Source organism: uncultured Oscillibacter sp. (genome assembly GCF_947654275.1).
Lineage (GTDB): Bacteria > Bacillota > Clostridia > Oscillospirales > Oscillospiraceae > Oscillibacter.
Window position 1 is genome coordinate 1 of sequence record NZ_CANTJS010000020.1, and the last position, 53,584, is coordinate 53,584.

Sequence of the window (53,584 nt, forward strand, 5' to 3'; positions counted from 1 at the left end):
ATTCCTAATTCCTCATTCCTAATTCCTCATTCCTAATTCCTCATTCCTAATTCCTAATGATTCCTAAGTCCGCCTGTGGCGGGGCCCTCGATGAGCCTGCCGTCCGCCTCGAAGCGGGAGCCGTGGCAGGGGCAGTCCCAGCTGTGTTCCCGGGCGTTGTATTTCAGGGCGCAGCCCATGTGGGGGCAGCGGGGCGCCGTGGGCGTCAGCAGACTGGCCCCGGCCTCCAGAAGGTTGGACGCCAGAGGGAGCCCCGGCATCCGGCGGGAGGGGGAGAACAGGGCGGCCCAGGGATGTTCCCGGCCCTGTACCAGGTCCGCCAGCAGCCGCGCCGCCGTCATGGCGGAGGTCATGCCCCACTTGTTGAAGCCCGTGGCCACAAAAAGCCCCTGCGTCCTCTTGGAATAGGGTCCGATATAGGGCATGCCGTCCAGGGTCATGCAGTCCTGAGCCGCCCAGCGGCACACCTCCCGGGCCCCGGGATAATGGGTCCGGGCGAAGTCCTCCAGCCCGTCCCAGCCCTCCGTCTTTCCGGGGCGGCCGCCTCCGCCCCCCAGCAGCAGGAGGTCTCCCCAGCTCCGGAGGGAGAGGCCCCCCTCCGCCTCGTCCACATACATGCCCCTGGGGAGCGGCGCGCCCTTCAGGGCCAGCACATAGGAACGCTGCTGGTACAGCTTCAGGAAATACCCGCCGTGCTTGTTCAGCATGGGGAAATGGGTGGCAATGATGATGTTCTCCCCCCGGACCGTGCCCCGGCGGGTCCTGACGGAGCCGGGAACCAGCTCCAGAACCCTGGTCCTCTCGTAAATCCGCAGGTCCCGGGCCATTGCCGCCAGAAACTTCAGCGGGTGGAACTGGGCCTGCCGAGGGAAGCGCACCGCCCCCGCCGTGGGAACCGGCAGCTCCGGCGTCTCCGTCACCTCCGCCGGAACCCCCAGCCGGTTCAGCGCCGCCGCCTCCCGCTCCAGCAGGTCCCGGCGGTCCAGGGAATAGACACAGGCGTCCCGCTCCTGAAAGTCACAGTCGATGTCCCGGCAGAGCCGGCGGTATTCCTCCAGGGCCCCCTGCTGGGCCTCCAGATAGAGCCGGGCGGCGTCAAGCCCCTGGGTCCGGATCAGCCGGTCATAGAGCAGGCCGTGCTGGACCGTAAGCTTGGCGGTGGTGTTCCCGGTGGTTCCGCCGCAGAGGGCCGCCGCCTCCAGCAGCACCGCGTCCACTCCCGCCTGCTTGAGATACCAGGCGCACAGAATTCCGGCGATTCCGCCGCCGACGATGACCGCCTCCGCCGCCGCGTCCCCCTCCAGAGACGGAAACCGGGGCAGGGCCCCTTCCCTTTGCCAGATGGAAGTCTGTTCCATCCAGATCACCTCCTGACGGTCAGTATGCGCATTCGGCCGGAAATTATAGGCGGGGGAGGCCGCCGCCCCCCGCTGGCGGAAACGCGTAAAAGCGCCTTTCTGACCCGGTGATTCTATGGCGGAATATCAAAAAAATAGTAAAACCGCCATTTTTCAGGGATGAAAGGATTGACTTTCTCCCTCCGGTCCGCTATGATAAAGAATGCTTTCGCCCGGGGCGGCCGCGCCTCAGGCCTTTATTTACAAGAAGAGGAGAGAAAAACAATCGTATGGATTCGAAAAAACGGGAGCGCTTTCAATCCCGGCTGGGCTTTCTGCTGGTAAGCGCCGGCTGCGCCATAGGCATCGGCAACGTGTGGAAATTCCCCTATGTGGCGGGGCAGAACGGCGGCGGCGTCTTTGTTCTGTTTTACCTGCTGTTTCTGATTATCATGGGCGTACCGGTGCTGACCATGGAGCTGGCGGTGGGCCGGGCCAGCCGGAAGAGCGCCGTGCCGGGCTACAAGGCCCTGGAGCCGGCGGGCAGCAGGTGGCACGTTCACGGCTGGTTCTGCATCGCGGGCTGCTATCTGCTGATGATGTTCTACACCACCGTCTCCGGCTGGATGCTGGGCTATTTCTTCAAGTTTGCCGCCGGAACCTTCACCGGTCTCCCGGGGGACGCCGTGGACGCGGTGTTCTTTGACATGCTGGCCAACCCCTGGGAGATGACCGCCTGGATGGTGCTGACGGTGGTCGTGGGCTTCCTGGTGGTGAGCTTCGGCCTGCAAAAGGGTCTGGAGCGCATCACCAAGGTGATGATGCTGGGCCTGCTGGTCCTCATCGCCGTGCTGGCGGTCCACAGCCTGATTCTGCCCGGCGGTCTGGAGGGCGTGAAGTTCTACCTCCTGCCGGACTTCCAGCGGGCGGCGGAGGTGGGCCTGGGCCACGTGGCCACCGCAGCCATGAATCAGGCCTTCTTCACCCTGAGCCTCGGCATCGCCGCCATGGAAATCTTCGGCAGCTACATGAGCCGGGACAACACCCTCACCAGCGAGGCGGTGCGCATCTGCTCTCTGGACACCTTCGTGGCTCTGGCGTCGGGTCTCATCATCTTCCCCGCCTGCTTCTCCTTCGGCGTGGAGCCGGACCAGGGTCCCACCCTGATTTTCATGATTCTGCCCAAGGTGTTCATCAACATGGCCGGCGGCCGCCTCTGGGGAACGCTGTTCTTCCTGTTCATGACCTTTGCCAGCTTCTCCACAGTCATCGCCGTGTTTGAGAACCTCCAGGCCAACTGCATCGACAACTTCGGCTGGTCCCGGAGGAAGGCCGCCCTGTTCAACGGCGTTTTCATGCTGCTGGCCAGCATGCCCTGCGTCCTGGGCTATAACCTCTGGTACTTCGAGCTGACCCTGCCCAACGGCTCCGTGGGTCAGGTGCTGGACATCGAGGACTTCCTGGTGAGCAACCTCCTCCTGCCTCTGGGCTCTCTGGTGTATGTGCTGTTCTGCGTCACCAAATGGGGCTGGGGCTGGGACAAGTACCTGGCGGAGGCCAACGCCGGCCAGGGCCTGAACATGCCCAGAGGGCTGAAGCCCTACTTCCAGTTTGTCCTGCCGGTTCTGGTGCTGGTCATTCTGGTGATGGGCCTGCTGTGAGTCAGGAATGGGGAACCAAGACGCTGAGCGCACCCCGCTCAGCGGCTCATCCCCGTAAAAAAATCAGTCATTCCCGCAAGAAATCAGGGGACGCCGGGTGTCCGGCGTCCCCTGATTTTTTTGATTTTTTCTGCCGCCCAAGCCCGGCATATGGCTTCCGTTTCTGCACGCCGGGGCGGAACCGCCGCGGCGGCCATGCCCTTCAAAACAGCCGGACCACCCACGCCTCCGGCACGCTCTCCCGGATAATCCGCCGGTTCAGGTTGTACCAGCTTTCGCACTTGTCCAGAATGATGGCGTCGGCTGTGACCACGCCGGGCAGGCCGTAGAGGCGGCGGTCCACCTGGGGGTCCAGCTCCACACGCACCTCCGTGCTCCGGCCCTCGGCCCGCTCCAGCAGCAGCGCCCGGAGCCGTCCGGAATTGGAAACCTGCCGGTCCAGAAGGATCTCCGCCCTCCGGACCCCCAGCCCCTCCAGCCGGTCCAGCAGCAGGTCCGCCGCCCTCAGCGTCTTGTCCACAACGCGGTAGGTCCCCCGGAGCCCCGCCAGGTCCCGGATTGTGCCGTCCATGCCCTCCAGCAGAAGGGAGCCCGACAGGGCCACCTCCAGTGTGATGATGGTGTTGAATCCGTCCAGAATCAGAACCTCCGGCGGCTCCGCCAGCTCCCTGTTCCGCCGGGCCTCCAGCGCGGCGTCTGCGGAGACCACCCGGGCCAGGGCCAGCCGCTGGCGCTCGCTGAGAAGATGGTGGTTGCAGATGAATGTGGAGGCGGATTTCAGCTCGTAGCCCCGGTTCAGAAGAAAACGCAGCTCCTCCATCGCGCCCCGCAGAACCGTCTGCCCCCTGGGGCCGAAGGCCTCCGCGTCCCTGGGCTCATACCCCCGTCTGACAATTTCCACAATGGCCCTCCCCGCCGCCCCATGGGGCGTTTTTCTTCATCATACGCCTGCGTCAGAAGAAATACAAGAGGGGCATGTCCCCGGGCGCGTCCGTTCACGCATTTTATAGCAGGATTCCATACAAGGGAGGGGCTCTGTCCCCTCCCGTTCTTCCTCCATGCTTTCAGGAAACGGGGCGGGCGCTGTCCCACCCCGTTTTTCGGAAGCGCCAGACTTCCGGCAGACGGGCCACCCCCCAGCCCCTGCATAAAATCTCCCAACGGGACAGCCAAAAAAAGAGAAACCCCGGCGGGTTTCTCTCAGAGCCTGTTTAAAATCTCAACGTGTGCGTATTGGCGAGGGGATTTTTTGTCCTGCAAGGCAAAAATCCGCAGGCATCCTGACGGATGGCAAGGATTTTTAACGCAGTCAGGGCGGAAAATACACTGTCAAGACGTGTGCGGGGAGATTTTAAACAGGCTCTCAGGGCCTTCGTTCTTCCGGCCATTCTCCGGGCGGCCTCTTCCGCGGCCCCCGGCTCAGCTCTCCGCCTTCCCGGTCAGGCGCTCATAGCGCTCAATCTTCCGGTTGAGCCGGTCCAGGGAGCGCCGCATGTCCTCCATCCGCTCCATCAGCTGCCGCCGCTGTTCCATCAGCAGCTCCTTCCGGGCCTCCGCCGTTTCGTCCCCCTGCTGGAAGAGGCTGCTGTACTCAATCAGGGCCTCGATGCGCACCCCGGCGGAGCGCATGCACTTCATCAGCTCCACCCAGCCGCAGGCGGCCTCGTCGTAGTCCCGGACGCCGCTTTTCTTCCGGGGCACCGGGGGAATGATGCCCACCCGCTCATAGTACCGCAGCGTGTCCGGCGTCAGTCCGTATTTCTCGCTTACTTCCTTGATGGTCATGGCTCCGATTCCTTTCCCTTTTCCGCCGCTTCCCAGAAGAGCCGGAGACCCGTCTCCGGCTGCATCCGGACACCGGCGCGCTTCTTTCTCAGGACGCGGCCAAAGCCGGCATTTTCCATGGTCACGCCTTCTTTTCTCCAGCATACTCCCTGGAGCCCCCTCCAAGTCAAGTCCTTTTTCCGTTTTTTCTGATATAGGCATATCCGTTCACACAGTTTGCCAAAAAGAAGCCCAGGGGACGCCGTCCTGCCCCGCAAAGCCGGACAGAGCCTGACCCCCGCCGCCTTCCGGGCCCTCCGCCCTGTCCGAAGCGGCAAAAGCACCCCGCCGGGAAATCCCCGGCAGGGTGTTTTTTCTTCCTTTCAGTCCTCCGGCGGCACCGCCAGCTGAAAGCTCTCCCAGGTGTGTTCCTCCACCGCCGCCCAGGTGTGACCGGCCCGCTCACACTCCGCCCAGGTGAGGTAGCGGAAATAGAATTCCACCTCCAGGTGGCAGGGCAGGATATCCAAAATAATTTTCCGAATCTGCCCGAACTCCGGGGGCTCCCCTGCCGTCTCCGGGAAGATGACCCGCAGCTTCTGTCCCCCCATCTCAATGGCCCTGGCCCGGATGCCGCAGCCCCGGATGGCGCTGTCGATGGCCCCGGGGGTCAGGCTGTCCCCGGCGATGCCCATGAGGGCGGCAATGGCCGCCCGCCGGGCCTCCGGCGTAAACGCCGCCGGCCTGCGGGCAAAGAGGGCTTCCCGGCGGCGGAGGCCCTCGTCCTCCGCCGTGGCGGTCAGGCCCTCCCGCTCCGCCCGGTCCAGCCGCCCGGCGGCGGCGTCCAGACCCCGGCCCAGGGCGCAGAGCTCCGCCCCGCTGACGGACCTTGGCGACAGGTCATAGACCCCCAGGGGCTCCAGCAGTCTTTTCAGGCACTCTTCATACATCCGCCCCGTCCTCCATGGCCGTCACCGTCAGCGTCCCCAGCACCGGCAGCACGGCGTCGTCCGCCGGCAGGTCCTCCCCGGGGGCGGTGATGCGGTAGTTCTCCACGTCCTCCAGGGCGTAGATGCGGTTTCCCAGGTCCGCCAGGCGCACCGGCCGGCCCAGAAGGCGGCCGCCGAAATAGTCTGCCGCCGCCTTGCTCACCGCCTCCAGAACCGCCTCCCGGTCCGCCCCCTCCCTGGGGGCCGCGGCCACGCAGACGTCCACCGTCCGGACCCGGGGTGCTTTCACCTCCACGTCCACGGCGATCTCCCGCTTTTCCCGGAACACCCCGTTCAGCTCCTCCAGCAGCTCCTGAGAGGGCAGTCCGTTCTCCCCGGCGACGTAGACGTCCACGGTCCCGATGCCCCGGGCCCGGCCCACGGCCCGGGCCGCCGTCACCCCGGGCCGGCTCATGGCCGTCTCCTCATACCAGGCGGCATTGGCCCCGTTGGGCAGCCGCCGGTAGCTCTCCAAAATCCGGGCCCGGAAGGCCCCGTCGCTCTCCTCATCCGCGCCGCCGGTGAAGGCGCCGGGATTGGTCACCGCCGTGACGGCCATGGGGCAGGCCGTCAAAAACCGCACCGCTCCCGGCGCGGCATTGCCGCCTGTTCCGGGCTCCAGGGCCTCCGCCGCCGCGTCGGCGTACCGCTCCCCCGCCCTCAGTGTGACGGCCCCGGTGGTCTGAAAGCGAACCTCTCCCGCCGTCATGCACACCGTCCCCGCCGGAATGGCCACGTCCGCCATAGGCGGGCTCTCCACAGAGAACCGCAGCACCCCCGCCGCCCGGGCGGCGGGCACCCGCCTCAGCCCCCGCATGTCCCCGTGCCGGTCCAGATAGATTCCCTGAGCCGTCTGGGGAAAGCTCTGGTCCAGCACCCAGTCCGCCTGCATCTCCAGCGCCTGGAGCTCCGCCGCCGCAGCCCACAGCCGCACCGCCAGATCACAGCCCGCCTCCGGCCGGAAGCCCGCCCGCTCTCCAAAGGCCGCCAGAAGCGATTCATAGATTTCCTCTGTGCTTCTCATCCGTCCTCCCCCCTCACGGCAGCACCTCCACCGTCACCGGCAGAATGCCGCCCTCATACCTCAGTTCTGCCGTCACCTGTCCCCCGGGCCCCAGCGTCACGTTCTCCACCGTCACCGCCTCCTCCTCCAGGGCCTCGGCGGCGTACTGCCGGGCGGCGGCGGGGCGGGCGGCGGCAGGCAGCCGCCCCAGCTCCCCCAGGCGGCTCCCCAGGGTCTCCCAGAAGGGGAAGCTCCCCCGCCGGGCCGTCAGCCGGAACAGCACCCGCTGCAAAAGCGCCTCCCGCCCCTCCAGGCGGCACAGGCCCCCTGCGCCGTCGGGGACATAGTCCCCGTCTTTCAGCTTCAGTTCCATATCCCCTTCCCCCTTATCCGCAGTAGCAGGGCCGGTAAGGCTCGCCGTTAATCAGCAGCTGTCCGTGAATGGACACGGTTCCGCCCCGGAGCTCCAGGGTCCCGTCCCGCCGCAGGCGGACCTGCGTATCGCCGGGACCGTAAACGCAGACCTCGCCGGGCAGCAGTCCGGCGGGAGGCGTCTGCTTCGCCCCCGCTACGCACTGCTCTTCCCCGCCGGGGCCGCCCTTGATGACCAGCACCTCCGCCCCGTTTCCCGGCAGCCAGGCATAGCCGCCGGGGCCGTAGACCGGCAGGGACCGGACCTCCCCCCGGGTCACAACACCCACGCTGTTCCCCGCGATGGTGGTGACCCCCAGATCCGCGTCGGTGGTGGCCGTCTCCGGCTTCATCTGTTTCGATAGCCACATGCTTCCACTCCTTCCTTTTTCAGCGTCAGCGCCGACACCGCCCCGTCCCGGGCGGAAAAAGAGTCCTCCGTCTCCGCCACCCGGAAGGTCCCCCGGAGCCCCAGCCGCCCCAGGTCCAGTTCTACCCGGTCCCCCGGCTCCGCCGGAAAGCTCCCCGGCAGCGTCACCACCGCGCTCCATTCCTCCTCCCGGGACCGCCGGATCTGATAGTCCCCGGTGTAGCGCATGGCGTCCCAGGTGCTCTGTCCCGGCGTGTAGATGACCCGGCGGCACTGGCCGCCCTTGGCGATCAGCTCCGGATTTTTCACGGAGTAGGAGGCGTTCCGGGTCTTGTCAATGACCAGGGCCTCCGTCAGCACGCCGTAGTGGTCTTCCCGCAGGACGCACCGCAGCACCGGGTCCCCGTCTCCGATGGCCAGCCGCCGCCCGGGCCGCTCCGGAGCCGCCAGCAGAAGGCCCTCCCCGCTGAACCGGGGCGAGAAGTCCCCATAGGTCCGGCAGAAGCCCTCCAGAGCCTTCCACTGGCTGGTTCCCGCCGCCACGGTGTAAACCGAGTCCGCCCGCAGAGGGGCAATCTCCCCGCTCTTCACGCCGTAGGGGGTCACGTGCCGCCGCACGATCTCCTCCAGAGTGGCGTGCTCATAGGTGACGGGCCGGGACTCATTATCCAGCAGCCGGGCGGCGTAGCCCCGGCCTGTCAGGGAGGCGGTGAGGCCGGCCGGCCCCAGCTCCACGGTGTATTCGTCCGCCACCCCCCGCAGCATCACCCTGCCGCCCTCCCGGGCCGTGAAGCCCGCGGCCTTTTCCAGCACCGGCAGCATGTCCTTTTCATAGAGAAAGGTCACGGAAAAGCTGTCGCAGGGCACGGAGCCGGTGCGGACAACGCTCCAGCGGAGCAGCGCCGGCAGCTCATAAACATGGTGGTCCGCCGTGTAGACGGTTCCCGTCATGGAATCGCCACCTCCTCCCCCGGGTAGATCAGATTCGGGTTCTTGATCTGTGGATTGGCCGCTTTCAGCGCCGCCAGCGTCACGCCGTAGCGCCGGGCAATGCCCCACAGGGTGTCCCCTTTCTTCACGGTGTGCCGGAGGGCCCCCGCCTCCCCGGCCTGACCGCTCTCCGGCGCGCCGCTCTCCTGAATCTCCCGCAGTCCCCCGCCGTATCCGCCCCAGTCCTCCCAGAACTCGAAGCGGTAGCGCACATAGTCCGGCAGAGGCTGTTCCGCCGCCTCCAGCGCCGTGAAATAGGCCCGTTCCGTCTGCCACACCGGATGGACCAGCAGCCCCGGCCCCTCCTGGCGGAACACCGCCGCCAGCTCCCGAAACCGCTCATAGGCCCCCGGCCCGGCAAAGGTCCCCTCTCCCCGCAGCACCCGGCAGGCCCTGCCCAGGTCCTGGAGCACGCAGCCCCCGAAGGGTGCCTGATGGACGGCAATCCGCCGCCGGTACTCCACCGTATAGACCTCCGGATTGTGGGGCCAGGTGAAGTCCTTAAACCGCATGGGCGTCAGCCGCACGCCCCTCCCCCCTTTTCTCTCAGCTCATCAGATGTCAATAAATGGCAAAGCCTCCGTCATACCGCCGGGCATCCCGCTGGACGGCCAGGGAGATGGCCCTTGCCGCCTCCCGCTCCGCCTCTCCGCCTCCGGAGAGGCGTCCCTCCTCCGCCCGGAGCACGGGGGACAACCATTGTTCCCCCGCCTCCCGGGGTCCGGCGGAGGACCGGAGCCCGGCGGCAAAAAACCGGACGTCCCCCGGCGTCTCCGGGCCGAACTCCTCCGGCCGGAGCAGAACGGCCTGTCCCGTCTCCGTCCCGCTCTCTGCCGTTCCCTTCTCCGCCGTCCCGTTTTTCGCCGCCACGTTCCTCGCCGTCCCGTTCCTCGCCGCCACGTTCCTCGCCGTCTCGTTCTCCGCCGTTTCCGTTGGGGGAGCGCCTGTCCCTCCGCCCCCCGTCCCGGACTCCGTCCGGAGAAAAAACCATCCCCCCTCCGCCCTCCGGACCGCGGTCAGGCCGGCGGCCTCCCCCTCAGCCGCCGGGGTTCGGAGCGTCCCGGCCTGCCGGCCTCCGCCCGCCCAGGCCGCCCCTTGTTCCTGCCTGCCGCCGCCGGGGGACCGGAGGGAGGATTCCTCCTCTTTCTCCCCCAGCAGCAGCGCCGCCAGGGCAGCCCGCTGCCGCTCCAGCTCCCAGCCCGCGTAGTCCATGGCCCTCACGCTCCTTCCAGCACCCGGAAGCGCGCCGGGTCAAATTCGGGATTCTTTTCCTCTGCCTCCGTCTCCGGCCCGGGGGCCCCGCCCCCCTCCGACAGACGCCGCAGCAGCCGTTCCATCTCCCGGCCCGTCAGGTCCGCCAGGGCCTCGTCCTCGCTGCCGTAGACCCGCTTCCCCTGGAACCGGCAGGCCTCCATGAGGATGCGCACGTTGCACAGCAGCACCCGTTCCAGGGGGTCCTCGATGCCCCTGGTCTCTCTCCACAGCTCCAGCAGACGGCCTGCCGTCAGCCCTCTCAGCTCGTCCATCTCTCTCATGCCGTGGTCTCGATCCGCTTGGCCGCCACCACGGTGACCTTCTCCGCCACCATGGCGTTAAGCTGGCCTTCCTCCCGCACGGCGCTCCACTGGCAGCCGCTGTAGATGACGCGCCGGTCCGGCTTGCAGATGACCAGGGAGAAGTCCGCCAGGTCATAGAAGTTGATGCCGTCGGATACGGCGCTGTCCGTGGCGTAGAGCCGGGTCAGCTCCAGGGTGTACTGCTTCTGTCCCTCGATGGTGGCCACCGGCTCGCTCTCGCCGAAGGCCTCCACGCTCTGGGAGGATTTTGTGGCCCGGGCGGTGTAACTCTGCACCACCGCCACCTTTTTCCCGTCCATCTCCAGATAGATGTCCGCGCTGGTGGGAAATCCCGTCATAGTCCGTCCTCCTTAAATCGTGATGTGTACCGTCAGGTGGATTTGATTCAGCCCGTGGGCCACGGAAAAACCGAACTCCACCAGGCACACCGTGGGGTCCTCCTCCGAGGGGCATACCGTCACCCCGTCATAGCCGTCGATGATTTCCGCCGCCAGCTTCCGTTCCAGCTCCACGATGACCTGGGAGCGGATGGCCGCCCGGCCCCTGGCGTTGTTCTTGCCCCGGACGAACTTGCTCCGCAGAGCCGCCCGCACCGCCGGAATCACGTCGTCCGCCACCAGAATGGTGGTCAGCTCCCTCCAGGAGGCGTCGGGCCCGCCGCCGCTGACGGTCCGGGTGGTGATGCCCCGCACCGGGGACACCGCGCCCCCCACGCACTCCAGCGGGGTCACGCCGCCCCGGACCAGCAGGTCAATCTGGTTGTCGTCATAGTCCTCGCTGAGGCCGCAGAGCCCCCGGATTTCCGCGCCGTTCAGGGGGACCGCCGGGTCCCCCGACGCGGCGATCACCGCCGCGGCCGCCGCCGCGGCGAACACGCCGGGGAGCCGGTTTCCCCCGCTGTCCAGGGCGTCGGGCCCCACCAGAACCACCCGCTCACTGTTCAGCTCCTTTGCCCGCCGGATCAGCTCCTCCACGCTGTCGCCGTCGCCGCCCACCACGGCGATGCGCTCCCGCCGGGCGGCGGAGGCGCTCTCCACCGCCGTCCGCAGCGCCTGCTGCACCTCTGTCTGGGCGCTGTCGCAGACGACGATCTGAACGTCCTTCTTCTCCAGGGCGTCAAAGGTCTCCTGATAGTCCTCAAGACTCCCTCCGTCCGCCACCCGGACCGCCGTCACCGCTCCGGCCCCGGCGGTGAACAGCAGCCGCAGCAGGGTGCTCATGCTCTGGTCCTCGCCGAAGACGGACACGCCTGCGGCATAGCCCGTCACCGTCACCGGCACGCCCACGTCTCCCCGGGCGGCCCGGGCCGCCACGCCGACGGTTCTGGCCGCCCTTCCTCCGGAGACCGCCGCCGAGGTGTCATATACGGAATAGACCCCCGGCCTCTCATGCACCATTTTCTTCAAGCTCTCAAAACCCCTTTCAGTTGAAAGTCCAAAAATACCCCTCCGTCCTCCTCCGCCTGGGCCAGGAACAGCGCCTCACAGCCCAGCTGCCCCCGCCGGAGGAACATCCCCGTCGTCTTTTCCCAGGTCAGGCCCTCCCAGCGGAGCTCGCCGGGCCGGATGCCCTCAGGCAGACCCTCCAGCAGAGCGGAGGCGGCGGCTTCCGTTCCCGCCTCGCAGTCCGCCGCCCGCTCCGCCCGGAGCTCCACGGTGACAGCGCCTGTCAGGCGCTTTCCGTAGAGCTCATGGGTCCTGCCGCTGCCGTCCCGCCGCTCTCCCAGATAGCCGCAGAAGCCCAGGGCCTTTCCCTCGGCGGCGCCTACGGCCACCGTGGCCACAGCCCCCGGATACCTCCCCGCCGCCCGGTCGGGAAAAGCGGCCTCCGCCGTCAGTCCCGCCTGCCCCAGCGCTTTTATCACCGCGTCCCGGATTTGTGTCAGTTCCCGCATACCGTTTCCCTCTCCCGTTCCAGCACGGCCCGCCAGTGGCTCAGCGCCCCGCCGATGTACAGGGGCCGTCCGCTCCGGACCCGGAACGCCGTCCCGTTCCAGACCACCGTGTCCCCGGTCTCCGCCGCCGCCCGGCCCAGATAGAGCCACAGCCGCCCGTCCAGCCGTCCCAGAGGGGTTTCCGCCTCCGGGCAGCTCTCGTCCCGCTCCCGCACCGGCTGGATGAAGGCCTGGACGGTCTGCCGCCGTCCCTCCCGGCACAGCTCCGCTGTCTGGCCCCATCGCTCCAGAATGGCCTCCACCTGTCCCGTCATCCCCGGACCCCCTTCAAAAACAGGTCTCCCGGCGAAACGTAGGGGGACATCAGCCGTTCCGCCGTCCGCTCCAGACTCCGGGCGGCGGCCTGCCGCTCCCCTCCCCCCGGGCCCCTGACGGAGATGTCCCCGGCGGTGAAGGATACGGCGGCGGTCCCCTGTCCCGCCGTGAAGCCGGCGGCGGCGGTGCAGGCGGCGGCGCAGAGAAAGGCCGGCTCGCAGTCCTCCGCCGTCGTCCCCCGGGGCAGGCGGCTCTCCCAGCAGGCCTGAGCCGCGGCGCAGAGCAGCGCCAGCGCCGGCAGGTCCGCCTCCCCGGCCCTGGACAGAGTCCGGGCCATTTCCAAAATGCGCTCCTCCATCACGACAGCGACAGCACCTTGGAGGCCCCGGGGAACAGCTTGGCGAAGCCGGAGATGGAGGTAATGGCCGCCCGCTCCAGCTGCCGGTCGATGAGCTTGTCGTACTCCACCAGGATTTCACTGCCCGAAACCTGCTCCAGGGCATAGTGCTTGTCCAGCCCGATGAGGGTGCCCGCCGGCATGGCGGAGGAGCGCAGCAGCCGGGCTCCCAGGGGGGTGGTCAGCGCCCCGGTGCCCTGGAAGTTCAGCCCCGTCAGGGGGTTCTGGAACTCCGGCAGCTTCAGCATGGCCAGCATCATGTCCCCGCTCACCAGCAGCGTATTCATGGAATAGGGGTCGAAGCGGCTCCAGAAATCCAGAAGCGCCTCATAGCTCAGCGTCTTGCCCGCCGGGCGAATCACCTCCGCCGGGTTCTGGTTGCCGTCGCCGTTCCGCAGCACCTCAATGGCGTCCTGGAGATGCATCCGCCCGATGTACGCGCCGATCTGCCGCAGCATCACGGAGAAGAGGTCCAGCCGCTGAAAGCGGATGGCCTCATAGGAGGCCACCAGCATCCGCCCCCGCTTGTGGAGCCGCACCAGGTTCTCCTGGGTCCGCAGGGTGGTCCTGGGAATCTGGGCCCCCTCCTCCACCCGGCGGAGCTGTTTTTCCTCCTCGGTGGGGACGGAGGCGATGGACCGGTAATCCATCCCGTCAAACCGGGTGGTCACGGCGGTGATGTGGGGCAGGATGCCCTCCTCCTCCAGTCCCTGGCGCACCACCCGGGACACGAACTCGGGGAACAGCACGGCGGACTCGGTGGTGTGGAAAAACTTCTCCACCTGGTCGCTCCCCGGCCCCTTCACATGGATGTCAAAGCGCTTCAGCTGCCGCTGAAAGGCGTCCATTCCCTCCAGCGGGGTGCCCTGATAGGCCTCGCTGGGGTCCAGCTCCTCCAGCGTCCGGGCGAAGCTGCATCCGCTGCGGCCATACATGCCCTTTTCCAGTTTCACGTTCTCATAATGATAGCTCATATATGCGTCCCTCCTCACAGTACAAAGGTCACGGTTTCGCCGTCCGTGTCCGCCACCAGATACTTCCGTCCGCTGTCCGCGGCCTGGACGCCGCCCCTGCCGTCGGCGGCCAGACCGGTCCAGCCCAGGGCCGGCGCGGTTCCCGTAAAGGCCGCTGTCACCATGCCCCCCAGGGCCACGGCGCAGGCCCTGCCGTCCCGGCCCGCCGTCAGGGCCACGCCGCAGAAGTCCTCCCCGGCGGCGCAGGGCGCCACGGTGCCGCCGCCGCTGATTTTCACCACCTGTCCCGCCTGCACGCCGTCGCAGGCGAAGGTGGCCGACCACTGCCCGATTCCCTCAAATGAATGATTTCCGCTCATGCTCGTCCTCCTTTTCCGTCTTCTCTGATCTATCCTCTATCCCAACGGCTCCGCCGCCGCTGTGACCAAACCTCTGCCCCGGAGGGCATTCCAGGCCCTCGGACCGTCGCTTCCCCTCCGATTAAACCAGAAACGCCTCGTCCCTCTCCCGCTCCGCCGGCTCCCGCCGCCGCAGCTGAGGGGGCACGGGGAAGCGCCGGGCCGCCCGTATCTCAAAGGCCTTCTTCAGCTCCAGCAGCTCCGGTTCCTCCATTCGCTCCGCCGCCCCGGCGAAGACCCGGCCCTCCGGCCCGTCGTCCGCCAGCATGGCCAGGCGCGCCACCTCCCGCCGCAGCTCCCGGAGGTATTTCCGTCCCAGCTCCGCCTGCTTTTGCAGAAGGAGGTCCCCCTCCCCCGCCTGACGGAAGCGCTTCAGCACCCCCGCGCCCCTCTGAGCGGGCACCGCCACGAAAGACCACTCATAGGCGTCCCTGGGTTCTCTCAGCTCGAAGTAGCACAGCTTCCCACCGTAGACCTGCCCCCGCACGTGCCGGCAGCTTCCGTCTTCAGCGCCGCAGACGGAACAGACGCTTCTGCCCATGCTGCATCCAACGCTGACCTCCTTTTTGATGCCCCCCTCGATTTCAGCGATGAGGTCCGCGTTTTTCTCCGTCCGCAGCAGATAGGCCCAGCCCTTCAGCCAGCGGCAGCCGTCCCCCGCCGCCGTGGCCCTGGCCGGTTCCTCCACCACCTCGGTCCGGTAGATGCGGGCCGCCTGGCCTCGGGCGGTCCACTGATGGTCAAAGATGCCGCTCTTTCCCAGCAGCAGCCGCCCCAGTCCTTCCAGAGCCTCCCCGTCGAAGCGCTCATAATCCCGGTCCACCTCGTTGTCGCACAGGCGCAGGGTGAAGGTGTAAACCTGTTCCGGCTTCAGCTCCGCCCTGGCCAGGCGGTTGATCTGTTCCATGTCCTCTCTTGTCACGTCCGCCATATCCGTCCCCCTCTTTCTCACGTTTTTCCCGTTTTCCCTTTCAGCTGTTCGGCCTCTTCCGGTCGGAGTCTCAAAGCGCCTCCGCCCGGTCGTTCTCCAGCTTCAGCTTCCTGGCCTGCTCCCGGTAGAGCGCCGCCCGGGCCTCCTCCACCTGGTCCTGCAGATTGATGTCGTCCCATACCGCCTCAAATCCGCAGGCATAGCCGTGCATCCGCAGCCACAGCCGGCAGACCCGTTCCACCGCCGGCGTCAGGGTCCGGCGGATGGCGGTGATTTCCGTGGTCAGCAGGTCCGCCTGCTGGGCGCTCATGCGCTCGGTGGAATTCCAGCTCAGCCCCAGCATAAAGGGCGGGATGCCGGTTTTGGACACGATCTGCTCCAGAATCTGCCGCACCGGTATCTGACTGTCCAGCAGAGGGGCGTCTGCGCCGATGACCTTGATGTCCACGTCCCCCACGGCCACGAAGTCCCGGACGCTGCCGTTCCTGGTGTCCTCCATGGCCCGGGACCACTCCCCGGCCAGCATCCGCCCCCGCTGGGCGGCGTCGCCCTCGCTGTTTCTGCACGTCACGGCAAAGCGCATGTTTCCGCAGCGCTCCCAGTTGACGCCGACGGTGTGGTAGATTTTCATCAGGATATCCGCCATGAAGGGCAGAGACCGCAGCAGCGACACGCCGCAGGGGTTCCCCGTCTCCGGGTTCAGCGGCGTGAACAGCAGCAGATTCTGATAGGGCAGCGCCTCCATCTGCCCCGTCTCGCCGGGTCCGCAGATGGTGAAGTCCAGGGGGCTGTCCCCCTCCCGAATCTCGATGTCCTCCACCCGCCCGCAAACCAGGGCGGCGATGTCCCGGTTTCCCGCCGCCGGCACGATTTCCCCGATGGCCCGCCCGCAGGTCAGCAGAGCGTCCAGGTAGCAGTCCAGAAAGGCGTTGATTCCCGCCTGTCCCCGTCCCGCCGGAACGGTCCGCAGAAACTCGTTCAGCTCCGCTTCCGCCTGCCGGTCGCCGCACGCCGCCCTCACGCCTCCGGTCATGCGGATGAGCTTGTAGACGGCGGCGTCTACCACCGGCACCGCCTCCCGCACCGCCCGGTAGAGGCGGATTTCCCCCCGGCTCAGGGGCCCGTAGTCCCGCAGCAGCCCAAAGGGGTGGCGGCTGTTCTCCCGCAGCTGAGCGGCGGCGGCCCTTGGCTCCTGCCGTTTTTTCAGCCAGCGCACCGTTTTCTCATCTCCTTTCTGTTCTCCCTCACACGAACCACCGGGCTTCCTCTCCCGTCCGCTCCACGCTGGCGGCGGCGAAGCCGCCCCGGCCCTCTCCCGCCATGTCCATGGCGAAGTAGCGCAGCTCGTCCATGGCGTGGTCGTCCCGCTTCCTGGGGGTGTCCCGGTCCCCCCGCTCGTCCCAGCTGTACAGGCTGATTTCCCGCAGACAGTCCCGGCAGCCCCGGCAGATGACCAGCCGCCGCCGTCTCAGAAGGTCCGCCGTCACCCGGATGCCGTCGGCCACGTCGTTGCTGGCCCGGACCACGGTGAAGCCCCGCCGCCGCAGCGTCTCGATGAAGCTGGCCGCCGAGGGGTCCGCGATGACCCGCCGGATGCTCCGCCCCGCCGCCAGCTTCTGGAGCTCGTCGGCATATTCCTCGTCGGTCTTCTGCTGTCCGGCCCTCCGGGAATCGTAATAGTATTCCGCCGTCCGGTACCACACGCCGTCCCGCAGTCCCCACAGTCCGAAGGACGCGGGATTCACCGTCCCGTAGTCCACGGAGATGCGCCACTCCTCAAAGGGCCCTTCCGGCGGGTCCTCCGCGTCCCGCGCCGGGTTGAAGAAGTCGTAGACAAGTCCCTGGGCGGCGCACCACTCCCCCAGCACAAACCGCCGGTAGAAGGTCCCGGAATAGGCCCGCTGATAGCGCCGGCGCACCCGGTCCGACAGAGAGGGGTTGTCCTCCATGGTGAAGTGGAGCCGCAGAGCCCGGCGCTCCTCCGCCTTCAAAATCCACTCCTGATAAAACCAGTGCCCCGGCCCATCCGGATTGCAACTAAACCAAAGCCGGCTTCCCTCCACGCTGCACCGTGCAATGGCCTGCTCCACAAAGGACCTGGGCATCAGTGCCGCCTCGTCCAGCAGCACCCCCGCCAGGGTGCTGCCCTGAATCAGGCCCGCGCTGGACTCGTCCCGCCCTCCGAAGAGGAGAAAGCGGTTTTCGTGTCCGTTGTAGCGGACGATCAGCAGATTTTCCGACCGTTTTTCCTGAATCCGCATGCCCAGCCTCTCGAGGCAGGGCGTCAGTTCCGCCAGCAGATTCCGCCGCAGAGAGGCGATGGTCTTGCCGCACAGCCCGAACTGTTTTCCGCTGAATCTGGCCTGGGCCCAGAGGAAGAAGGACAAACCCATCGCAAAGGTTTTCCCACTTCGCACCGCTCCGTCGCAGATAACAGCGTCCCACTGTCCCGACCGCCACCAGGTCATCACCCGCAGCTGCTGCCGGGAGAACCGGATGGTTGTTCCCTTACCCGTTGTCCCACTCCTCTCCCAGCTCTCTCCCGGCGCTCTCCAGGGCGCTGTAAAGCGCCTGGGCCTCCTCCCCGCCGGCGTCCAGCAGGTTGTACAGGCTTTCAAGGGCCCGCACCCGGTCCGCCAGCTTCACTTCCACGCCCCCCTTGTCCGTCACCCGCAGCTCCGTCACGGCGGAGAGGTCCAATGCCGCCGGGTCGGCCTCCCGGGGATGCAGCGCCAGCAGCGCGGCGTCGTTGGCCCGTCCAAAGGCCAGCTGTGCCAGCCGGCGCACCACGTCCTCCCGCCGGAGCTGTCCCGCGGCGGTCTCCCGCATCCGCTCCAGCCGGTCCCGTACGTTCTCCCGTTCCAGAGCGCCGTAGCCGTCGGTCTGGCCGCTCTCCGCCGCCGCCCGCTCCGGGTCCATGGTCCGGAGATAGGCCCTGCAAAAGGCCCCGTCTCTTCCCTTCATGCTCTCACCCTCCTTATACCCGTGCCCGCCCCGGCCCCGTTGTTGCATGTCCCCGTGCATCCTCCCGCAAAAAAATTTTTTCCGCCCCCGGAGAGGCCTGTCCCGGCCCCCTATGACTTCCCCCACACCCTGGCCGTGATTTCCAGGCGCTCCCGGGCATAGACCCGCCCGGCGCATAAATTCCGTGCCCTCCGCGCAGACTACAGCGGATGCCAAAGTTCCGGACAGCCGCCCAGGCCCGCTGTCCGCGATTTTGGACAGGGAACACCGTACGGAAAGGAAGCGCCCTTTTATGCCCGAAAAAAAGGAAAAAATTGTCGTCGCCCTGGGCGGGAACGCCCTCCAGTCCAGGGACAGCGCCCCCACCGCCGAAGCGCAGCTGGAGGTGGTCCGCCGCACGGCGGAGCAGATTGCGGAAATCAGCCGCCGGGGCTATGAGCTGGCTGTGGTCCATGGCAACGGCCCCCAGGTGGGCCGCATTCTCCTTGCCAGCGAGACCGCCCGGGACGTGGTGCCCCCCATGCCCTTTGACGTCTGCGGAGCCATGAGCCAGGGATATATCGGCTATCACATTCAGCAGGCCCTGCGCTATGCCCTCAGCGTTCGGGGCCGCAGCGTCCCTGTGGTCTCCCTGACCACGCAGGTGGTGGTGGACCGCCGGGACCCCGCCTTTCAGAATCCCACCAAGCCCATCGGTCCCTTTTACACGGAGGAGGAGGCCCGCCGTCTGGAGCAGGAAAAGGGCTATGCCATGCGTGAGGACGCCGGGCGAGGCTGGCGGCGGGTGGTGCCCTCCCCCCTGCCGCGGAAAATTGTGGAGATTGGCTCCATCCGCCTGCTCTGGGACCACGCCATTGTCGTCACCTGCGGAGGCGGCGGCGTCCCGGTGGCGGAGAATCCCGACGGCACTCTGGAGGGTGTGGCCGCCGTCATCGACAAGGACTTTGCCGCCGGTCTCCTGGCGGAGGAGGTGGACGCCGACGCCCTTCTGATTCTCACCGAGGTGGAGAAGGTGGCCATCCGCTTCGGCCAGCCGGACCAGCATGACCTGGACCATATGAGCCTGGCCGACGCCGCCCGCTATGTGGAAGAGGGCCAGTTCGGCGCAGGCAGCATGCTCCCCAAGGTGGAGGCGGCCATGCGCTTCGCCCGGAACCACCCCGGCCGCCGGGCCATTATCACCAGCCTGGACAGGTGTCTGGACGCCCTGGACGGCAAGACCGGCACCACCGTCACCTTCGCCTGACAGGCCCTCCCCGCCCCCAAAAAAACGCAAAAAAGGACGTACCTGAACAGGTACGTCCTTTTTCATGACAGCATTCACTTCATCAGCTCATACATCACGGCCTTGATGGTGTGCATCCGGTTCTCCGCCTCGTCGAAGACGATGGACCGCTCCGACTCAAACACCTCGTCGGTGACCTCCATGGCCTCCCGTCCGAAGCGCTCTCCCATTTCCCTGCCCACCTGGGTTCTGTGGTCGTGATAGGCCGGCAGGCAGTGCATGAACCGGCACTGCGGCCCGGCGGCGTCCATCAGGGCCTGGGTGACCTGATAGGGGCCCAGGGCGGCGATCCGCTCCTCCCAGACCTCCACGGGCTCCCCCATGGACACCCACACGTCGGTATACAGCACATCGGCGGCCTTCACGGCCTCCACGGGGTCCTCGCTGAACTCCAGCACCGCCCCGGTCTCCCCGGCAATCTCCCGGCAGACCGCGATCAGGTTCTCCTCCGGCCAATAGGCCTTCGGCGCGCAGGCCACGAAGTGCATTCCCATTTTGGCGCAGCCTACCATCAGGGAGTTGCCCATGTTATACCGGGCGTCTCCCAGGTAGACCAGCTTGACGCCCCTGAGCTTCCCGAAGTGCTCCTGAATGGTCAGGAAGTCCGCCAGAATCTGGGTGGGGTGGAACTCGTTGGTCAGCCCGTTGAACACGGGGACCCCGGCGTAGTTCGCCAGCTCCTCCACCAGCTCCTGCCCGAATCCCCGGTACTCAATGCCGTCGTACATTCTCCCCAGCACCCGGGCGGTGTCGGGGATGGACTCCTTCACGCCGATCTGGGACCCGGTGGGGCCCAGGTAAGTAGAGCCCATGCCCAGGTCCTGGGCCGCCACCTCAAAGGCGCAGCGGGTCCGGGTAGAGGTCTTCTCGAAAATCAGGGCCACATTTTTGCCCTCCAGATACCTGTGGGGGACCCCGGCCTTCTTCTTGGCCTTCAAATCCGCCGCCGTGTCCAGAAATTGCTGAATCTCCGCCGGTGTAAAGTCCAGCAGCTTTAAAAAGTGTCTCTCCATATGCCAAAGCTCCTCTCTTATAAAGAGTGAAGAGTTAAGAGTTGAGAGTGAAGATTATCTGTTTCCGAGAATTTGTCCCAAGGCGAGTCGCCAGTCTCCACGCTCTACTCTCCACGCTCTACTCTCCACTCTCTACTCTCCACTCTCTACCTCAGTCATTCAGCGCAGGGTCTCCGCCATGATGCTCAAGCCCTTGTCCATCTCCTCTTTCGTGATGACCAGCGGCGGCAGCAGCCGCATTCCCGGCCCGGCGGTGAGAATCAGCAGCCCGTTTTCAATGAGCTGATTGGCGATGTCCCTGTTGGTCCAGCCCTCTTTCACCTCAATGCCGATCATCAAGCCCAGGCCCCGGGTCTTTCCGAAGCAGGGCAGGTCCAGGGCCTCGATGCCCTTCCGGAGGTAATCGCCCTTCTCCTGAACCTCTTTCAAAAATTCGTCGCTGAGGACCTCCTGCACCGCCAGACCCGCGGCGGCGCAGACAGGGTTTCCGCCGAAGGTGGTGGCATGGGTGCCGGGGCCCAGCACGTTCCGGCATTTCTCATTGGCCAGGATGCCGCTCATGGGCAGCCCCCCGGCGATGCCCTTGGCAAAGGATACGACGTCCGGCAGAATACCGTAGTGCTGGAAGGCAAAGAGGGCGCCGGTGCGGCCCACGCCGGTCTGAACCTCGTCGGCCAGCAGCAGCCAGTCCTGTTCGGCGCAGAGGGCCTCCACCGCCCTGACATAGTCCTGATCCAGGGGCAGCACGCCGCCCTCGCCCTGGACCAGCTCCAGCATGACGGCGCACACGTCGTCCCCCGCCTGGGCCTTCAGGTCCTCCAGGTCGTTGGCCGCGGCGTAGCGGAAGCCCTCGGTGAAGGGGAAGAAAAAGTTATGGAACACGTCCTGTCCGGTGGCCTTCAGGGTGGTAATGGTCCGGCCATGGAAGGAGTTTTTCAGGGTGATGATGGTGCTCCGGCCCTGGCCGTATTTGTCAAAGCTGTATTTCCGGGCCAGCTTAATCATGCCCTCGTTGGCCTCGCCGCCGCCGTTGGCGAAGAAGACGCAGCTCTCCCCGGTGCGCTTGCAGAGTATCTCCGCCAGTCTGGCCGGGGTCTCGGTGTAAAAGAGGTTGGACACATGGACGAGCTTCTTTGCCTGCTCCGCCACGGCCTCCGCCCAGGGCTGGTTTCCATAGCCCAGAGCCGTCACGCCGATGCCGCTGGTGAAGTCGATGTATTCCCGCCCCTCCGGGTCGTAGAGCCGGGCCCCCTCGCCGCGGTCCACGGCCACGGGGAAGCGGCCATAGGTGCCCATGATATAGCTCTGGGTCAGGTCCTTGATGGTCTCAGAAGTCATGTCATATCCTCCCTTTTCAGCATGGTGCCGATGCCCCGGTCGGACAGCAGCTCAATCAGAATGGAGTGGGGAATCCGGCCGTCCAGGATGTGGACCCGCTCCACGCCGCCGGCAATGGCGTCCACGCAGCACTCCATTTTCGGAATCATGCCCCCGGTGATAATCCCCTGTTCCACCAGCTCCGGCACCTCCTGTGTCCGGACCACGTGAATCAGGGTCTCCTCGTCTCCCGGGTCCCGGAGCAGACCCCGGACGTCGGTGAGCAGAATCAGCTTTTCCGCCTTCAGGGCCTCGGCCAGCCGGGCCGCGGCGGTGTCGGCGTTGATGTTATAGGCGGTGTCGGCGTCCATGCCCTGGGCCACCGTGGCCACAATGGGGATGCGCCCGCTCTGCATGGCGTCCTCCACCGGCGTGGGGTCCACGCCGGTGATTCTGCCCACCAGACCGTATTTCTCGTCCAGCCGCACCGCCTGGAACAGCTGCCCGTCCATGCCGCACAGGCCAATGGCCCGGCCCCCCAGCCGGTTCAGCTGGGCCACCAGGTCCTTGTTCACCTTGCCGCAGAGAACGGACTGCACAATGTCCATGGTGGTGGCGTCGGTATAGCGCAGCCCGTCCACAAAACGGGACTCGTGGCCGATCATTTTCAGCATGGCGGAAATCTCCGGCCCGCCGCCGTGGACCACCACCACCCGGATGCCCACCAGATTCAAAAGGACGATGTCGCTCATGACGGAGCGGCGGAGGGTGTCGGAGACCATGGCGTTGCCGCCGTACTTGACCACGATGGTTTTCCCGGTGAATTTCTGAATATAAGGCAGGGCCTCTACCAGAGTCTGAGCCTGCTGTTCATGGGAAGACAATGCTTCCACCCCACTTCTTTTGAAATTAGGAATTAGGAATGAGGAATGATATCGGAACCGGAACAATTCCTCATTCCTAATTCCTCATTCCTAATTGATTCTGTCACGTCCTGTAATCTCCATTGATCTTGATATAGTCATAGGTGATGTCGCAGCCCCAGCAGGTGCAGCGCCCCTGACCCTCCTCCATATCAATGAGGATTTCCACGTCGTGCTCTGTGAGAATTTTTTTGGCAAGCGCCTCGTCGAAGTCCAGCCCCCGGCCCTTCTCACAGACCTGGATTTCTCCCGCCCCGCTGGCGAAGCGCACCGTCACCCGGTCGGGGTCGAAGTCCTCCCCGGAGTAGCCCATGGCGCAGAGCACCCTTCCCCAGTTGGCGTCGGCGCCGAAGACGGCGGCCTTGGTGAGGGTGGAGGAGATGACGGACTTGGCGATGGTCTCGGCGCTCTCCTCGCTTTTGGCTCCGTTCACCGTGCAGGTAATCAGGTGCCGGGCCCCCTCGCCGTCGGAGGCCATTTTCCGGGCCAGCTCCACGCACAGGGCTTTCAGCGCCGCTGCGAAGGCCTCGTAATCCGGGCCCTTCTCCTCAATCACGGCGTTGCCCGCCAGGCCGTTGGCCAGAACACAGCAGGTGTCATTGGTGGAGGTGTCCCCGTCCACGCTGATGCGGTTGAAGCTGACCCGCACGGTCTCCAGCAGGGCGGCTTTAATCATGGCGGGGGAAATGGCGCAGTCGGTGGTGATGAAGCAGAGCATGGTGCCCATGTTGGGGTGAATCATGCCGCTGCCCTTGGCGATGCCTCCCAGGCGGACGGTCCTGCCGCCCACGTCGGTCTCCACCGCCGCCTCCTTTTTCTCCAGGTCCGTGGTCATGATGGCGTGGGCCGCTGCGTCGCTGGCCTCTGCGGACCGCTCCAGGGCGGCGTACAGCTCCGGCACGCCGGCCTCGATGGCCTCCACGTTGATTCGCTGGCCGATGACGCCGGTGGAGCTGACCAGCACATCCCCGGCCTCACAGCCGATGGCCTTTGCCGCCGCGGCGCACATCCGCCGGGCGTTCTCCTCCCCCTGGGGGGCGCAGGCATTGGCGTTGCCGCTGTTGGCGATGACGGCCCGGGCCCTCCCGTCCGCCAGATGCTGGAGGTCCACCCGGATGGGGGCGGCCTTGACCACATTTTTGGTGAATACCGCCGCCGCGGCGCAGTCCGCGTCGGAGACAATCAGAGCCACGTCCTTTTTCCAGGCCGCGTGAGTCTTCACACCCACATGGATGCCGGCTGCCCGGAAGCCCTGAGCGGCGCACACGCCGCCGTCGATAAAGTTCAGCATAGTTCCACCTCGCTGTTTGAATTAGGAATTAGGAGTTAGGAATCAGGAATGACCGAAATGACGGAACAATTCCTAATTCCTCATTTCTCATTCCTCACTGACTCAGAGACTGAGTCCGGCAGTTTCCTCAAAGCCCAGCATCAAATTCATATTCTGCACCGCCGCGCCGCTGGCGCCCTTGCCCAGGTTGTCAAACAGGGCCGTGACGGTAAACCGCCGGTCGTTCCCTGTGACAACGAGAGAGAGACAGTCCTTGTTCCGCAATATGTTGGCGTAAATCTTAAAGCCGGCGTCCACGCCGCTTTCGGGGTCCGTGGGGTCCATCTCCACCCGGACGATGCCCTCCGGCCCAGCGGTTTCCAGATAGTAGCGGTGAAGGGCCTCCCAAACCTCGTGAAGCGTGGACACGCCCCGCAGCTGGCTCATATGGAAGGGCACCGTGCCCGCCATGCCCTTGTAATAGTCGTCCACAACGGGAAGAAATACCGGCGGCGTCTCCAGCCCGCAGACCTTCTCCATCTCCGGCAGGTGCTTGTGGTTCTGCATCAGCCCATAGAGCGCGGGACTGGAAAACGCCGGAGGGCGGTTCTCTTGCTCATACTGGGCAATCATGCTCTTTCCGCCGCCGGAGTACCCGGTGAGGGAACAGCAGCTCAGCGCCGCGTCTGCCGGGAGAATTCCCAGCTTTACCAGGGGATAGACGATGCTGATGAAGCCCGTGGCGTGGCAGCCGGGATTGGCCACCCGCTTGGACGTCACGATGTTCCCCCGGTGCTCCGCCGACAGCTCCGGGAACCCATAGGCCCAGTCCGGGTTTGTCCTGTGGGCGGTGGAGCAGTCGATGATCCGGGTGGACCGGTTCGTCACCAGCCCCACGGCCTCCACGGCGGCGGCGTCCGGCAGGCACAGAAACATCAGGTCTGCCTGATTCATCAGCTTTCCCCGCTCCTGGGGGTCCTTCCGTTTGTCCTCGTCAATCAGCAGCAGTTCAATGTCCTCCCGGGCCGCCAGACGGTCGTAGATCTGGAGGCCGGTGGTGCCCTCTTTTCCGTCGATGTAGACGATGGGCTTTCCCATATGCTCAGCTCCTTTTTACTCAAACGCGGTGAAGCCATAGCCCTGGCTCACGTTGTAAATGCCCCAGCAGCCCAGGGTCCTGTCTTCCTCCGGCTCCCAGCCCCAGGGCATCCGCAGCCAGATCAAAAAGTCCTCCGGCAGGCTCTCCGCCGGGGTCCGGGGCGAATAAACCAAAAGCTCCTCCGCGTCCTCCAGGCCGTAGGGCTCGGAATAGACATAGCGCACGCCGTCGGCGTACTCCTCCGTCCCGTCGCCGGGGTGCTCCAGCTCCATGGACTCAATTTCCATGGACCAGGTGGTTTCGTCCACCGGCTCCGGCTGGCTGAACTTTCCGCTGAAGGCGCAGACATACCGGGTCCCGTCGGGGTAGCCCTCGCCGGAGACCCCCATGTCGGAGTCCACGAACAGCCCGGAAAAGCTGCCGTCCGTCTCAATGGTCAGTTCCGTACCCCAGGCCCCCGCCCCGCTGGAAAACAGAAAGTCCCGGGGCATGATCTCAAAGGGATTTTCAGAATTTTCGGGACTTTCGGGCTTTTCGAGCTTTTCGGGCTCTTCACGCTCCGCCCCAGGTCCCGGCTGTTCCGCCGGCCCCGCCTCCGGAGCGCCCTCTGGTTCTTTTTCGCCCTCCGGTTCTTTTCCGCCCTCCGGCCTCTCTGCCGGCTCCGAGCCCTCAGACTCTGAACCGGCGTCCTCCGCCGGAGCATGCTCTTCCGTTCCGCCGCCGGTGGTCACCACCGCCGTGCTGAACTGCGCCCCCTGCTTCCCGCAGCCCGCCAGCAGAAGCAGGCACAGCACCAGCGCCAATATGCTCGCTCTCATCCGGCCTTAATCGTGTTCCCTGGCCGCCACAAAGGCCTCGATCTCCTCGATCTGCCTTGTGGTCTCACTGACCGCGGGCCCGCCGTAGCTGCTCCGCAGGGCCATGCAGTTCTCCAGCTTCAGCGACTCGTACACGTCCGCCTCGAAGAGGTCCGAAACGGCCCGCAGCTCCTCCAAAGTCAGCTCCTCCAATGTCTGTCCCTGTTCCGTGCAGGCGGCCACCAGCTTCCCCACCGCCGTGTAGGCGTCCCGGAAGGGCATTCCCTTTTTCGTCAGGTAGTCGGCGCAGTCCGTAGCGTTGATGAAGCCCCGGCCCGCCGCCTTCCGCATGTTTGACCGCAGAACCGTCATGGTGTCCAGCATGGCCGTGAACACCGGCAGGCACAGCTCCACGGTGTCCAGGGCGTCAAAAACCGGCTCCTTGTCCTCCTGCATGTCCTTGTTATAGGCCAGAGGCAGGCCCTTCATCACCGTCAGCAGACCCATGAGGCTGCCGTACACCCGTCCGGTCTTGCCCCGGACCAGCTCGGCCACATCCGGGTTCTTCTTCTGGGGCATGATGCTGCTGCCTGTGGAATAGGCGTCGTCCAGCTCGATGAATTTGAATTCCCAGCTGCACCAGAGAATGACCTCCTCGGCAAAGCGGCTCAGGTGGGTCATGAGAATGGACAGGTCCGCCAGCAGCTCCAGGGCATAGTCCCGGTCGGATACGCCGTCCAGGGAGTTGCCCACGGGCCGGTCAAAGGCCATGGCCCTGGCCGTCCGCCAGCGGTCAATGGGGTAGGTGGTCCCCGCCAGGGCCCCGCAGCCCAGGGGGCACTCGTTGAGCCGGGCCCGGCAGTCCTCCAGACGGGTCACGTCCCGGCGGAACATGGCGGCGTAGGCCAGCAGGTGCTGGGCAAAGGAAATGGGCTGGGCCCGCTGGAGGTGGGTATAGCCCGGCATGACGGTATTCTGATGCTCCCGGGCCCGGCGGCACAGAACCGTCTCCAGCTCCAGAAGCCGGCCCACCACCGTGCCGATCTCATTCCGGACGTACATCCGGAAGTCCAGGGCCACCTGGTCGTTCCGGGAGCGGGCGGTGTGGAGCCGTTTCCCGGCGTCTCCGATGCGGCTTGTCAGCAGGGCTTCCACATTCATGTGGATGTCCTCGTTGTCCGGCGTGAATTCCACCTTCCCCGCCTCAACGTCCGCCAGAATGCCCTGAAGGCCCTGGATGATGGCCTTGGCGTCCTCCCGGGAAATCACGCCGCACTGCATCAGCATCTCCGCGTGGGCCATAGAGCCCCGGATGTCCTCGGAATACAGCCGCTGGTCGAACTGGATGGATGCGTTGAACTCGTTCACAAGGGCGTCGGTGTCCTTCCCGAATCGCCCGCCCCAAAGCTTCATGATGCTACCCCCCATGCAAGTGAATTGCGCAAGCAATTTGGAATTAGAAATGAGGAATTAGGAATTTTCCGTGTCCGCAAGTGGAAGCATTCCTAATTCCTAACTCCTAATTCCTCATTCAGTTTAAAGTTTTCCCTGCTCCCGCAGCGCCAGCACCGTATCCGGCAGGCCCCACAGGTTGATGAAGCCCGTGGCGTTGGTCTGGTCATAGGCGCTCTCGTTGAAGGTCACCAGCTCCTCGGAATACAGGCTTTCGGGAGAGGTGAGGGAGGCCGTGATGATGTTCCCCTTGTACAGCTTCAGCTTCACGGAGCCGGTGACGTGCTCCTGGGTCTTGTCGGCAAAGGCGCTGAGGGCCTCCCGCAGGGGGGTGAACCATTTGCCGTTATACACCAGGTCCGCGAAGTCAACCGCCAGCTTGCTCTTCATGTGGGCGGTATCCTTGTCAATGGTAATCATTTCCAGACACTCATGGGCCTTGTAGAGGATGGTGCCGCCGGGGGTCTCGTACACGCCCCGGTCCTTCATGCCCACCAGCCGGTTTTCCACGATGTCCAGCAGGCCGATGCCGTTCTCTCCGCCCAGCTTGTTCAGCTTCCGGATGATGTCGCTGGCCTTCATCTTCTCTCCGTCCACAGCCACAGGCACGCCCTTTTCAAAATCAATGGTCACATAGGCGGGCTTGTCGGGAGCGGTGACGGGGCTGACGCCCATCTCCAGGAAGCCGGGCTTCTCATACTGGGGTTCGTTGGCGGGGTCCTCCAGGTCCAGGCCCTCGTGGCTCAGGTGCCAGAGGTTCTTGTCCTTGGAGTAGTTGGTTTCCCGGGAGATTTTCAGGGGCACATTGTGGGCCTCGGCATAGTCGATCTCCTCGTCCCGGCCCTTGATTTCCCACTCCCGCCAGGGGGCGATGATGGTCATGTCCGGGGCAAAGCGCTTGATGGCCAGCTCAAAGCGGACCTGGTCGTTGCCCTTGCCGGTGCAGCCGTGGGCAATGGCGTCGGCCCCCTCCTTCCTGGCAATCTCCACCAGGCTCCTGGCGATGATGGGCCGGGCAAAGGCGGTGCCCAGCAGATACTGCTCATAGCTGGCGCCCATTTTCATGGAGGGGATGATGACCTCATCCACCATCTTATCGGTGAGGTCGGCAATGTACAGTTTGGACGCGCCGGTTTTGATGGCCTTTTCCTCCAGGCCCTCCAGCTCGTCGTTCTGTCCCACGTCGCCGGCCACGGCGATGATCTCCGGGTTGCCATAGTTCTCCTTCAGCCAGGGAATAATGATGGATGTATCCAGTCCTCCGGAATAGGCCAGAACGATTTTCCGGATCTCTTTCTTCTCTTTCATATCAATCACGCCTCCGAATGATTTCTCTCTGTCAGATGATGGATGGATTATACACCCAATATGAATATTTATGCAACCGTCAAACTGCACAATTTTTTGGTTTCCAATGTTCTCACAGCCGTAAAGTATGGCTGTGAGAACATTGGCCCATGACCGATGCCGCTCCACTCACGATGGGCGGCGGCAGGGCGCTCCTCCTACCTCCCTCCCCCTTCTTCTCACAGCCGTAGAGTATGGCTGTGAGAACATTGGCCCATGACCGCACCGCTCCACTCACGATGGACGGCGGCACGGCGCATCCTCTTTTCCCCTCCCGCTTCCCCCGGCCCGTCCCCTATGGACGGCGGCATGGCGGTGCCTCGCCCGACGAAAACCGGCCAATCTTACAGAAATGTAAGATACTGCCCCAAACTGTAAGCTGAATCCATGGATTCCCGCCCCGGGGTCTGCTACAATGGTACCAGAATCCAACAGGAGGAACATCATCATGTCTTTACTGCAAGTACAGCATCTGCAAAAAATCTACACCACCCGCTTCGGCGGCGCCCAGGTCACGGCCCTGGCGGACGTGAATTTCTCCGTGGAGCCCGGGGAATATGTGGCCATCATGGGCGAATCCGGCTCCGGCAAGACCACCTTATTAAATATCCTGGCGGCCCTGGACCGGCCCACCGCCGGCGAGGTCTTCCTCAACGGCAAAGCCCTCTCCGACATCCGGGAGCGGGACCTGGCGGCCTTCCGCCGGTCCCATCTGGGCTTCGTGTTCCAGGACTTCAATCTGCTGGATACCTTTTCCCTTCAGGACAATATCTTTCTGCCCCTGGTGCTGGCGGGGACGGACTACCGGGAGATGAAAAAGACCCTTCAGCCCATCGCCCGGCAGCTGGGCATTGAGCAGATCCTGTCCAAATATCCCTATGAGGTTTCCGGCGGCCAGAAGCAGCGGGCGGCGGTGGCCCGGGCCCTCATCACCCGGCCCCAGATCATTCTGGCCGACGAGCCCACCGGGGCCCTGGACTCCCGGGCCTCGGACAACCTGCTGGAGCTCTTCGGGGAGATCAACGCCGGGGGCCAGACCATCGTCATGGTCACGCACTCGGTCAAGGCCGCCAGCCACGCCGGGCGGGTCCTCTTCCTCCGGGACGGGCAGGTCTACCACCAGCTCTACCGGGCGGGCCAGTCCCCCGAGGCGCAGTTCGCCAAAATTTCCGACACCCTGACGGTGCTGACGCAAGGCGGTGAGCCCCGTGCGTAAATCCGGTTTCTTTCCCCGGCTGGCTCTGGTGAACCTGGTTCGGAACGGGCGGTTCTACGGGCCTTATATCCTCTCCTGCATGGTGACGGCAGGGATGTACTACATCCTGAAATTCCTGGAGCACAACGAGGGTCTGGACACCGTCCGGGGGGCCATGTACCTCAAGAGCTTCGCCAACGTGGGCTGTCTGGTGGCGGCGGGCCTGTCGGCGGTGATCCTGCTCTACGCCAACAGCTTCGTCATGAAGCGCCGCCAGCGGGAGCTGGGCCTGTACAATGTCCTGGGCCTTGAAAAGCGGCACATCGCCCGGATGTGCCTGTGGGAAACCCTGTTCTGCGCCGCCTCCTCCATTCTGGGCGGCATCCTTCTGGGCATTTTATTCAGCAAGCTCACTCTGCTGGTGCTGCTGAAGCTGGTTCGGGTCCCCGTCCAGTTTGGCATGGAAATCTCCCTTCCGGGCATTCTGGAGACGGCGAAGCTCTTCGGCGTTCTGTTTCTGCTGACCTTGGGGCAGAACCTGTTCCGTCTGGGCCGGTCCCGGCCCATGGAGCTGCTCCGCAGCGCCTCCGCCGGAGAGCGGGAGCCCCGGACCCGCTGGCTGCTGGTGCTTCTCGGCGTGCTGACCCTGGGGGGCGGCTATTTTCTTGCCGTGGCCACGAAAAACCCCATCGACGCCATGCTGCTGTTTTTCATCGCGGTGTTCCTGGTCATCATCGGCACCTACTGCCTCTTCACAGCCGGCTCCGTCGCCCTTTTGAAGCGCCTCCGGGCCAATCCGAAGTTCTATTACCAGACCCGGCACTTCACCGCCGTCTCCGGCCTGCTCTACCGGATGAAGCAGAACGCCGTGGGTCTGGCCAGCATCTGCATCCTCTCCACCATGGTGCTGGTGACGGTGTCCACCACCATTGCCATGAACATCGGCCTGGAAAACAGCCTGAATGAGATGTTCCCCTATGATATTGAGTTCATTCAGGACCTGGAGAACCAGCCCGGTGACCCCATGGAGAACATGAGGCAGATTCATGCCGCCGTTGAGGGCTCCGGGGGCTTTACGGACTCCCGGTACTACACCCGCTACTGGTGCTACTGCGGCGTTCGGGGCAACGAGATCGCCCTGAATCTGGACCAGGACTGCGTCCGGATCATGGTGGAGGTGGTGACGGCGGAGGACTACGCCCGCCTCACCGGCAAAAGCGTCATCCTGGCCCCGGACGAGGTGCTGGCCTGCCCCCAGCATCTGGGAGACTTTCCGGCAGACTTCACTGTCTCCGCCCGCTTTGGCGAACCGGGCCTGTCCTTACACGTCCGGGAGACGGTGACGGAGACCGTTCGCTATGGCAGCACCATCCTGCTGGGCAGCGACGAGGCCCGCCTGTTTCTGGTGGCGGCGGACCAGGCGGCGGCGGAGCGCATCATGGACCTGGATACCTCCCGCAGCGCCCGGCAGTTCCGGATTCAGATGAATTTGGCCGGAAACGGCTTTGAGGAAAAGATGGACCAGACGGAGCGGCTTGTGTTCGAGCTGAGCAAGCGGGACGATGGCGTGAGCTTCACCAGCAAGCAGGACAATGCCCAGGAGTTCTACGCCATGTACGGCGGGTTCCTGTTCCTGGGGGTCTTCCTGGGGCTCCTCTTCCTGCTGGCCACGGTGCTTATCATCTACTACAAGCAGATTTCCGAGGGCTACGAGGATCAGAAGCGCTTCCAGATTCTCCGGCAGGTGGGCATGACGGAGCAGGAAATCCAGGGCTCCATCCACGCCCAGATTCTTCTGGTGTTCTTCCTGCCCCTGGGGGCGGCGGGGCTCCATATCCTGATGGCCTTCCCCATGCTCTCGAAAATGCTGGAGCTGTTCAACCTCTTCGACGTGAAGCTCTTCGCCCTCTGCACGGCGGGGACCCTGGCGGCGTTCTGCCTGATCTACGCCCTGGTCTTCCTGCTGACGGCCCGGACCTACAGCCGCATCGTAGGGAGTACGGACCGCCGCTGAAGCCATGCCCAGCCTGCCGGAAAATCTCTCCGGCAGGCTGGGCGGGTTTTCAAGGTCCCCAAAAGGGAAGTCCCGTCTCCCGAAAACCCGTTATCATTGGAAGAACAGGCGGGCACAGAGGCCCGCCCCTGCAGGCGTTCCTGCAGGGCTCAGGCGTAAATCCCGGCAAAACCCCCGGCGGACCGCCGGCGGCAATTTTGAAGCCTGCGGTCCGGGAATCTTACAAAACTGTCAGATTTCAGAACGGCTTTCATCCCATCGCCCTGTCCGCGACATGTTTCCCATGGATTCCTGGATATTCCGGAGGATTTCAATGATTTTTCTCACAAAATGAAACACTCTGCCTTTTTGAACCGTCTTATCAATGGGGGGTTGACAGGCCGTATTAACTGTATTATAATACCTAATACGGTAATACAATATTCGGGCTTTTGAAAAATCCCCTTGTATTTTTGAAGAAATCCGGCAGGCTGTCCCGTATGATACACAGACACGCAGGGACGAGCAGAAATGAGGTAGCTATGAAAATCCTGATGACATCCGACTGGTACAGCCCCGCCGTCAACGGCGTGGTGACCTCTGTCAAGAACTTAAAGAAGGAGCTGGAGCGCCGGGGCCACGAGGTCCGGGTGCTGACCCTCTCCCAGACCCGCCGCAGCTGGGAGCAGGACGGCGTGACGTATCTCGGTTCCGTGGCGGCGGGCCTGATTTATCCCGGCGCACGCCTGCGGACGGCCCTGGCGGGGAAATGGGTCCGGGAGCTGGTGGCCTGGGGGCCCGACGTGGTCCACTCCCAGTGCGAATTCTCCACCTTCTTCCTGGCCCGGCGCATCGCCCAGGAGCTGGGTATTCCCCTGGTCCATACGTATCACACAGTCTATGAGGACTACACCCATTATTTTTCCCCCAGCGTGCATTTCGGCAAAAAGGCCGCCGCCGTCTTTACCCGCTGGGCGGCCTCCCACACCGACTGTCTGATCGCCCCCACCGGCAAGGTGCGGATGCTCCTTCAGAGCTACGGCGTGGAGAAGCCCGTCTTCGTGGTGCCCTCGGGCATCGACCTGCGGCCTTTCCAGAGCGAGGCGGACCCTCTGCGGTCGGCGGTGCTCCGGTCCAGCCTGGACATTCCCCAGGACAGGACGGTGCTGGTATGCGTGGGCCGTCTGGCGGAGGAGAAAAATATTGAGGAGCTCCTCCGCTTCCGGGCCAACCTGGGCCCCGGCAGATACACGCTGCTGCTGGTGGGAGACGGCCCCCACCGCCGGGAACTGGAGGAGACCGCCGCCGGTCTGGGCCTGACGGCGCCCGACGCAATTTTTGCCGGCATGGTGCCGGCGGACCAGGTGGCGGACTGGTACCGGCTGGGGGACCTGTTTGTCAGCGCCTCTACCAGCGAAACCCAGGGTCTGACCTATGCCGAGGCCCTGGCCGCCGGGGTGCCGGTGCTGTGCCGGGCGGACCCCTGTCTTGCCGGCGTGGTCCGGGAGGGGGAAAACGGCTGGCAGTACCGGGACGAGGCGGATTTTCGGAAGAAGCTGGACGCCTTCCTGGCTGCGCCCCACCACCGGGACCGGCTGAGCCGCCAGGCCCGGCAGTCGGCGGAGGAGTTTTCTGCCCGGCTTTTCGGGGAGCGTGCCGAGGCCATCTATCTGGACCGGATTGAGCGTTGCGCGGCAAGGAGGATTCCGGCATGAATCAACCGATTGAGAAGAAAGCTTTGCAGGCCGTCTCTCTGGCCGGATTCATCATCTGTGTGGCAGTGGCGGTCTGGGGCTGGCAGACGGGTGTCCTGACCTCCCAGGAAAAGCTTCAGGCGCTGGTGACCCAATGGGGGCCCGCCGGGGCGCTGCTGTTTACCGTGTTCCAGGCGGTGCAGGTGGTGGTGCCCATCCTGCCGGGTGGCCTGGGCTGTCTGGTGGGGGTGATCCTCTTCGGGCCTGTCTGGGGCTTCGCCTATAACTACGCGGGCATCTGCGTGGGGTCCCTCATGGCCTTCGCCGTGGCCCGGAGCTGCGGGAAGCCCCTGCTGAGCCTGCTGTTCTCCGAGGAGCTCATTGCCAAATACCGCCACTGGACCGAGGAGCGCAACCGCTTCGCCCGGCTCTTCGCCCTGGCCATCTTCCTGCCGGTGGCGCCGGACGACTTCCTGTGCTATCTGGCGGGCACCACCGATATGAGCTGGCGGAGCTATACCGCCATCATCCTCCTGGGCAAGCCCTTTGCCATCGCCCTGTACAGCCTGGGCCTCACTGCCGTCTGGCAGATGATTGTCCATTGACGGGGACCTGTCTTCGGCAGTGCCAGGTGTTGAGAAAACGGGCCGGGACAGAGCCCGGCCCCTACAAAAGTCTCCAGATGGCGTATTCTCCTTCATCTCTTTGAAGATTTTTCCGTTATGATTTGACGGTTTTTGTGAAAAACTGAACGCAGAACGAAAAGACGGGGATATCCCAGGTAACTTCCCGTGTCCCAGCCGCGTGGGGCTTGCTCCCGCAACCACCAGTCCAAAACGCGGCACTAAAAAGAGGGGGCCCGGGGGATTCTTCCCCCGGCGCGGCACGGAAAAGGGAAACCTTCCGGAAACTCCCAGGTGCCAGCCGCGTGGAACCAACCCCCGCAAGCGCCAATCCGAAGCGGCACAAAAAAAGAGGTGTTTTCCGGAAGCTCCCAAATTCCAACCGCGTGGGTCCGGCTTCCGCAAATGCCAATCCCAAACGCGGCACAAAAAAGGGGATTCTTCCCCCGGCGCGGCACAAAGAAGAGGGAACTTCCCGGAAGCTCCAAGACCTTAGCCGCGTGGGGCTGGCTCCCGCAACCACCAGTCCGAAACGCGGAGCAAAAAAGGGGGGCTTTCCGGAAGTCCCCAGATTCCAGCCGCGTGGGACCAGCTCCCGCAAGCGCCAGTCCGAAACGCGGCACCAAAAAGAGGGGGCCCGGGGGATTCCTCCCCCGGCGCTTGGATTCGTGCGCCCAAAATCAGGCCGTATCGACAAAAACAGGCGGGCCGCACACCTGGAACCAAAGCGGCAGCCGCAGCGTGAAACCGCTGGGGCGTGGAGGCTGTATGAGCATTTACATTTACAGCGGCGGGGAAAAGCTCGTCGGCAAAAGCGGCGTGGGACAGGCCATCCGCCAGCAGCGGGAATGCCTGCGGCGCTCCGGCATCCCCACCACGGACCACTGGACCAGGGACGCTGCCGCCGTCCACGTCAACACCATCCTGCCGGACTCCGTGCTGGCGGCCCTGGGAGCCAAGCTCCGGGGCCGGAAGGTGGTCTGGTACGGCCATTCTACCATGGAGGACTTCCGTTCCTCCTTCCGGGGCTCCGACGCCCTGGCGCCGCTGTTCCGCCGCTGGATCACCTTCTGCTACGGGCTGGGGGACGTGGTGCTGACCCCCACGGACTACTCCCGCCGCCTCCTGGAGGGCTACGGCCTCACCAAGCCGGTCTACAGCCTTTCCAACGGCGTGGACACCGGCTTCTTCCGCCCCGACCCCTCGGGCCGTGCCCGCGAGCGCTTCCGGACCCGCTGGGGTCTGGGCCCGGAGGAACGGACGGTGGTCTCCGTGGGCCACACCATCGCCCGGAAGGGCCTGCCGGAATTCCTGGACCTGGCCCGCAGCCTTCCCGACGTCCGCTTCCTCTGGTTCGGCTGGACCAGCCCCAAGCTGATCCCGCCGGAGATCACCCGGGCCATGGACAGCGCCCCGTCCAACGTCCTCTTCCCCGGCTTCGTGGACCGCGAAGCCCTGCGGGAGGCCTATCAGGGCGCGGACGTCTTCGCCTTCCTCAGCCATGAGGAGACCGAGGGCATCGTGGTGCTGGAGGCCCTGGCCTGCGGCATTCCCGCCGTCCTCCGGGACATCCCGGTTTATGACGGCTGGCTGACCCATGGCGAGAATATCTACAAAGCGTCAAATCAAGACGAATTTCTACAGACCGTATCCGGTCTGCTGGCGGGAACCCTGCCGGACCTCACCGCCGGCGGGCTGGCCGTGGCGGAGTCCCGGAGTCTGGAGCAGGTGGGCCGGGAGCTCCGTGAGATTTACCGCCGGGAACGCATCCTGCCGCCTCTGCCGGCGGCCCTGCCCCAGAAGCAGGCCAAGGCCTGAACCAGGGGTCCAGATGAAATACAGAGCGGATTGTCCAACTCAGACAATCCGCTCTGTATTTTTATGTCTCGGGAACCGGCCCGTCGGGCAGGATATCCTGGTTCATGTGGGCTTCTTCGCCGTCCCGAAGGGCCTCCAGGAGCACCTGCATCCCCCGGATGCCCTGTCCCGCCTCGAAGGCGTCCACCGCGTCCTCTATCACGCCGAACAAATGAAAATAGAGCTCCCGATAGGTCATGACGATCACCTCATGGATATTCTAGCGAAATTTTCGCTAGAATGCAATAGCGAATTTTTCGCTGCCGTAAGCTTTTCCATGAGGTGAGTGCATGAAACCCTATTCCCGCATTCGGGCATTTCGAGAAGACAAGGATCTGACGCAGGTGCAGATCGCAAAAATACTGCTGTGCAGCCAGCGGGTTTACAGCAACTATGAGCGGGGAGATATCGACATTCCTACGGACGTCCTGAAAAAGCTGGCCCAGCTCCACCACACCAGCGTGGACTATCTCCTGGAGCTCACCGACGACCCCAGGCCCTACCCCCGCAGGCGGGCCGGCCGGTAAGAGAACCCGCCTGCGGATTTTCCCCTGTTCCGGCATGCCGCGCCGAAGAGCCAACAGCCCCCGGCGGTTCCGGCGAAAAACAGCCTGAAGGCCCCGGGGCGGGCGCTTCAGGCTCTTGGGCTGTGGGATGGGTTTTTTGGTTTTGCATCCGCCGCCGGGTTTCGATGAACTTCGATGGGCGTCCTTCGGGGTCCGCGCCAATGCGTCCGTTCACACGCGGCAGCCGGAGGCGCTTCGTCCGGGCCGGTACGGACCAAAGCCGCCCTTCATCCCTCTGTCCCCCGGGACGGATTCAGAACCTGTATTCAAAGCCCGGGGATGCCGGATGGGCGAGGATTTTTCCCGTCGGACAAGAAGATTTTTCGCGCCCGCGGCAATCCTGACGGATTCCAAGAGAAACCGGCGCGGTATGGCGGGAAAAAGCCCCCTGGGACAGCGTTCAAGGGCTGTGAATGCAGGTTCTCAGCTCAGCTCCAGCCTGATCTGCTCCCCGCCGGGGAGCAGCGCCGGGTCTTGTTCCTCCGCCAGCTCCCGGATTTTGCTGGGGAACAGGACCCTGACCCCGGGCTCATCCCGCAGGAGGTCCTGGTTGAGACCAAAGAGGGGCTTGTCGAAGTCCTGTTCCTTGTTGTACATCACATAGCGGCCGGTTCGGTACTTTTTTGCCGACTCCATGGCATACCGGGAACCGCTGTCCCCCTCGCCCCGGCGGTGGCTGGCAATGAGAATCACCGCCTTGGTAAACAGGGCCTGAAGCCGGTCCCGGTCCGTGAAGCGCTTGACGGACTCGTTTCTGCCGGCGGCTTCCTTGGCATACTCTGTCAGCAGCAGCCCGTCCGCCTCCGCAATCTGCTCCGCCAGGGGCCGGTTCTGGGCGGGGTAAATCTTCCCCAGCTGGCTGGGCAGAATGGCAATGGTCTTCCCGTTTTTCTCCAGACACATCTGATGGGCGGCGGCGTCGCAGCCCTTCGCCAGGCCGCTGACAATGGTCAGACCCTCCTCCGTCAGGCGGCCGACAATGGCCCGCTCCCGTTCCCGCACAGCCTCGTCCGGGTCGACGGCCCCGATGACCGCCACGTTCCGGTTCAGGTCCCCCAGCAGAGAGACGTTCCCCCGGTAAAACAGCAGGAAGGGCCGTTCCCCCATGGGGGCGGCAGGGTTGAGGACGGGAAACGCTTCGTCAAAGGGGCAGATCATGCCGTCCGCCCCGGGGAGAGGCGTGCCGGCAGTGAACAGGTCCGTCAGCGCCTCCAGCGTCTCGCCGTGGGCCCGGGCCTCCCGCTCCAGGTCCCCTGGCGTCGGGAAGCGCTTCCAGCACTGGGCATTGGTCATGTGCAGAACCTCTTTGACCAGATAGGCGTACAGGGCGGCGTTGGAGAAGTTCAGGCTCATATTCAGGTGGTCTCCTTCCTGGGTGCTGTGCAGGAGAGGGTGAAGAGAATAACCCTTGCCGCTCCCGCGTCATAGAGGGCCTGGATGCAGTCCTCATCAATATAGACGCCGCCGGTATAGATATCGTCCACCAGCAGAATATCCCGCCCCCGAATCAGGCCGGCGTCAATCTCACAGGTCCTGTTGGTGATGCCGGGATAGGGCTTGTCGCCGGTGTTGACCTCCCGGCCTCCGCCGGCGGTGACCCGCTCCGTCCGGTCCGGCAGATGGGTGGTCCTGGTGCTGACCACCCGGCGGACGGCCCCGGCTCCGTCGGTGACGCCTCTGTCCGCCAGGGCCTGCGCCGCCTCGGACACGGCCTTCAGCAGATACATCTGGGTGTCCGTGTAGGTGTCGAAGGCCTTGGCCCTGGGGATGCAGACCATGGTGCAGGCCCGCATATTCATCCGGCGCATCACCTCCGGGGCCCACCGCACCAGAATGTCCCTGGCGGTCTCCTTGGCGGCGTTCAGGGTTTCGAGGGATTCGTTGTCAAAGGTGTTTTTCAGGTCCAGGATAAACTGCGGATTGTCCGGGTCGTCAAAACGGAGATAGTCCAAGACATAAAAGCAGACGGAGTTTCTTTTGAGAAAGCTGCCGGGCCACAGCTCGCGCAGTCTCAGCTTTTCAGGATTACTCATCATCAGTACCTCCCTGACAGTCGTCGCGGGGTCTCCGCGGATACTGTCAGTTTAGCACGCTTTTCGCCGCAATGCAAGGGGCGGAAGGGTTTGGGGCGCGTCCGCTCACGCGTTTTACAGCGGGGATGCCCTGTAGGGAAGGGGCTCTGTCCCCTCCCGTTCTTCCGGCTCTCCATGCGTTCGGGGAAGGGGACAAAGCCCGGCCCCTACTGCCAATCGGGCACTCCCACGGGTTGGCGGAAGGGCCGCAAAAATTACGGCTCAGGCCAAAAGGCGGCCCGGCGGTCAGCCCAGAACCCGCAGAAGGTTCTCCCGGGCAATCCCCTCCCGCTCCCGGGCGCTCATGCCCAGCCGCTCCAGCTCCCGGAAGAAGGCCGGGACGCCGGAGCAGTCCTCCAGACCCCGGGCCCCGTCGTTCCCCGGGCCCATAAACTCGCAGAAGTCGAAGCCGCAGGCCACGTGCTCCGCCCCCATCACCTCTGCCATATGGGCGGCATGGCGAGCCAGCATTTCCGCCGTCTGGCCCTCCGGGGCGGCGTGGACGAAGCCGTGATAGACGTTCAGCCCCACAACGCCGCCCCGGTCCCGGATGGCCCGGAGCTGTTCGTCCGTCAGATTCCGGGGCACGTCGCAGAGGCGGCGGCAGTTGGAGTGGGAGGCGATCACCGTGCCCCCGGCGGCGTCCAGCAGGTCCCAGAAGCCCGCCTCGTTCAGGTGGGACGCATCAGGCAGGACGCCCAGGTCCTCCATCCGCCGGACCGTCCGCCGCCCCAGGTCCGTCAGGCCCTTCCGGGGGTCCTGGGCCGCCCCGGCGGCAAAGGGGTTTTCCTCGTTCCAGGTCAGCATTCCCGTCCGGAGTCCCAGCCCCGCCAGACGGTCCAGGTCCTCCGGACCCTCCAGGGCCTCCATGCCCTCGATGCAGAGGAAGGCGTAGAGCTTCCCCGCGGCGCGGGCGGCCTCCGCCTCCTCCCGGGTGCGGACCGCCGCCAGCCAGGGGCACTCCGCCAGCTCCGCCCGGGCGCAGTCCAGCATGATGCCCAGACGCTCCGCGGCGCCGCCGGCCTCCGGCACCTCCTTCCAGAAGGTCTCGTTATGGGGCCCCGTGCCGTACCACAGGGCCAGCACCAGCCCCTCCACGCCGCCCCGGCGGAGGCGGTCCAGGTGCCGCCGCTCCAGCACCCGGGTCTCCCCTGCGAGACGGCGGCGGGTCACGTCATATAGAAGATCGGAATGTCCGTCCAATACGGTCAATTGAAAAACCCCCTTCGGCCCCTGTGAGGGGCGCTGTTCTCCACCAGTATAGCACGCCGGTGCGGCGGCGGGAAGGGGAATTTTGCGCCGGGGGCGGGAAATGGCCTGGTCTGGGAACCAGGCCCCACAGGGTGTTCTGCCAATAGAAGAAGTGCGGGAGCCGGCCCCGGTCAAGCAGTCCGGCCGTTGACAGACAACGCCCCGACTGGTATGATGACAGCAAATCAGCACTGAGGCCGGGGCCCAAACCCGGCGGAACGGGAGGCACGCATGAATATTCAATGGGACGCGGAGAAATACGGCTCGGACTTCTCCTTTGTACAGCAGTACGGCGGCGGCGTGGCGGAGCTGGTGGACCCCGTGGCCGGGGGAACGCTGCTGGACCTGGGCTGCGGAAACGGGGCCCTGACAGCCCGGCTGCGGGACAGGGGCTTTCGGACCATGGGGCTGGAGGCCTCGCCGGAGCAGCTGGCCCTGGCCCGGAGGAGCTGGCCGGACATCCCCTTTTTCCAGGGGGACGCGGCGGATTTCTCCCTGCCGGAGCCGGTGGACGCCGTGTTTTCCAACGCGGTGTTCCACTGGATTGACGCCGCCCGCCAGCCGGACCTGCTGCGCTGCGTCCACGCCGCCCTGAAGCCCGGCGGGCAGTTCGTGTTCGAGTTCGGCGGGGCCGGGAACAACCGGCTGATTCACGGGGCCCTGGCGGAGACCTTCGCCCGGCGGGGGCTGCCCTATCGGAACCCCTTCTACTTCCCCACCGTGGGGGAATACGCCGGGCGGCTGGAGGCGGCGGGCTTCCGGGTCCGCCTCGCTCTTCTCTTCGACCGGCCTACCCGCCTCGCCGGGGACCGGGGGCTGGAGGACTGGATGGCCATGTTTTTGAAGACTCCGCTGGCCGCCCTTGAGACGGAGGAAGAGAAACGGGATGTGCTGAGAGAGACGGCGGCGGCGCTCCGAAACGATTTGTGCCGGGACGGGGTGTGGTACGCCGACTATGTGCGGCTGCGGATGAAGGCCATACGGCTGTGAATGCGAAAGGGGGAAGCGCTGTGAAAAACCACTCCTACAGGCAGAGCCTGAAGCTGAAAAGCAGGACGGCGGACCCGGCGGCGCTGAAGCTGCTGCGGAAATGGTTTCCGGACCTGTCCCTGCTGGAGCTGAGGCGGAGGATACAGGCGCATGAAGCCGTCTATCTCACCGACGCGGAACCATTCCTCCGGGACGGAACCCGGAAGCTGGCACAGCTGGTGAAGGAATGCGGCGCCGCCGGGATTGAAACGGAGCTCTGCGAGGAGGTCCGGAGCGGCGGCGTCTGGCGGTCCCAGCCCATGAGCCGGACGTATTTTCAAAATTCCCTCCGGCGGTTCCGGGAGATTGAGCGGGAGACGCTGATAGACATTGAGCGGGAGACAGAGGGCTTCGTCAGCCCGGAGGCCCTGGCGGACATCGAGGCGGAGACGGCGGAGCACTGGGACGGGGCGGACCTGGAGCTCTGACACCCGCCTCCCGGGCCTCCGGAGGCGGCGGGCCTTCCCGGAGGAAGGCGGCCCCTCCGGGTCTTCCGCCGGGAGGGCGCGAAAACCGGCTGTGTAAAGGAAAATATTTTTACATTCCCGGCAGTTTCCCCCTTGACTTTTCGGCCGGGATGCTGTAAACTGAATTCACTTTGTAAAGGCGCACGGCTTTACATGAAAAGGAGGAGCGGGCTCATGAAGAACCAGACCTACCGCATGACGATGCTCTTCGACTTCTACGGCGAGATTCTGACGGAGCGGCAGAGGGAGTTTTTCGACCTCTACTACAACGAGGACCTGTCCCTGGCGGAAATCGCGGAAAACGCCGGCATCTCCCGGCAGGGGGTCCGGGACGTCATCGTCCGGGCCGAGGCCGCCATGCAGGAGGTGGAGGACCGCACCGGCATCATCCGGCGGTTCGAGGCCCAGCGGCCCCACCTGGACGCGATTCTGAGAGCCGCCGCCGAAATAAAAACCATCAACTACCGCCAGTATGACAACGCCCGGCTCACGGAGCTGGCGGATTTGATCCGCGGAGAGGCCTCCGCGCTGAGGGAATGAGCTTATGGCATTTGAAGGATTAACCGAAAAACTGAACGCCGCGTTCAAGCGCCTCCGGGGCAAGGGACGCCTGACGGAAAACGACGTCCGGGAGGCCATGCGGGAGGTCCGCCTGGCCCTGCTGGAGGCCGACGTCAGCTACAAGGTGGTCAAGGAGTTCGTCGCCACGGTGACCGAGCGGGCCGTGGGCAGCGACGTGCTGGACAGCCTTACCCCGGCGCAGCAGGTGGTGAAAATCGTCAACGAGGAATTGACGAAGCTGATGGGCGGGGCCAACGCCCGGATTACCATGGCAAACTCCGGTCCCACCATTGTGATGATGGTGGGTCTCCAGGGCGCGGGCAAAACCACCACCACGGCAAAGCTGGGCGGGCTGATGCGCCGGCAGTACCAGAAGCGGCCGCTTCTGGCCGCCTGCGACGTGTACCGTCCCGCCGCCATCGAGCAGCTGAAGGTGGTGGGCGGCCAGATGGACCTGCCGGTTTTTGAGCAGGGACAGGGCGACCCGGTGAAGATCGCCGAGAACGCCATCCGCCACGCCAGAGACCACGGCAGCGACATGGTGTTCCTGGACACCGCGGGCCGGCTCCATGTGGACGAGAATCTGATGGACGAGCTCAGGCGGATGAAGGCCGCCGTCCATCCCAACGAAATTCTGCTGGTGGTGGACGCCATGACCGGTCAGGACGCGGTAAACGCCGCCGCGGCCTTTGACGAGGCTCTGGGCGTCGACGGCGTGATTCTCACGAAGCTGGACGGCGACGCCCGGGGCGGCGCGGCCCTGTCCATCCGGGCGGCCACGGGGAAGCCCGTCAAGTTCGCCGGCACCGGCGAGAAGCTGGACATGATCGAGCCCTTCCACCCGGACCGCATGGCCTCCCGCATTCTGGGGATGGGCGACATGCTCTCCTTCATCGAGAAGGCCGAGCAGGCCTATGACGAAAAGCAGGCCGCCAAGCTGGAGGAAAAACTGCGGAAAAACCGCTTCACCCTCCAGGACTACTACGACCAGCTCCAGCAGCTCAAGGGCATGGGCGATCTGAGCCAGCTGCTGGGCATGATGCCGGGAGGACTGGGCAAGCAGATGCAGGGGGCGTCCATCGACGAGAAAATGATGTCCCGCACCGAGGCCATCATCCTCTCCATGACCCCCCTGGAGCGGGAAAACCCCCAGATTCTGAACGCCAGCCGGAAAAAGCGCATTGCCGCCGGCTGCGGTCTGGAGGTGGTGGACGTAAACCGCCTGCTGAAGCAGTTCGACATGATGCAGCAGCTCACCAAGCAGATGAGCAAGAGCCGGATGCCCCAGCTGGGGGGCTTCGGCGGAATGAAAAACCCCAGGCTTCACGGCTTCGGCCGGAAAAAGCGGTTCCGTTAATAAAGCGCTATAAGTGCGGAGCATTGGAAGGCTTTCAGCATTTATAATAAATCAACAACTATTTTAAATCTTGGAGGTACACACGCTATGGTCAAAATCAGACTGCGCCGCATGGGCGCGAAGAAGGCTCCCTTCTACCGGGTTGTCGTTGCCGACTCCCGCTTCCCCCGGGACGGCCGTTTCATCGAGGAAATCGGCACCTATAATCCCTGCGTCTCCCCCGCTGAAATCAAAATCGACACCGAGCGGGCCCAGGCCTGGATCAAGTCCGGCGCCCAGCCCACCGACACCGTCAGAGCGCTTCTGAAAAAGCTGGAAGTCCTCTGATCCGGAGGACGGCGCATGAAGGACTTGCTGCTCTACATCGCCAGGAACCTGGTGGACAATCCCGACGCGGTCTCCGTCACGGAGGTCCCCGGAGCGCAGGAGCTGACTCTGGAGCTGCGGGTGGCCCCCGAGGACATGGGCAAGGTCATCGGCCGGCAGGGCCGCATCGCCAAGGAAATCCGGACGGTCATCCGGTCCTACGCCCAGCGTACCGGCACAAGGGTTTCTGTGGACATTGTGGACTGAGAACGAAAAACCGGAAAAACCAGGAACGGCTGTCCGTTCCTGGTTTTTTTGCTTTTTGGCTTTTTGGCTTTTTGGCGCTTTTTAGGCTTTTGGGGACTTTTTCGGACCTTTTCCGGCTTTTCCTGATTTCCCGCGTTTCGCCCGGGGGATGGGACGGCCGGACTTCAATCCAGGTCACATGGGACGGCGGCCAGAAACGTCACCGGCGCGTCGGGGCTGGGCGGGCCCTCCTCCGGGTCATACCTGTAGGAATAGACCAGAATCGCGGCGTTGCAGGGCCGTTCCAAGCCCCGCGGAAACAGCTTTTTCAGCTCCGGACCGATGGCCGTGCCTTCGGAATAATGGCGGACCAGCGCTTCCGGGTCCGCAGTCAGTTCGTGCACGCTGCGCTCCGAAAAATCCGTGTCAAAGGGGTAGATATCGCACCCGCCGAAAAAATCCCGGCTGAAAGCAGGAATGTCACACCCGGCCGCACCGTCGAAATAGTCCCTTAACATCTGCTCCGTTTCAAAGACGCCTGCCCACACAGACACAATGCCTTCCTGTTCCATTGACCATGCTCCTTACTTCCCGGTGGGGTCCTCCTCGGTGGGGCTGGGGACGGGGTGCTCCCTGTGCTCCACCATGGCCCGGATCAGCTCCACCGTGCCCCCCAGACCCAGGAAGCTGCTGTTGAGACAGCAGTCGTAGCTGTCCACCGCGCCCCACCTCTGAGAGGAATAATACTCATAGTAGGAGGCCCGGCGCTTGTCGGTCTTGAGAATCAGCGCCCTGGCCTTCTCCGGCGTCAGGCTCTGCCGCTTCGCCACCCGGCGGATGCGGTCCTCCAGAGGCGCGTGGATGAAGAGGCTCAGGTGGTTGGGGTCGCTGGCCAGGGCATAGTCCGCGCAGCGTCCGATGATGACGCAGGGGCCCTGCTCCGCAATCTGGCGGATGGTGTTGAAGGTGGCCAGATAGACCTGCTGCTCCAGGGATTCCCCCGCCCCGGCCCCCGGCAGGGAAAACATATAGGAATCCATGGCGATGGAGTACAGAAGGCTCTTGGGCCGCTCGTCGAAGTTTTCCAGAATTTTTTCGCACAGGCCGCTTTTCCTGGCGGCCTCCCGCAGGATTTCCTTATCATAAAAGGGGATGCCCAGCTCCTTCGCAACGCGGATGCCCACTTCCTTGCCGCCGCTACCGAACTGCCGGCCAATGGTGATGATGGTTTTCATAGGGGGACCCTCCTTTCCTTGGCAGTTCTATTATATTCCAAAATGCAGGCACCGTCAAATAAAACTTCGCGCCCCGCCGCCAATCCGGCCTCCCGGCCGGCCCCCGGGCTTCCATTCGTCAGGATGCCAAATTTTAGGACAAAAATTTGGCATCCCCGGACCGCCCCTTTGGCTTGCCAGGCTTTTCAGGCTGTGGTATCGTAGAACAATCAAGATTCCGGTCCGTAGAAAACGAGAACCGCTGAAATAAAAACACAGGGGGCGCGGCTATGCTGGTTTTGGATTTTATCAATGTGGGCAACGGAGATTCCATTCTGGTCCGGGAGCTGGAGGGCGGGGCGCTTCGCTTCTCCATGCTGGTGGACTGCGGGCACGACAACCTGATCCGGGATGACCATCCCGCTCCCACGGACCCCCATTCCCGGCGCATTTACGCCGGGGACTTCCTGAAAAAAGAGGGAGTGGACCATCTGGACGTCCTTCTGGCCACCCATTACCACCGGGACCACATCGGCGGCCTGAGCCGGGTGCTGGAGGCCGCCGCGGTGGGCCAGTTCATCGCCAGCTACATCCCGCCGGAGGAAAACGGCCCCCTGGACCCCGACGGGGACAACGGCCTGCCCAAGGCCGCCCGGAACCTGCTGCGCTGTGTGGACATGTACGCCCGGGCCCTCCGGGAGCACCCGGACCGGGTGGAGGAATTCATTGAATATCCGGGGGACCGGGTGGAGCGCCTCCAGCTGACGGAGGACCTGTCCATGGACCTCATCGCCGGGGAGCCGGCCCTGTATCCCCGGCAGAAGGCAATCTACGACGCCGCCTTCCGGGGGGAGCGGAACGCCTATGACCTGATGCGCTGGACCAAGTCCATGAACATCTCCAGTCTCCGCCAGCGGCTCTATTACCACGGGAGGGAAATCGTCCTGGGAGGCGACGCCTACGGCGTCGTCTGGGACAACGACACCCTGTTCCCCTGCGACATTCTGAAGGTCCCCCATCACGCCTCCCTGGCCTCCATCAACCGCAAGGTCCTCAGCCGTCTGGCCCCCAGGACGGCGGTGGTCTGCGTGGCGGCGGGCCGGCCCGACGAGCGGCCCCATCCCTGCATCGTCTCCCTGCTTCAGGAGTACGTTCAGGACCTCCGTTTCACCGACGCCGTGGACATTCCCGGACTGGTGGAGCCGGCATTCCACGAGTCGGTCCATATCGAAATCGACTAGGGGCGAAACAGCAATACTGCACAAATCTAAAAAATCCCGGAGCGGTACGCTCCGGGATTTTTCTGTGTGTGCGCGGGACTTTTTTCTCGTTCTGGGACTTTTTGTGTGCACCAAAACTTTGGGCCGGGCCCGGTCCCTCAGACCTCCTGCGCCTGATGAAGCTGGGCGGCATACAGCACGCCGCGCATCAGCATGGCCCGGGTCATGGGGCCCACGCCGCCGGGCACCGGGGTGATGAAAGCGGCTTTTTTCTCCACCGCCTCAAAGTCCACGTCGCCCCGGAGCTTTCCGTTCTCTCCCCGGTTGATGGCCACGTCAATCACCGCGGCCCCCTCCTTCACCATATCCCCGGTGACCAGTCCGGGGCGGCCCACGGCGGACACCAGAATGTCCGCCTGACGGGTGTGCTCCGCCAGGTTTTCCGTCCGGGAGTGGCAGAGGGTGACGGTGCCGTCGGCCTGGGTCAGCAGAGCCGCCAGAGGCTGGCCCACCAGACTGCTCCGGCCAATGACAACACAGCGCTTCCCCCGGACGGGGATGTCATAGGCCTTCAGCATCTCCATGACGCCGGCGGGGGTGCAGGGCCGGAAGCCCTCCCGGCCCAGGGTCATCTTGCCCACGTTGAGGGGGTGGAAGCAGTCCACGTCCTTGTCGGGGCGGATGGCCTCCAGCACCTGTTTGGAATCCAGCCCCTCAGGCAGGGGGAGCTGGACCAGGATGCCGTCTGCCGCCGGGTCGTTGTTCAGGGCTTGAATAAGGGCCATCAGGTCCTCCTGGCGGGTGTCCGCCGGAAGCCGGTGGGCAAGACTGCGGATGCCGCACTCGGCGCAGTCCCGCTCCTTGCCCCGTACGTAAATTTGAGAGGCCGGGTCCTCGCCCACCAGGACCACCGCCAGAACCGGTTGGGCGGGCAGCGCCGCCGCCTCCTCCCGGACCTGGGCCTTGATTTTGGCCGCCAGGGCCTTTCCGTCAATCCATACCGCCATTGGGTTTGTCCTCCTTTGGTTTTTCGCCTTCCGGTTTTTCGCCCACAGGTTTTTCGCCCACAGGTTCCTCGCCCTCGGGTTTTTCGCCCTCCGGCGGGGGGCAGTCCTCCTCCCCGCCCCTCAGGCCCGCCGCCGGGGCGGCGGAGAGAACCCCGGCCTCCAGACGGGCGTCCGCCTGCATCCGCGCGGCGGCTTCCGCCGCCTCGGCCTCCGCCCGAGCCTCCGCCTCCGCCGCCAGCCGGTTCACCAGCAGGTTTTCCGGCAGGGCCTTCCGAATCCGGATGTTGTAGAACAGCATGACGGCAGCCACACAGGCCATGACCAGGCTCAGGGCCTGGGAGACCCGAATGGGCTGGCCCAGGAAGGTCCAGTCGAAAAGATACAGGCTGTCGGTCCGCAGGCCCTCAATCCAGGACCGGCCCAGGCCGTACCACAGGAAGTAGAACCAGGTGTTTTCCCCGTCGAACCGCCGCCCCCTGGAGACGATGAAGAGAATCAGCCCCAGACCAAGCAGGTTCCAAAGGCTCTCATACAAAAAGGTGGGATGGACCTCCACAAACTGATACTGGCTGACCCACAGCCGCATCCGCCAGGGCAGCTCCGTAGGGCCGCCGAAGGCCTCCCGGTTGATGAAGTTGGCCCAGCGGCCAATGATCTGGCCCAGCAGCAGGCCCATCACCGCCAGGTCCGCCATGGCCCCGAAGCGGATTTTCTTCCGCCGGGCGTAGAGAAAGGCCACCAGCGCCCCGGCAATCACGGTGCCGTAAATGGCCAGGCCGCCGTCCCAAATGGCGATGATCCGGCCCCAGTCCAGGCCCCCGGCTGCATTCCGGTACAGGTCCAGGTAAAACACCACATAATAGATTCGGGACCCCAGGATACAGCAGGGCACCGCCCAGAGCACCAGGTCCAGCACGTTGTCCTCCGTCAGACCGTACCGGGGGGCCAGCTTCATGCACAGCAGCATCCCCGCCAGAGAGGCCAGGGCCAGGATGATGCCGTACCAGTAAATCCCGTGGCCGACGTGCAGGGCCACCGGGTCCGGGTTGAACTCCCAGCCGCCGAACAGGCCGGGAAAGGAAATGGGCATATCTTTCAGCGCAGTCAAGGCAATTGCTCCTTCTTTCTTGATTGGAATGCCGGAGATCAGCCCTCTTTGGGGACAATCTCGCTGAGGACCGACCGCTCCTCCGTGATGTTTTCCTTCAGAAAGGCCAGCAGGTCATCGGGTCCGATGGAGTCGAAGGTCTCCGGGAAGCGCAGGGGGTCGTAGCTGTTGAAACAGCCCTCGGTCATGGTGACGGCGATGTTTTCAAAGGAGTCCAGGCCCCGCAGGCTGGCGCCGAAGGCGGCCCGGCGAATCTGCTGGTAGAAATCCGGGTCCACGCCCTCCCGGACCAGACGGCGGGCCTCCTGGCAGACGGCGGCGGACACGGCCCGGGGGTCCTTGCTGTCGCCTCCGGCGGAGAAATAGGCCGCGCCGGGCAGCATCTCATAGGACCCGCCGAAGCTGGCGTTAATCAGCCCCTGACTGTAGAGCCGCTGATAGAGGGGGCTGGACTCCCCCAGAAGCAGGTCGCAGGCCAGCTCGCCCACAATCAGGCTCCGGAAATAGTTCTCCCCCTCCCACACCGGGCGGCACTTGAAGCCCAGCAGGAACTGAGGCAGGGAGACCTCCATGGCAATACGGCTCTCCCGCTTCGCCACGGTCTCCGGCTCCTCCTCCCACGCCCGGGAGATGGGCGCGCCGCTCTCCCGGGGAAGCACCCTGCGGGCCAGGTCGGAGATGTGGATGGGGTCCACGTCTCCCACCACCGTCAGAATCATGTTGGCGGGGGTGTAGAAGGCCTTGTGGCAGGCATAGAGCGTGTCCGCCGTGATGTGGGAGATGCTCTCCACCGTGCCGGCGATGGAAACCCGGGCGGGATTCACGCTGTAGAGGCACTGGAGCATCTGGTGATAGACCTGCCAGTCGGGATTGTCCTCAATCATGCGGATTTCCTGGCCGATGATGCCCTGCTCCTTGGCCACGCTCTCCTCGGTAAACCAGGGGATGGAGACGAAGGAGAGGAGGATTTCCAGGTTCTCCTCGAAATGCTCCGTGGAGCTGAAATAATACCCGGTGAGGGCGTTGGCGGTGAAGGCGTTGGGCTCGGCCCCGTTCTGGGCCAGGCGCTGGAGGGCGTTGCCCTCCTCGGTGTCGAACATCTTGTGCTCCAGATAGTGGGCAATGCCGGCGGGGGTGTCCCGCAGCTGTCCGTCCAGGGTGAAGCGGGTGTCCATGCCGCCGTAATTGGTGGCGAAAAAGGCGTATTTTTTGGCGTAGCCCGGCTTGGACACAATCCGGAGCTCCAGCCCGTTGGGCAGCGTCTCCAGACAGACAGACTCCCCAATCCGTTCATAAAAGCGCTGCTTCATGCCTCCGCCTCCTTTCCCCGCAGGAAGTATACCGTGTCCAGCTCCACCGTCTCCATGGCCCGGCAGATGCGCTCCAATGTGACCTCCCGGACCTTGGCGGCCAGCAGCTCCGGCGTCTCGTTCCGGCCCACGGCGGCCTGGCTGACGAAAAAGTTCTCCAGACGGCCCTGGGAATCCCCCATGGAGGCGTACGCGTTCAGCAGCGTGCTCCGGGCCCCCTCCAGCTCCCAGTCCTCCAGCTCGCCCTTCCGGACGGCCTCCAGCTGGGCCAGAATCTCGTCATAGGCCTTCTGATAGTTCTCAAACTCGATGCCGGAGGAAACGGTAATCAGCCCCTTCTGCCGGTGGAAGAGGGAAGAGGCGTAATAACACAGGGAGAGCTTTTCCCGCACGTTCAGGAAGAGTCTGGAATTGCTGCTGCCGCCGAAGAGGGTGTTGCCCAGCAGCAGGGCGGGAACGTCCTCGCTGCCGCAGGAGAAGCCCATGCCCAGCTTGCCCTGAACCACGTCCAGAGACTCGGTAACGGTCCGGACCGTCTCCGGGGCGGCGTGGGAAACCGTGGGGGGAACCTGGTCCCGGACGTTCTTCCGGGGCAGGGTGGCGAAGGCGGCCCGGAGGGCCTCCTCCACCCGCTCCAGACCGGCGCTGCCGCTGTAGAACAGTTCCAGCCGGGCGGAGGCAATCAGCTCCCGATAGAGGGCGTAGAGCTTCCGGGGCTGGATGGCCTCCGCCGACTCCACGCTGCCCAGCCGGGAAACGCCATAGGGCTCTCCGGCACACATCTCCTGAAGCAGCCGCCAGTCGGCGTAGCTGCGCTTGTCGTTGAGCACGCTGCGGATGGCGTCGGCCAGGTTCACCTGCTCGCTCTCGAAATAATCCGTCACAAAGCGGCCTCCCTCGGTGACGGGGTCGCAGATCAGCTCGCCCAGCAGCGCCGCCGCGGGCTCCAGCAGCCGTTCGCCGCCGGGGGCATACCGGTCGTCGATAAAGCCGGCCACAAAGCCCACGCATTGGCTCTCTCCGCATTTGCGGACGGTGCTGTCAATGCGGGCCCCATACAGCCGGTCCAGCCTGGCGGACAGGCTGCTCATGTCCGGACAGGTGACGGTGCCCCGCCGCAGCAGGCTGGGCAGCAGCGCGCAGGCGGAGGCGGTCTCCTGCCGGAGGGGGGTGATGAATTGAGCGGACAGAATACTTGTTTTGAATTTATTCGCCGGCAGATGGGTGAGATACATCCCGTCCGCCAGGCGGCGTCTGGTCATTTCCAAGTTCTCAGCTCCTTTTGTAAGGTTCGGGTGTGGGTGGAGAACGCCGGAAAGGCGTCCAATGTGTCAATTTATATCCAAGTATATACCGAACAGGCCGGGAATGCAAGATGGCCGCCTGAAAAACCGGTACGGGAAAACAGGCATATCCGCGGCCCTTCCGGCATAGGTTGTCCAAGAGGTGAGGGCTTATGAGAGAAACCCGCAGAGGGACGGGCCTGCTCCGCCGCCTGGAGGCGGCTCTGCTGGCCGCCGGGACGCTGTGGATGGCGGCGGTCACAGCAGGCAGCGACACCGCTTCCGCCGCCTTCGGGGCTCTGCGCGAGGCGCTGCCGCTTCAGGCGCTGCGCTGGGAGCTGGGGGATCTGTGGCGGGAGGACGGACTTTCCCCGGCGGCGGCGCTGGCCATCGGGGAATCGCCGCTGCTGCTGGCCGCCCGGCCGGCCGTGGCGGAGCGCTGGGCGCTGGAGCGGCAGGAGACGCCGGAGGAGGACGGGGAAACGGACACGCCCATGGTTCTCCCGGTGGAGGAGACGCCCCTGGAGCCGGAGACCCCGGACCCGGCGGCGGACAACGGCGTTCCCGCCAAGACCCTGGTGCCCACGGACCCCAGCGGATACACCGTCTGCGGGCGGGTGTACATCAGCAACTCCACCAGCCACGCCCTGACGGTTCCGGAGCTTCAAAAGCCCTTCGCAGCGGAGCTGTCGGAGGCGTCCCCTCAGATTCTGATTCTCCACACCCACGGCAGCGAGGGCTATACCCCCGTTCCCGGCACGGAGGTGGTCTGGTCCGGGGACTACCGGACCACGGACTACCGCTATAACGTGGTGCGTGTGGGGGACGAGATGGCGGAGGCCTTCATCGAGGCGGGCCTCTCCGTCCTCCACGACCGGACGCTCTACGATTACCCCTCCTATTCCGGGGCCTATGACCGTTCCCTGGCGGCCATTCAGAGCTATCTGGTCCAGTACCCCTCCATCCGCTTCATTCTGGACGTCCACCGGGACGCCATTGAGGACGGACAGGGGAACCAGTACAAGGCCGTGTCGGAGATTGAGGGCTTAGGCACTGCCGCCCAGATGTCCCTGGTTCTCGGCAGCGACGGCAGCGGTCTGGAGCACCCCGGCTGGATGGAGAATCTGCGGCTGGCGGCGTCCATTCAGCAGGACATTCTGGAGCGGTATCCCACACTGATGCGACCGGTGCTGCTGCGGAACTCCCGGTATAACCAGCACGCCACCACGGGGTCCCTGCTGGTGGAGGTGGGGGCCGCCGGGAACTCTCCGGAGGAGGCGGTCCTGGCAGGGCGGCTCTTCGCGGAGCGGATGGCGGCGGTGATCCGGAAGGAGGAATGATGAATTAGGAATGAGGAATTGGGATACGGCGGGGTCGCCCCCACACCCGTGATATCAGGAGGATGACGTGCAGGGGGCGGGCTCTGTCCCGCCCCGCTTTTTGGATGTGCCAGACTTCCGGGAGACGGGCCAGAACGGAGTCCGGCCCCTTCATAGTTGCTGCCAGCGGGCCGCCTCACACCTCCCGGCGGGCCGCCGGGGGCGGCGGCCCCTACAGGAATGCGTAGGGGCCGGTCCTCTGGCCGGCCCCTTTGTCAGGAATTTTGACCTTTGCTATGAATGGATTCCCCATCAGGAATTTCCCCGTGTTCACGCTCAAACTCTGAAACACGCTTCTTAATCATCTGCTCAAGCTCTTTGTTTTTCGTGCGTCCCTCGAATTCCGCGATATATCCAAGCTGCTCCAGCAGTCTCGGAGGAACCCGCAGGGTAAAGCGGGCATAGTTCTGGTCCATGATTATGACGCCTCCATAACGTAGGATTGACATTATGATAGCGTCGTATTATAATAAGCAGGAAGAATGACGCAACAGTGACGCAAACAAAGAGAGATTTTGGTAAATATGATGAATAACGACTTTGAAGAGGCGTTCAGCAGGTTTTAGAACCTGTATTCATAGCCGGGGGATGCTGGATGGACGGGAATTTTTCCTGCCAGACAAGGAAATTTTCCGCGGCAATCCTGACGGATTGCAAGGGAAATCGACGCAGTATGGCGGGAAAAAGACCGTTCAGACAGCGTTCAGCGGTTGTGAATACAGGTTCTTAGAGAGGCGGGAGTATGATGAAGCGGAAGGCGCGCTGTTTGCCATAGTCCGCGCCGCCTTCCTGGCCGGGTGGAACGCCGCCGGCGGGGAGCCTCCCACGCCGCAGAAGCTCTTTGAGCTGATTCGCTGTGAAGCCGCCGCCCCGCCTGTGCGCAAACCGGGTCCCATAAATGAATCCTGAATGACAGAGGCCGCTTTCCCGAAAGGAACAGCGGCCAGGCTGTCGAAAAAGTCTTTTTGACAATTCGACAGCCTGAGCAAATTTTTAGAACCCGTGGGAAGTTCTGAAAACTTTTGATTGAAAACGACTGGACAGCTCTTAGCGGCTTTGCCGCTTAGAGCTGTCGCGTACCCCTTGCGGGTAAAGGAACCCCTGATGGGTTCCTTTCCATCTTCCTTTCCGATGCTTTTTTCATATGCTGTTTTTTGACAAGCTGGCCGCTTTCCTGAAAGGGACAGCGGCCTCTTCTGTTTTTTACTGAAAGGATGATTCGAAGGCTGGCCGCTGGAAAATTCTGCGTCCGCGCATGAAATCCCAAAAACCAGAGACCCTATGCCAGTACGGACACCCTATTTTCAACACAGAAGGAGTGAGCCTATTTGGAAACGGGAATCCATAACACCTCCGAAATCGGACGGC

Annotated in this window: 58 protein-coding genes; 17 read left to right on the forward strand and 41 right to left on the reverse strand. The window is 64.4% G+C overall.

Going from position 1 to position 53,584, the window contains the following annotated elements; translation table 11 throughout:
- Nucleotides 1-53: 53 nt before the first annotated feature.
- A complete protein-coding gene (locus Q0063_RS07045; RefSeq protein WP_297871268.1) occupies nt 54-1,358 on the reverse strand; it encodes an FAD-dependent oxidoreductase in 1,305 nt (434 codons plus the stop codon).
- A gap of 269 nt (nt 1,359-1,627) precedes the next feature.
- Here Q0063_RS07045 and Q0063_RS07050 point away from each other — a divergent pair, with 269 nt between their 5' ends.
- Complete coding sequence (locus Q0063_RS07050) at nt 1,628-2,998, forward strand: sodium-dependent transporter (protein WP_297871269.1); 1,371 nt, start codon at nt 1,628-1,630, stop codon at nt 2,996-2,998.
- Between the two features lie 202 nt (nt 2,999-3,200).
- On the opposite strand, the gene Q0063_RS07055 is transcribed toward Q0063_RS07050, so the two are convergent.
- From Q0063_RS07055 to Q0063_RS07155, 21 genes are all read right to left on the reverse strand, one after another.
- Nucleotides 3,201-3,899 carry a DUF434 domain-containing protein gene (locus tag Q0063_RS07055; RefSeq protein WP_297871270.1) on the reverse strand — a complete coding sequence of 233 codons (699 nt, stop codon included), beginning with the start codon at nt 3,897-3,899 and terminating at the stop codon, nt 3,201-3,203.
- Nucleotides 3,900-4,417: 518 nt separating this feature from the next.
- Nucleotides 4,418-4,783, reverse strand: a complete 366-nt coding sequence (locus Q0063_RS07060) for a MerR family transcriptional regulator (RefSeq protein ID WP_297871271.1) — start codon at nt 4,781-4,783, stop codon at nt 4,418-4,420.
- 362 nt (nt 4,784-5,145) lie between these two features.
- On the reverse strand, nt 5,146-5,712 hold the full coding sequence (locus Q0063_RS07065; RefSeq protein ID WP_297871272.1) for a hypothetical protein: 567 nt from the start codon (nt 5,710-5,712) through the stop codon (nt 5,146-5,148).
- Nucleotides 5,705-6,775 (reverse strand): baseplate J/gp47 family protein, encoded by a 1,071-nt coding sequence (locus Q0063_RS07070; protein ID WP_297871273.1) that lies wholly within the window; start codon nt 6,773-6,775, stop codon nt 5,705-5,707. The genes Q0063_RS07065 and Q0063_RS07070 overlap by 8 nt, the downstream gene beginning before the upstream one ends.
- A gap of 13 nt (nt 6,776-6,788) precedes the next feature.
- A complete protein-coding gene (locus Q0063_RS07075) occupies nt 6,789-7,127 on the reverse strand; it encodes a hypothetical protein (protein WP_297871274.1) in 339 nt (112 codons plus the stop codon).
- 13 nt (nt 7,128-7,140) lie between these two features.
- Complete coding sequence (locus Q0063_RS07080; RefSeq protein ID WP_297871275.1) at nt 7,141-7,536, reverse strand: hypothetical protein; 396 nt, start codon at nt 7,534-7,536, stop codon at nt 7,141-7,143.
- Entirely contained in the window at nt 7,515-8,486 is a 972-nt protein-coding gene (locus tag Q0063_RS07085; protein WP_297871276.1) for a hypothetical protein, read from the reverse strand. The genes Q0063_RS07080 and Q0063_RS07085 overlap by 22 nt, the downstream gene beginning before the upstream one ends.
- Nucleotides 8,483-9,052, reverse strand: coding sequence for a SafA/ExsA family spore coat assembly protein (gene safA, locus Q0063_RS07090; protein ID WP_297871277.1), 570 nt, complete (start codon nt 9,050-9,052; stop codon nt 8,483-8,485). The genes Q0063_RS07085 and safA overlap by 4 nt, the downstream gene beginning before the upstream one ends.
- A gap of 34 nt (nt 9,053-9,086) precedes the next feature.
- Nucleotides 9,087-9,737 (reverse strand): hypothetical protein, encoded by a 651-nt coding sequence (locus Q0063_RS07095; RefSeq protein WP_297871278.1) that lies wholly within the window; start codon nt 9,735-9,737, stop codon nt 9,087-9,089.
- 5 nt (nt 9,738-9,742) lie between these two features.
- A complete protein-coding gene (locus Q0063_RS07100) occupies nt 9,743-10,060 on the reverse strand; it encodes a hypothetical protein (protein WP_297871279.1) in 318 nt (105 codons plus the stop codon).
- On the reverse strand, nt 10,057-10,440 hold the full coding sequence (locus tag Q0063_RS07105) for a hypothetical protein (protein ID WP_297871280.1): 384 nt from the start codon (nt 10,438-10,440) through the stop codon (nt 10,057-10,059). The genes Q0063_RS07100 and Q0063_RS07105 overlap by 4 nt, the downstream gene beginning before the upstream one ends.
- 12 nt (nt 10,441-10,452) lie before the next feature.
- A complete protein-coding gene (locus tag Q0063_RS07110) occupies nt 10,453-11,499 on the reverse strand; it encodes a phage tail sheath subtilisin-like domain-containing protein (protein WP_297871323.1) in 1,047 nt (348 codons plus the stop codon).
- Nucleotides 11,500-11,504: 5 nt separating this feature from the next.
- Entirely contained in the window at nt 11,505-11,996 is a 492-nt protein-coding gene (locus Q0063_RS07115; protein ID WP_297871281.1) for a hypothetical protein, read from the reverse strand.
- Nucleotides 11,984-12,310 carry a hypothetical protein gene (locus Q0063_RS07120; RefSeq protein WP_297871282.1) on the reverse strand — a complete coding sequence of 109 codons (327 nt, stop codon included), beginning with the start codon at nt 12,308-12,310 and terminating at the stop codon, nt 11,984-11,986. Before Q0063_RS07120 ends, Q0063_RS07115 begins: the two co-directional genes overlap by 13 nt.
- Nucleotides 12,307-12,654: a hypothetical protein gene (locus Q0063_RS07125; protein ID WP_297871283.1), complete on the reverse strand. Its 348-nt coding sequence runs from the start codon at nt 12,652-12,654 to the stop codon at nt 12,307-12,309. The genes Q0063_RS07120 and Q0063_RS07125 overlap by 4 nt, the downstream gene beginning before the upstream one ends.
- Before the next feature lie 14 nt (nt 12,655-12,668).
- Nucleotides 12,669-13,682 carry a phage major capsid protein gene (locus tag Q0063_RS07130; protein ID WP_297871284.1) on the reverse strand — a complete coding sequence of 338 codons (1,014 nt, stop codon included), beginning with the start codon at nt 13,680-13,682 and terminating at the stop codon, nt 12,669-12,671.
- Nucleotides 13,683-13,696: 14 nt separating this feature from the next.
- Nucleotides 13,697-14,041, reverse strand: a complete 345-nt coding sequence (locus Q0063_RS07135; protein ID WP_297871285.1) for a hypothetical protein — start codon at nt 14,039-14,041, stop codon at nt 13,697-13,699.
- Between the two features lie 121 nt (nt 14,042-14,162).
- Nucleotides 14,163-15,011, reverse strand: a complete 849-nt coding sequence (locus tag Q0063_RS07140; RefSeq protein ID WP_297871286.1) for a hypothetical protein — start codon at nt 15,009-15,011, stop codon at nt 14,163-14,165.
- Nucleotides 15,012-15,081: 70 nt separating this feature from the next.
- On the reverse strand, nt 15,082-16,227 hold the full coding sequence (locus Q0063_RS07145) for a serine/threonine protein phosphatase (RefSeq protein WP_297871287.1): 1,146 nt from the start codon (nt 16,225-16,227) through the stop codon (nt 15,082-15,084).
- Nucleotides 16,228-16,255: 28 nt separating this feature from the next.
- The gene (locus tag Q0063_RS07150) at nt 16,256-17,479 is read right to left on the reverse strand and encodes a PBSX family phage terminase large subunit (RefSeq protein ID WP_297871288.1); all 1,224 of its coding nucleotides are present in this window, start codon (nt 17,477-17,479) and stop codon (nt 16,256-16,258) included.
- Nucleotides 17,480-17,519: 40 nt separating this feature from the next.
- On the reverse strand, nt 17,520-17,975 hold the full coding sequence (locus Q0063_RS07155) for a terminase small subunit (protein WP_297871289.1): 456 nt from the start codon (nt 17,973-17,975) through the stop codon (nt 17,520-17,522).
- Nucleotides 17,976-18,267: 292 nt separating this feature from the next.
- On the opposite strand from Q0063_RS07155, the gene arcC reads away from it, so the two are divergent.
- A complete protein-coding gene (gene arcC, locus Q0063_RS07160) occupies nt 18,268-19,221 on the forward strand; it encodes a carbamate kinase (RefSeq protein WP_297871290.1) in 954 nt (317 codons plus the stop codon).
- A 74-nt stretch (nt 19,222-19,295) separates the two neighbouring features.
- Here arcC and argF read toward each other — a convergent pair whose 3' ends face one another.
- The 8 genes from argF to Q0063_RS07200 form a co-directional block, all read right to left on the reverse strand.
- A complete protein-coding gene (gene argF / locus Q0063_RS07165) occupies nt 19,296-20,273 on the reverse strand; it encodes an ornithine carbamoyltransferase (RefSeq protein ID WP_297871291.1) in 978 nt (325 codons plus the stop codon).
- Between the two features lie 159 nt (nt 20,274-20,432).
- Complete coding sequence (locus Q0063_RS07170) at nt 20,433-21,611, reverse strand: aspartate aminotransferase family protein (protein WP_297871292.1); 1,179 nt, start codon at nt 21,609-21,611, stop codon at nt 20,433-20,435.
- Complete coding sequence (gene argB / locus Q0063_RS07175) at nt 21,608-22,474, reverse strand: acetylglutamate kinase (protein ID WP_297871324.1); 867 nt, start codon at nt 22,472-22,474, stop codon at nt 21,608-21,610. Before argB ends, Q0063_RS07170 begins: the two co-directional genes overlap by 4 nt.
- A gap of 103 nt (nt 22,475-22,577) precedes the next feature.
- Nucleotides 22,578-23,804, reverse strand: coding sequence for a bifunctional glutamate N-acetyltransferase/amino-acid acetyltransferase ArgJ (argJ, locus tag Q0063_RS07180; protein ID WP_297871293.1), 1,227 nt, complete (start codon nt 23,802-23,804; stop codon nt 22,578-22,580).
- Nucleotides 23,805-23,906: 102 nt separating this feature from the next.
- Entirely contained in the window at nt 23,907-24,881 is a 975-nt protein-coding gene (gene argC, locus Q0063_RS07185) for an N-acetyl-gamma-glutamyl-phosphate reductase (RefSeq protein WP_297871294.1), read from the reverse strand.
- A gap of 15 nt (nt 24,882-24,896) precedes the next feature.
- The gene (locus tag Q0063_RS07190; protein WP_297871295.1) at nt 24,897-25,700 is read right to left on the reverse strand and encodes a hypothetical protein; all 804 of its coding nucleotides are present in this window, start codon (nt 25,698-25,700) and stop codon (nt 24,897-24,899) included.
- 6 nt (nt 25,701-25,706) lie between these two features.
- The gene (argH, locus tag Q0063_RS07195) at nt 25,707-27,092 is read right to left on the reverse strand and encodes an argininosuccinate lyase (RefSeq protein ID WP_297871296.1); all 1,386 of its coding nucleotides are present in this window, start codon (nt 27,090-27,092) and stop codon (nt 25,707-25,709) included.
- 123 nt (nt 27,093-27,215) lie between these two features.
- The gene (locus tag Q0063_RS07200; RefSeq protein WP_297871297.1) at nt 27,216-28,439 is read right to left on the reverse strand and encodes an argininosuccinate synthase; all 1,224 of its coding nucleotides are present in this window, start codon (nt 28,437-28,439) and stop codon (nt 27,216-27,218) included.
- A 487-nt stretch (nt 28,440-28,926) separates the two neighbouring features.
- Here Q0063_RS07200 and Q0063_RS07205 point away from each other — a divergent pair, with 487 nt between their 5' ends.
- The 5 genes from Q0063_RS07205 (at nt 28,927) to Q0063_RS07225 (ending at nt 35,801) form a co-directional block, all read left to right on the forward strand.
- A complete protein-coding gene (locus Q0063_RS07205; RefSeq protein WP_297871298.1) occupies nt 28,927-29,694 on the forward strand; it encodes an ABC transporter ATP-binding protein in 768 nt (255 codons plus the stop codon).
- On the forward strand, nt 29,687-31,687 hold the full coding sequence (locus tag Q0063_RS07210; RefSeq protein WP_297871299.1) for an FtsX-like permease family protein: 2,001 nt from the start codon (nt 29,687-29,689) through the stop codon (nt 31,685-31,687). The genes Q0063_RS07205 and Q0063_RS07210 overlap by 8 nt, the downstream gene beginning before the upstream one ends.
- Before the next feature lie 521 nt (nt 31,688-32,208).
- Nucleotides 32,209-33,381 carry a glycosyltransferase family 4 protein gene (locus Q0063_RS07215; RefSeq protein WP_297871300.1) on the forward strand — a complete coding sequence of 391 codons (1,173 nt, stop codon included), beginning with the start codon at nt 32,209-32,211 and terminating at the stop codon, nt 33,379-33,381.
- Nucleotides 33,378-33,965, forward strand: coding sequence for a TVP38/TMEM64 family protein (locus tag Q0063_RS07220; RefSeq protein ID WP_297871301.1), 588 nt, complete (start codon nt 33,378-33,380; stop codon nt 33,963-33,965). Before Q0063_RS07215 ends, Q0063_RS07220 begins: the two co-directional genes overlap by 4 nt.
- A 786-nt stretch (nt 33,966-34,751) precedes the next feature.
- Entirely contained in the window at nt 34,752-35,801 is a 1,050-nt protein-coding gene (locus tag Q0063_RS07225) for a glycosyltransferase family 4 protein (protein ID WP_297871302.1), read from the forward strand.
- Between the two features lie 61 nt (nt 35,802-35,862).
- Here Q0063_RS07225 and Q0063_RS07230 read toward each other — a convergent pair whose 3' ends face one another.
- Nucleotides 35,863-36,039: a hypothetical protein gene (locus Q0063_RS07230; RefSeq protein WP_297871303.1), complete on the reverse strand. Its 177-nt coding sequence runs from the start codon at nt 36,037-36,039 to the stop codon at nt 35,863-35,865.
- A 91-nt stretch (nt 36,040-36,130) separates the two neighbouring features.
- Here Q0063_RS07230 and Q0063_RS07235 point away from each other — a divergent pair, with 91 nt between their 5' ends.
- Nucleotides 36,131-36,367 carry a helix-turn-helix domain-containing protein gene (locus tag Q0063_RS07235; RefSeq protein WP_297871304.1) on the forward strand — a complete coding sequence of 79 codons (237 nt, stop codon included), beginning with the start codon at nt 36,131-36,133 and terminating at the stop codon, nt 36,365-36,367.
- 462 nt (nt 36,368-36,829) lie between these two features.
- Here Q0063_RS07235 and Q0063_RS07240 read toward each other — a convergent pair whose 3' ends face one another.
- The 3 genes from Q0063_RS07240 to Q0063_RS07250 form a co-directional block, all read right to left on the reverse strand.
- On the reverse strand, nt 36,830-37,759 hold the full coding sequence (locus Q0063_RS07240; protein ID WP_297871305.1) for a DNA-processing protein DprA: 930 nt from the start codon (nt 37,757-37,759) through the stop codon (nt 36,830-36,832).
- Nucleotides 37,760-37,761: 2 nt separating this feature from the next.
- On the reverse strand, nt 37,762-38,442 hold the full coding sequence (locus Q0063_RS07245) for a hypothetical protein (protein ID WP_297871306.1): 681 nt from the start codon (nt 38,440-38,442) through the stop codon (nt 37,762-37,764).
- A gap of 282 nt (nt 38,443-38,724) precedes the next feature.
- Nucleotides 38,725-39,690, reverse strand: a complete 966-nt coding sequence (locus Q0063_RS07250; RefSeq protein ID WP_297871307.1) for a dipeptidase — start codon at nt 39,688-39,690, stop codon at nt 38,725-38,727.
- Nucleotides 39,691-39,960: 270 nt separating this feature from the next.
- Here Q0063_RS07250 and Q0063_RS07255 point away from each other — a divergent pair, with 270 nt between their 5' ends.
- The 6 genes from Q0063_RS07255 to Q0063_RS07280 all read left to right on the forward strand — a co-directional run bounded on the left by Q0063_RS07255 (nt 39,961) and on the right by Q0063_RS07280 (nt 43,716).
- Nucleotides 39,961-40,719 carry a trans-aconitate 2-methyltransferase gene (locus tag Q0063_RS07255; RefSeq protein ID WP_297871308.1) on the forward strand — a complete coding sequence of 253 codons (759 nt, stop codon included), beginning with the start codon at nt 39,961-39,963 and terminating at the stop codon, nt 40,717-40,719.
- A gap of 20 nt (nt 40,720-40,739) precedes the next feature.
- Entirely contained in the window at nt 40,740-41,186 is a 447-nt protein-coding gene (locus Q0063_RS07260; RefSeq protein ID WP_297871309.1) for a hypothetical protein, read from the forward strand.
- A gap of 213 nt (nt 41,187-41,399) precedes the next feature.
- The gene (ylxM, locus tag Q0063_RS07265; protein ID WP_297871310.1) at nt 41,400-41,765 is read left to right on the forward strand and encodes a YlxM family DNA-binding protein; all 366 of its coding nucleotides are present in this window, start codon (nt 41,400-41,402) and stop codon (nt 41,763-41,765) included.
- A 4-nt stretch (nt 41,766-41,769) separates the two neighbouring features.
- A complete protein-coding gene (ffh, locus tag Q0063_RS07270) occupies nt 41,770-43,143 on the forward strand; it encodes a signal recognition particle protein (protein ID WP_297871311.1) in 1,374 nt (457 codons plus the stop codon).
- An 87-nt stretch (nt 43,144-43,230) separates the two neighbouring features.
- Complete coding sequence (gene rpsP / locus Q0063_RS07275; protein WP_297871312.1) at nt 43,231-43,470, forward strand: 30S ribosomal protein S16; 240 nt, start codon at nt 43,231-43,233, stop codon at nt 43,468-43,470.
- 15 nt (nt 43,471-43,485) lie between these two features.
- The gene (locus Q0063_RS07280; protein WP_297871313.1) at nt 43,486-43,716 is read left to right on the forward strand and encodes a KH domain-containing protein; all 231 of its coding nucleotides are present in this window, start codon (nt 43,486-43,488) and stop codon (nt 43,714-43,716) included.
- Between the two features lie 164 nt (nt 43,717-43,880).
- Here the strand turns inward: Q0063_RS07280 and Q0063_RS07285 are convergent, their stop codons facing one another.
- Both Q0063_RS07285 and Q0063_RS07290 read right to left on the reverse strand, forming a co-directional pair.
- Nucleotides 43,881-44,267 carry an immunity 22 family protein gene (locus tag Q0063_RS07285; protein WP_297871314.1) on the reverse strand — a complete coding sequence of 129 codons (387 nt, stop codon included), beginning with the start codon at nt 44,265-44,267 and terminating at the stop codon, nt 43,881-43,883.
- 12 nt (nt 44,268-44,279) lie between these two features.
- Nucleotides 44,280-44,930: an AAA family ATPase gene (locus Q0063_RS07290; RefSeq protein WP_297871315.1), complete on the reverse strand. Its 651-nt coding sequence runs from the start codon at nt 44,928-44,930 to the stop codon at nt 44,280-44,282.
- A gap of 269 nt (nt 44,931-45,199) precedes the next feature.
- On the opposite strand from Q0063_RS07290, the gene Q0063_RS07295 reads away from it, so the two are divergent.
- Nucleotides 45,200-46,150, forward strand: coding sequence for a ComEC/Rec2 family competence protein (locus Q0063_RS07295; RefSeq protein WP_297871316.1), 951 nt, complete (start codon nt 45,200-45,202; stop codon nt 46,148-46,150).
- Nucleotides 46,151-46,287: 137 nt separating this feature from the next.
- Here Q0063_RS07295 and folD read toward each other — a convergent pair whose 3' ends face one another.
- From folD to Q0063_RS07315, 4 genes are read right to left on the reverse strand one after another with little or no spacing between them, the layout of a single operon-like run.
- Entirely contained in the window at nt 46,288-47,136 is an 849-nt protein-coding gene (folD, locus tag Q0063_RS07300) for a bifunctional methylenetetrahydrofolate dehydrogenase/methenyltetrahydrofolate cyclohydrolase FolD (protein WP_297871317.1), read from the reverse strand.
- Nucleotides 47,120-48,244 carry a prolipoprotein diacylglyceryl transferase gene (lgt, locus tag Q0063_RS07305; RefSeq protein WP_297871318.1) on the reverse strand — a complete coding sequence of 375 codons (1,125 nt, stop codon included), beginning with the start codon at nt 48,242-48,244 and terminating at the stop codon, nt 47,120-47,122. The genes folD and lgt overlap by 17 nt, the downstream gene beginning before the upstream one ends.
- A gap of 38 nt (nt 48,245-48,282) precedes the next feature.
- Nucleotides 48,283-49,554, reverse strand: coding sequence for an EF-P 5-aminopentanol modification-associated protein YfmH (locus Q0063_RS07310; RefSeq protein WP_297871319.1), 1,272 nt, complete (start codon nt 49,552-49,554; stop codon nt 48,283-48,285).
- Nucleotides 49,551-50,816: an EF-P 5-aminopentanol modification-associated protein YfmF gene (locus Q0063_RS07315; RefSeq protein ID WP_297871325.1), complete on the reverse strand. Its 1,266-nt coding sequence runs from the start codon at nt 50,814-50,816 to the stop codon at nt 49,551-49,553. The genes Q0063_RS07310 and Q0063_RS07315 overlap by 4 nt, the downstream gene beginning before the upstream one ends.
- Before the next feature lie 194 nt (nt 50,817-51,010).
- On the opposite strand from Q0063_RS07315, the gene spoIIP reads away from it, so the two are divergent.
- Nucleotides 51,011-52,177: a stage II sporulation protein P gene (gene spoIIP, locus Q0063_RS07320; RefSeq protein ID WP_297871320.1), complete on the forward strand. Its 1,167-nt coding sequence runs from the start codon at nt 51,011-51,013 to the stop codon at nt 52,175-52,177.
- 254 nt (nt 52,178-52,431) lie between these two features.
- Here the strand turns inward: spoIIP and Q0063_RS07325 are convergent, their stop codons facing one another.
- The gene (locus tag Q0063_RS07325) at nt 52,432-52,632 is read right to left on the reverse strand and encodes a TraY domain-containing protein (RefSeq protein ID WP_297871321.1); all 201 of its coding nucleotides are present in this window, start codon (nt 52,630-52,632) and stop codon (nt 52,432-52,434) included.
- 172 nt (nt 52,633-52,804) lie between these two features.
- Here Q0063_RS07325 and Q0063_RS07330 point away from each other — a divergent pair, with 172 nt between their 5' ends.
- The gene (locus Q0063_RS07330; protein ID WP_297871322.1) at nt 52,805-53,125 is read left to right on the forward strand and encodes a hypothetical protein; all 321 of its coding nucleotides are present in this window, start codon (nt 52,805-52,807) and stop codon (nt 53,123-53,125) included.
- Nucleotides 53,126-53,584: the final 459 nt, after the last annotated feature.

What these genes read in the sequence shown, in the direction of transcription:
- Q0063_RS07230 (WP_297871303.1), bottom strand. Translation starts at nt 36,039, where the DNA reads ATGACCTATCGGGAGCTCTATTTTCATTTGTTCGGCGTGATAGAGGAC.
- spoIIP (WP_297871320.1), top strand. Translation starts at nt 51,011, where the DNA reads ATGAGAGAAACCCGCAGAGGGACGGGCCTGCTCCGCCGCCTGGAGGCG.
- Q0063_RS07150 (WP_297871288.1), bottom strand. Translation starts at nt 17,479, where the DNA reads ATGACCTGGTGGCGGTCGGGACAGTGGGACGCTGTTATCTGCGACGGA.
- Q0063_RS07060 (WP_297871271.1), bottom strand. Translation starts at nt 4,783, where the DNA reads ATGACCATCAAGGAAGTAAGCGAGAAATACGGACTGACGCCGGACACG.
- Q0063_RS07245 (WP_297871306.1), bottom strand. Translation starts at nt 38,442, where the DNA reads ATGATGAGTAATCCTGAAAAGCTGAGACTGCGCGAGCTGTGGCCCGGC.
- Q0063_RS07255 (WP_297871308.1), top strand. Translation starts at nt 39,961, where the DNA reads ATGAATATTCAATGGGACGCGGAGAAATACGGCTCGGACTTCTCCTTT.
- Q0063_RS07130 (WP_297871284.1), bottom strand. Translation starts at nt 13,682, where the DNA reads ATGAGCTATCATTATGAGAACGTGAAACTGGAAAAGGGCATGTATGGC.
- Q0063_RS07330 (WP_297871322.1), top strand. Translation starts at nt 52,805, where the DNA reads ATGCTGGATGGACGGGAATTTTTCCTGCCAGACAAGGAAATTTTCCGC.
- argJ (WP_297871293.1), bottom strand. Translation starts at nt 23,804, where the DNA reads ATGCTGAACTTTATCGACGGCGGCGTGTGCGCCGCTCAGGGCTTCCGG.
- argF (WP_297871291.1), bottom strand. Translation starts at nt 20,273, where the DNA reads ATGGAGAGACACTTTTTAAAGCTGCTGGACTTTACACCGGCGGAGATT.
- Q0063_RS07100 (WP_297871279.1), bottom strand. Translation starts at nt 10,060, where the DNA reads ATGAGAGAGATGGACGAGCTGAGAGGGCTGACGGCAGGCCGTCTGCTG.
- Q0063_RS07050 (WP_297871269.1), top strand. Translation starts at nt 1,628, where the DNA reads ATGGATTCGAAAAAACGGGAGCGCTTTCAATCCCGGCTGGGCTTTCTG.
- Q0063_RS07155 (WP_297871289.1), bottom strand. Translation starts at nt 17,975, where the DNA reads ATGAAGGGAAGAGACGGGGCCTTTTGCAGGGCCTATCTCCGGACCATG.
- Q0063_RS07080 (WP_297871275.1), bottom strand. Translation starts at nt 7,536, where the DNA reads ATGTGGCTATCGAAACAGATGAAGCCGGAGACGGCCACCACCGACGCG.
- ffh (WP_297871311.1), top strand. Translation starts at nt 41,770, where the DNA reads ATGGCATTTGAAGGATTAACCGAAAAACTGAACGCCGCGTTCAAGCGC.
- Q0063_RS07315 (WP_297871325.1), bottom strand. Translation starts at nt 50,816, where the DNA reads ATGACCAGACGCCGCCTGGCGGACGGGATGTATCTCACCCATCTGCCG.
- Q0063_RS07240 (WP_297871305.1), bottom strand. Translation starts at nt 37,759, where the DNA reads ATGAGCCTGAACTTCTCCAACGCCGCCCTGTACGCCTATCTGGTCAAA.
- Q0063_RS07310 (WP_297871319.1), bottom strand. Translation starts at nt 49,554, where the DNA reads ATGAAGCAGCGCTTTTATGAACGGATTGGGGAGTCTGTCTGTCTGGAG.
- Q0063_RS07115 (WP_297871281.1), bottom strand. Translation starts at nt 11,996, where the DNA reads ATGCGGGAACTGACACAAATCCGGGACGCGGTGATAAAAGCGCTGGGG.
- Q0063_RS07285 (WP_297871314.1), bottom strand. Translation starts at nt 44,267, where the DNA reads ATGGAACAGGAAGGCATTGTGTCTGTGTGGGCAGGCGTCTTTGAAACG.
- arcC (WP_297871290.1), top strand. Translation starts at nt 18,268, where the DNA reads ATGCCCGAAAAAAAGGAAAAAATTGTCGTCGCCCTGGGCGGGAACGCC.
- Q0063_RS07215 (WP_297871300.1), top strand. Translation starts at nt 32,209, where the DNA reads ATGAAAATCCTGATGACATCCGACTGGTACAGCCCCGCCGTCAACGGC.
- Q0063_RS07290 (WP_297871315.1), bottom strand. Translation starts at nt 44,930, where the DNA reads ATGAAAACCATCATCACCATTGGCCGGCAGTTCGGTAGCGGCGGCAAG.
- Q0063_RS07200 (WP_297871297.1), bottom strand. Translation starts at nt 28,439, where the DNA reads ATGAAAGAGAAGAAAGAGATCCGGAAAATCGTTCTGGCCTATTCCGGA.
- Q0063_RS07070 (WP_297871273.1), bottom strand. Translation starts at nt 6,775, where the DNA reads ATGAGAAGCACAGAGGAAATCTATGAATCGCTTCTGGCGGCCTTTGGA.
- Q0063_RS07135 (WP_297871285.1), bottom strand. Translation starts at nt 14,041, where the DNA reads ATGAGCGGAAATCATTCATTTGAGGGAATCGGGCAGTGGTCGGCCACC.
- Q0063_RS07190 (WP_297871295.1), bottom strand. Translation starts at nt 25,700, where the DNA reads ATGAGAGCGAGCATATTGGCGCTGGTGCTGTGCCTGCTTCTGCTGGCG.
- Q0063_RS07140 (WP_297871286.1), bottom strand. Translation starts at nt 15,011, where the DNA reads ATGGCGGACGTGACAAGAGAGGACATGGAACAGATCAACCGCCTGGCC.
- rpsP (WP_297871312.1), top strand. Translation starts at nt 43,231, where the DNA reads ATGGTCAAAATCAGACTGCGCCGCATGGGCGCGAAGAAGGCTCCCTTC.
- Q0063_RS07110 (WP_297871323.1), bottom strand. Translation starts at nt 11,499, where the DNA reads ATGGTGCATGAGAGGCCGGGGGTCTATTCCGTATATGACACCTCGGCG.
- Q0063_RS07220 (WP_297871301.1), top strand. Translation starts at nt 33,378, where the DNA reads ATGAATCAACCGATTGAGAAGAAAGCTTTGCAGGCCGTCTCTCTGGCC.
- Q0063_RS07120 (WP_297871282.1), bottom strand. Translation starts at nt 12,310, where the DNA reads ATGACGGGACAGGTGGAGGCCATTCTGGAGCGATGGGGCCAGACAGCG.
- ylxM (WP_297871310.1), top strand. Translation starts at nt 41,400, where the DNA reads ATGAAGAACCAGACCTACCGCATGACGATGCTCTTCGACTTCTACGGC.
- folD (WP_297871317.1), bottom strand. Translation starts at nt 47,136, where the DNA reads ATGGCGGTATGGATTGACGGAAAGGCCCTGGCGGCCAAAATCAAGGCC.
- Q0063_RS07095 (WP_297871278.1), bottom strand. Translation starts at nt 9,737, where the DNA reads ATGGACTACGCGGGCTGGGAGCTGGAGCGGCAGCGGGCTGCCCTGGCG.
- Q0063_RS07235 (WP_297871304.1), top strand. Translation starts at nt 36,131, where the DNA reads ATGAAACCCTATTCCCGCATTCGGGCATTTCGAGAAGACAAGGATCTG.
- argH (WP_297871296.1), bottom strand. Translation starts at nt 27,092, where the DNA reads ATGAAGCTTTGGGGCGGGCGATTCGGGAAGGACACCGACGCCCTTGTG.
- Q0063_RS07105 (WP_297871280.1), bottom strand. Translation starts at nt 10,440, where the DNA reads ATGACGGGATTTCCCACCAGCGCGGACATCTATCTGGAGATGGACGGG.
- Q0063_RS07325 (WP_297871321.1), bottom strand. Translation starts at nt 52,632, where the DNA reads ATGGACCAGAACTATGCCCGCTTTACCCTGCGGGTTCCTCCGAGACTG.
- Q0063_RS07205 (WP_297871298.1), top strand. Translation starts at nt 28,927, where the DNA reads ATGTCTTTACTGCAAGTACAGCATCTGCAAAAAATCTACACCACCCGC.
- Q0063_RS07280 (WP_297871313.1), top strand. Translation starts at nt 43,486, where the DNA reads ATGAAGGACTTGCTGCTCTACATCGCCAGGAACCTGGTGGACAATCCC.
- Q0063_RS07075 (WP_297871274.1), bottom strand. Translation starts at nt 7,127, where the DNA reads ATGGAACTGAAGCTGAAAGACGGGGACTATGTCCCCGACGGCGCAGGG.
- Q0063_RS07065 (WP_297871272.1), bottom strand. Translation starts at nt 5,712, where the DNA reads ATGTATGAAGAGTGCCTGAAAAGACTGCTGGAGCCCCTGGGGGTCTAT.
- Q0063_RS07225 (WP_297871302.1), top strand. Translation starts at nt 34,752, where the DNA reads ATGAGCATTTACATTTACAGCGGCGGGGAAAAGCTCGTCGGCAAAAGC.
- Q0063_RS07045 (WP_297871268.1), bottom strand. Translation starts at nt 1,358, where the DNA reads ATGGAACAGACTTCCATCTGGCAAAGGGAAGGGGCCCTGCCCCGGTTT.
- Q0063_RS07295 (WP_297871316.1), top strand. Translation starts at nt 45,200, where the DNA reads ATGCTGGTTTTGGATTTTATCAATGTGGGCAACGGAGATTCCATTCTG.
- Q0063_RS07170 (WP_297871292.1), bottom strand. Translation starts at nt 21,611, where the DNA reads ATGACTTCTGAGACCATCAAGGACCTGACCCAGAGCTATATCATGGGC.
- argC (WP_297871294.1), bottom strand. Translation starts at nt 24,881, where the DNA reads ATGGGAAAGCCCATCGTCTACATCGACGGAAAAGAGGGCACCACCGGC.
- Q0063_RS07085 (WP_297871276.1), bottom strand. Translation starts at nt 8,486, where the DNA reads ATGACGGGAACCGTCTACACGGCGGACCACCATGTTTATGAGCTGCCG.